Source organism: Nostoc sp. NMS8 (genome assembly GCF_017115045.1).
Taxonomy (GTDB): domain Bacteria; phylum Cyanobacteriota; class Cyanobacteriia; order Cyanobacteriales; family Nostocaceae; genus Nostoc.
Genome location: NZ_JABXKK010000130.1, coordinates 1 through 57,671, shown reverse-complemented (window position 1 = coordinate 57,671; position 57,671 = coordinate 1). Strand labels below are relative to the sequence as shown.

Annotated in this window: 48 protein-coding genes and 3 pseudogenes (1 of these 51 running past the window's edge); 36 read left to right on the top strand and 15 right to left on the bottom strand. The window is 43.4% G+C overall.

The window, feature by feature from the left end; genetic code table 11:
* A protein-coding gene (locus HWQ39_RS34275) for a TIGR02588 family protein (protein WP_292854833.1) crosses the window boundary here: on the bottom strand, positions 1-64 show its beginning. The gene continues 332 nt to the left of window position 1, outside the view; only the first 64 of its 396 coding nucleotides appear in the window; it begins with the start codon at positions 62-64; the stop codon falls past the left edge of the window.
* Positions 61-948: a TIGR02587 family membrane protein gene (locus HWQ39_RS34270; protein WP_292854831.1), complete on the bottom strand. Its 888-nt coding sequence runs from the start codon at positions 946-948 to the stop codon at positions 61-63. The genes HWQ39_RS34275 and HWQ39_RS34270 overlap by 4 nt, the downstream gene beginning before the upstream one ends.
* 391 nt (positions 949-1,339) lie before the next feature.
* Between HWQ39_RS34270 and purD the strand changes: the two genes are divergently transcribed.
* From purD to nblS, 3 genes and pseudogenes are all read left to right on the top strand, one after another.
* Complete coding sequence (purD, locus tag HWQ39_RS34265) at positions 1,340-2,638, top strand: phosphoribosylamine--glycine ligase (protein WP_292854828.1); 1,299 nt, start codon at positions 1,340-1,342, stop codon at positions 2,636-2,638.
* Positions 2,639-2,683: 45 nt separating this feature from the next.
* Positions 2,684-3,433: pseudogene (locus HWQ39_RS34260) on the top strand (element excision factor XisH family protein).
* Positions 3,434-3,761: 328 nt separating this feature from the next.
* Entirely contained in the window at positions 3,762-5,708 is a 1,947-nt protein-coding gene (nblS, locus tag HWQ39_RS34255) for a two-component system sensor histidine kinase NblS (protein ID WP_292854825.1), read from the top strand.
* 69 nt (positions 5,709-5,777) lie between these two features.
* Here the strand turns inward: nblS and HWQ39_RS34250 are convergent, their stop codons facing one another.
* Complete coding sequence (locus HWQ39_RS34250; protein ID WP_292854822.1) at positions 5,778-6,650, bottom strand: phosphodiester glycosidase family protein; 873 nt, start codon at positions 6,648-6,650, stop codon at positions 5,778-5,780.
* A 156-nt stretch (positions 6,651-6,806) separates the two neighbouring features.
* Between HWQ39_RS34250 and HWQ39_RS34245 the strand changes: the two genes are divergently transcribed.
* Positions 6,807-7,397: an rRNA large subunit pseudouridine synthase E gene (locus HWQ39_RS34245; protein WP_292854819.1), complete on the top strand. Its 591-nt coding sequence runs from the start codon at positions 6,807-6,809 to the stop codon at positions 7,395-7,397.
* Positions 7,398-7,451: 54 nt separating this feature from the next.
* Here the strand turns inward: HWQ39_RS34245 and HWQ39_RS34240 are convergent, their stop codons facing one another.
* The gene (locus HWQ39_RS34240) at positions 7,452-7,610 is read right to left on the bottom strand and encodes a hypothetical protein (RefSeq protein WP_292854816.1); all 159 of its coding nucleotides are present in this window, start codon (positions 7,608-7,610) and stop codon (positions 7,452-7,454) included.
* A gap of 90 nt (positions 7,611-7,700) precedes the next feature.
* Here HWQ39_RS34240 and HWQ39_RS34235 point away from each other — a divergent pair, with 90 nt between their 5' ends.
* The 6 genes and pseudogenes from HWQ39_RS34235 to HWQ39_RS34210 all read left to right on the top strand — a co-directional run bounded on the left by HWQ39_RS34235 (position 7,701) and on the right by HWQ39_RS34210 (position 14,067).
* On the top strand, positions 7,701-8,690 hold the full coding sequence (locus tag HWQ39_RS34235; RefSeq protein WP_292854813.1) for an AraC family transcriptional regulator: 990 nt from the start codon (positions 7,701-7,703) through the stop codon (positions 8,688-8,690).
* 116 nt (positions 8,691-8,806) lie between these two features.
* Positions 8,807-11,461 carry a TonB-dependent siderophore receptor gene (locus tag HWQ39_RS34230; RefSeq protein ID WP_292854810.1) on the top strand — a complete coding sequence of 885 codons (2,655 nt, stop codon included), beginning with the start codon at positions 8,807-8,809 and terminating at the stop codon, positions 11,459-11,461.
* Between the two features lie 36 nt (positions 11,462-11,497).
* Positions 11,498-11,878 (top strand): annotated as a pseudogene (locus HWQ39_RS34225) (TonB-dependent receptor); the annotation flags it as partial.
* Between the two features lie 30 nt (positions 11,879-11,908).
* Positions 11,909-13,000, top strand: coding sequence for a PepSY-associated TM helix domain-containing protein (locus HWQ39_RS34220; protein WP_366932335.1), 1,092 nt, complete (start codon positions 11,909-11,911; stop codon positions 12,998-13,000).
* Between the two features lie 27 nt (positions 13,001-13,027).
* Positions 13,028-13,369: a hypothetical protein gene (locus HWQ39_RS34215; protein WP_292854808.1), complete on the top strand. Its 342-nt coding sequence runs from the start codon at positions 13,028-13,030 to the stop codon at positions 13,367-13,369.
* A 26-nt stretch (positions 13,370-13,395) separates the two neighbouring features.
* Positions 13,396-14,067, top strand: coding sequence for a DUF6745 domain-containing protein (locus HWQ39_RS34210; protein ID WP_292854805.1), 672 nt, complete (start codon positions 13,396-13,398; stop codon positions 14,065-14,067).
* 42 nt (positions 14,068-14,109) lie between these two features.
* On the opposite strand, the gene dcd is transcribed toward HWQ39_RS34210, so the two are convergent.
* Both dcd and HWQ39_RS34200 read right to left on the bottom strand, forming a co-directional pair.
* Positions 14,110-14,679 (bottom strand): dCTP deaminase, encoded by a 570-nt coding sequence (dcd, locus tag HWQ39_RS34205; RefSeq protein WP_292854847.1) that lies wholly within the window; start codon positions 14,677-14,679, stop codon positions 14,110-14,112.
* Between the two features lie 338 nt (positions 14,680-15,017).
* Positions 15,018-15,554, bottom strand: coding sequence for a P-loop NTPase family protein (locus HWQ39_RS34200; RefSeq protein ID WP_292854802.1), 537 nt, complete (start codon positions 15,552-15,554; stop codon positions 15,018-15,020).
* Positions 15,555-15,899: 345 nt separating this feature from the next.
* Here HWQ39_RS34200 and HWQ39_RS34195 point away from each other — a divergent pair, with 345 nt between their 5' ends.
* The 7 genes from HWQ39_RS34195 to rnhA all read left to right on the top strand — a co-directional run bounded on the left by HWQ39_RS34195 (position 15,900) and on the right by rnhA (position 22,085).
* Positions 15,900-16,523, top strand: a complete 624-nt coding sequence (locus tag HWQ39_RS34195) for a nucleoside monophosphate kinase (protein WP_292854800.1) — start codon at positions 15,900-15,902, stop codon at positions 16,521-16,523.
* A 160-nt stretch (positions 16,524-16,683) separates the two neighbouring features.
* Positions 16,684-17,427, top strand: a complete 744-nt coding sequence (gene rph / locus HWQ39_RS34190; protein WP_292854797.1) for a ribonuclease PH — start codon at positions 16,684-16,686, stop codon at positions 17,425-17,427.
* A 273-nt stretch (positions 17,428-17,700) separates the two neighbouring features.
* On the top strand, positions 17,701-18,423 hold the full coding sequence (gene pgl, locus HWQ39_RS34185) for a 6-phosphogluconolactonase (protein WP_292854795.1): 723 nt from the start codon (positions 17,701-17,703) through the stop codon (positions 18,421-18,423).
* A 232-nt stretch (positions 18,424-18,655) separates the two neighbouring features.
* Positions 18,656-19,522: an FHA domain-containing protein gene (locus HWQ39_RS34180; RefSeq protein ID WP_292854792.1), complete on the top strand. Its 867-nt coding sequence runs from the start codon at positions 18,656-18,658 to the stop codon at positions 19,520-19,522.
* A gap of 340 nt (positions 19,523-19,862) precedes the next feature.
* Positions 19,863-20,606: a M50 family metallopeptidase gene (locus HWQ39_RS34175; protein ID WP_292854789.1), complete on the top strand. Its 744-nt coding sequence runs from the start codon at positions 19,863-19,865 to the stop codon at positions 20,604-20,606.
* Between the two features lie 191 nt (positions 20,607-20,797).
* Positions 20,798-21,052: a hypothetical protein gene (locus HWQ39_RS34170; RefSeq protein WP_292854786.1), complete on the top strand. Its 255-nt coding sequence runs from the start codon at positions 20,798-20,800 to the stop codon at positions 21,050-21,052.
* Positions 21,053-21,176: 124 nt separating this feature from the next.
* The gene (gene rnhA / locus HWQ39_RS34165) at positions 21,177-22,085 is read left to right on the top strand and encodes a ribonuclease HI (RefSeq protein ID WP_292854784.1); all 909 of its coding nucleotides are present in this window, start codon (positions 21,177-21,179) and stop codon (positions 22,083-22,085) included.
* Positions 22,086-22,127: 42 nt separating this feature from the next.
* Here the strand turns inward: rnhA and cruG are convergent, their stop codons facing one another.
* Together cruG and cruF are read right to left on the bottom strand one after the other, a co-directional pair.
* Positions 22,128-23,324: a 2'-O-glycosyltransferase CruG gene (gene cruG / locus HWQ39_RS34160; RefSeq protein ID WP_292854781.1), complete on the bottom strand. Its 1,197-nt coding sequence runs from the start codon at positions 23,322-23,324 to the stop codon at positions 22,128-22,130.
* A gap of 149 nt (positions 23,325-23,473) precedes the next feature.
* Positions 23,474-24,382: a gamma-carotene 1'-hydroxylase CruF gene (gene cruF, locus HWQ39_RS34155; RefSeq protein ID WP_292854779.1), complete on the bottom strand. Its 909-nt coding sequence runs from the start codon at positions 24,380-24,382 to the stop codon at positions 23,474-23,476.
* 409 nt (positions 24,383-24,791) lie between these two features.
* On the opposite strand from cruF, the gene HWQ39_RS34150 reads away from it, so the two are divergent.
* Entirely contained in the window at positions 24,792-25,241 is a 450-nt protein-coding gene (locus tag HWQ39_RS34150; protein ID WP_292854776.1) for a hypothetical protein, read from the top strand.
* A 180-nt stretch (positions 25,242-25,421) separates the two neighbouring features.
* Here HWQ39_RS34150 and HWQ39_RS34145 read toward each other — a convergent pair whose 3' ends face one another.
* The gene (locus HWQ39_RS34145) at positions 25,422-26,195 is read right to left on the bottom strand and encodes an MlaE family lipid ABC transporter permease subunit (protein WP_292854773.1); all 774 of its coding nucleotides are present in this window, start codon (positions 26,193-26,195) and stop codon (positions 25,422-25,424) included.
* Between the two features lie 694 nt (positions 26,196-26,889).
* Between HWQ39_RS34145 and HWQ39_RS34140 the strand changes: the two genes are divergently transcribed.
* Positions 26,890-27,192 carry a hypothetical protein gene (locus tag HWQ39_RS34140; RefSeq protein WP_292854771.1) on the top strand — a complete coding sequence of 101 codons (303 nt, stop codon included), beginning with the start codon at positions 26,890-26,892 and terminating at the stop codon, positions 27,190-27,192.
* Positions 27,193-27,560: 368 nt separating this feature from the next.
* Here HWQ39_RS34140 and HWQ39_RS34135 read toward each other — a convergent pair whose 3' ends face one another.
* Both HWQ39_RS34135 and HWQ39_RS34130 read right to left on the bottom strand, forming a co-directional pair.
* Entirely contained in the window at positions 27,561-27,827 is a 267-nt protein-coding gene (locus tag HWQ39_RS34135) for a hypothetical protein (RefSeq protein WP_094348752.1), read from the bottom strand.
* 693 nt (positions 27,828-28,520) lie between these two features.
* Positions 28,521-28,901 (bottom strand): hypothetical protein, encoded by a 381-nt coding sequence (locus HWQ39_RS34130; RefSeq protein WP_292854766.1) that lies wholly within the window; start codon positions 28,899-28,901, stop codon positions 28,521-28,523.
* Positions 28,902-29,309: 408 nt separating this feature from the next.
* Here HWQ39_RS34130 and HWQ39_RS34125 point away from each other — a divergent pair, with 408 nt between their 5' ends.
* The 5 genes from HWQ39_RS34125 to HWQ39_RS34105 all read left to right on the top strand — a co-directional run bounded on the left by HWQ39_RS34125 (position 29,310) and on the right by HWQ39_RS34105 (position 38,068).
* The gene (locus HWQ39_RS34125) at positions 29,310-32,864 is read left to right on the top strand and encodes an NB-ARC domain-containing protein (RefSeq protein ID WP_292854764.1); all 3,555 of its coding nucleotides are present in this window, start codon (positions 29,310-29,312) and stop codon (positions 32,862-32,864) included.
* Between the two features lie 370 nt (positions 32,865-33,234).
* A complete protein-coding gene (locus HWQ39_RS34120; protein WP_292854761.1) occupies positions 33,235-34,557 on the top strand; it encodes a hypothetical protein in 1,323 nt (440 codons plus the stop codon).
* A 116-nt stretch (positions 34,558-34,673) separates the two neighbouring features.
* Positions 34,674-36,101 carry a hypothetical protein gene (locus tag HWQ39_RS34115; RefSeq protein WP_292854758.1) on the top strand — a complete coding sequence of 476 codons (1,428 nt, stop codon included), beginning with the start codon at positions 34,674-34,676 and terminating at the stop codon, positions 36,099-36,101.
* 550 nt (positions 36,102-36,651) lie between these two features.
* A complete protein-coding gene (locus HWQ39_RS34110) occupies positions 36,652-36,843 on the top strand; it encodes a hypothetical protein (RefSeq protein ID WP_292854756.1) in 192 nt (63 codons plus the stop codon).
* Between the two features lie 88 nt (positions 36,844-36,931).
* A complete protein-coding gene (locus tag HWQ39_RS34105) occupies positions 36,932-38,068 on the top strand; it encodes an AI-2E family transporter (protein ID WP_292854753.1) in 1,137 nt (378 codons plus the stop codon).
* 882 nt (positions 38,069-38,950) lie between these two features.
* On the opposite strand, the gene HWQ39_RS34100 is transcribed toward HWQ39_RS34105, so the two are convergent.
* Positions 38,951-39,103, bottom strand: a complete 153-nt coding sequence (locus HWQ39_RS34100; RefSeq protein ID WP_292854751.1) for a hypothetical protein — start codon at positions 39,101-39,103, stop codon at positions 38,951-38,953.
* 242 nt (positions 39,104-39,345) lie between these two features.
* Here HWQ39_RS34100 and HWQ39_RS34095 point away from each other — a divergent pair, with 242 nt between their 5' ends.
* The 9 genes and pseudogenes from HWQ39_RS34095 (at position 39,346) to HWQ39_RS34055 (ending at position 50,627) form a co-directional block, all read left to right on the top strand.
* Complete coding sequence (locus HWQ39_RS34095; protein WP_292854749.1) at positions 39,346-40,710, top strand: LLM class flavin-dependent oxidoreductase; 1,365 nt, start codon at positions 39,346-39,348, stop codon at positions 40,708-40,710.
* Between the two features lie 266 nt (positions 40,711-40,976).
* Positions 40,977-42,344 carry an LLM class flavin-dependent oxidoreductase gene (locus tag HWQ39_RS34090; protein ID WP_292854746.1) on the top strand — a complete coding sequence of 456 codons (1,368 nt, stop codon included), beginning with the start codon at positions 40,977-40,979 and terminating at the stop codon, positions 42,342-42,344.
* Between the two features lie 168 nt (positions 42,345-42,512).
* Positions 42,513-44,051, top strand: coding sequence for an amidohydrolase family protein (locus HWQ39_RS34085; protein ID WP_292854743.1), 1,539 nt, complete (start codon positions 42,513-42,515; stop codon positions 44,049-44,051).
* A gap of 80 nt (positions 44,052-44,131) precedes the next feature.
* A pseudogene (locus HWQ39_RS34080) lies at positions 44,132-44,827 on the top strand (FAD/NAD(P)-binding protein); the annotation flags it as partial.
* 78 nt (positions 44,828-44,905) lie between these two features.
* Positions 44,906-45,565: a hypothetical protein gene (locus HWQ39_RS34075; RefSeq protein WP_292854856.1), complete on the top strand. Its 660-nt coding sequence runs from the start codon at positions 44,906-44,908 to the stop codon at positions 45,563-45,565.
* Between the two features lie 131 nt (positions 45,566-45,696).
* Positions 45,697-46,365 (top strand): dienelactone hydrolase family protein, encoded by a 669-nt coding sequence (locus HWQ39_RS34070; RefSeq protein WP_292854741.1) that lies wholly within the window; start codon positions 45,697-45,699, stop codon positions 46,363-46,365.
* Between the two features lie 481 nt (positions 46,366-46,846).
* Positions 46,847-47,467 (top strand): GDSL-type esterase/lipase family protein, encoded by a 621-nt coding sequence (locus HWQ39_RS34065; protein WP_179068826.1) that lies wholly within the window; start codon positions 46,847-46,849, stop codon positions 47,465-47,467.
* Between the two features lie 119 nt (positions 47,468-47,586).
* The gene (locus HWQ39_RS34060) at positions 47,587-48,585 is read left to right on the top strand and encodes an aldo/keto reductase (RefSeq protein WP_292854739.1); all 999 of its coding nucleotides are present in this window, start codon (positions 47,587-47,589) and stop codon (positions 48,583-48,585) included.
* A gap of 194 nt (positions 48,586-48,779) precedes the next feature.
* Positions 48,780-50,627, top strand: a complete 1,848-nt coding sequence (locus HWQ39_RS34055) for an ABC transporter ATP-binding protein (protein ID WP_292854736.1) — start codon at positions 48,780-48,782, stop codon at positions 50,625-50,627.
* Between the two features lie 350 nt (positions 50,628-50,977).
* On the opposite strand, the gene HWQ39_RS34050 is transcribed toward HWQ39_RS34055, so the two are convergent.
* Together HWQ39_RS34050 and HWQ39_RS34045 are read right to left on the bottom strand one after the other, a co-directional pair.
* Positions 50,978-51,373: a hypothetical protein gene (locus HWQ39_RS34050; protein WP_292854733.1), complete on the bottom strand. Its 396-nt coding sequence runs from the start codon at positions 51,371-51,373 to the stop codon at positions 50,978-50,980.
* A gap of 84 nt (positions 51,374-51,457) precedes the next feature.
* Entirely contained in the window at positions 51,458-51,826 is a 369-nt protein-coding gene (locus tag HWQ39_RS34045) for a hypothetical protein (protein WP_292854730.1), read from the bottom strand.
* A gap of 109 nt (positions 51,827-51,935) precedes the next feature.
* Here HWQ39_RS34045 and HWQ39_RS34040 point away from each other — a divergent pair, with 109 nt between their 5' ends.
* Positions 51,936-52,181, top strand: coding sequence for a hypothetical protein (locus tag HWQ39_RS34040; RefSeq protein ID WP_292854728.1), 246 nt, complete (start codon positions 51,936-51,938; stop codon positions 52,179-52,181).
* A complete protein-coding gene (locus HWQ39_RS34490; protein ID WP_366932332.1) occupies positions 52,181-52,327 on the top strand; it encodes a type II toxin-antitoxin system RelE/ParE family toxin in 147 nt (48 codons plus the stop codon). The genes HWQ39_RS34040 and HWQ39_RS34490 overlap by 1 nt, the downstream gene beginning before the upstream one ends.
* Positions 52,328-52,657: 330 nt before the next feature.
* Here HWQ39_RS34490 and HWQ39_RS34035 read toward each other — a convergent pair whose 3' ends face one another.
* Positions 52,658-57,148, bottom strand: a complete 4,491-nt coding sequence (locus HWQ39_RS34035) for an NB-ARC domain-containing protein (protein ID WP_292854725.1) — start codon at positions 57,146-57,148, stop codon at positions 52,658-52,660.
* A 168-nt stretch (positions 57,149-57,316) separates the two neighbouring features.
* Between HWQ39_RS34035 and HWQ39_RS34030 the strand changes: the two genes are divergently transcribed.
* On the top strand, positions 57,317-57,526 hold the full coding sequence (locus HWQ39_RS34030) for a hypothetical protein (RefSeq protein WP_292854723.1): 210 nt from the start codon (positions 57,317-57,319) through the stop codon (positions 57,524-57,526).
* Positions 57,527-57,671 lie beyond the last annotated feature (145 nt).

Genomic DNA, 57,671 nt, shown 5'->3' with positions numbered 1-57,671 from the left:
GTGAGGCGATGCTGAATGTTACCCACTCGGCTATTGAGCCTGGTTGTTGTTCTCTTTTAGTCATATTGCTAACCTTCCAGCTGCACCACCAATAGTTGCAGGTAAACCTAGTATCAATGTGTGATCTAACCACATTGTCCAAGGGTCGCTAAAAGTTAACTTTTGAAAGAACCATAGCATAAAAGTGCCTGCTAGCAGTGATACTAAGTAGGACACAATAGTTTCGCTAGATGGCCGTTGGAAAATTCCCTTTTGCTGTTTACGTTTTTGCTGGTCAGAAAAGCCTGCCTGAAATACAATGCTATAAGAAATTAACAAAGATGCGGCGATCATTGCTAACTCCCAAGGTGGCGAGGTTGCGGCTGCAAGCATGGTAACTTCATCTGTTGGAGCAATGTTAAATGCAATTACAGTCGCACCAATGAGAGTTGCACCCAAATCGCTGAAGGTGGCATGTAACTCATCTCCTTGGTTATTGATTGTGCCGTTTCCTCGATCGGTGGCTTGGGCTTCTCCATCACTATTTTCAGTATCTCCCAAGAACTGATTGGCTAATGCTACACCGAGGGCGAAAGGCACACTTTCAAAGATGATTTTACCTAAAGATTCCCTTAAGGAAGTTTCTGGTGTCAATTCTCGTAATAATAATAGCACAAAGCTAGAACAAGCTATTCCGATCGCGATCGCTTCTACAGTATCCATTGCGGCTTGATGAGCTATCCAGCTATATCTGCGTTTCCGAAAGCCTTCTATCTGATTGAGCAAGTAAACCACAATAAACATCAATGCGATCGCAATCATCATCAGTTGTGGTTTGGCCCGCGAGCCAATCCACCAAACTTCCATTGTGTACAACAAGGGTATGCCAAATAAAAAACCTCCGCAAGCACCTCTGATGATGTCATTAATCTCACTTTTCCATACATTTTTTTGATGTTTTTTGGGCACTCCTTTACTTTCCTTTTATTTAATAAAATTTGCTTTGAACTACGCTACATCGATACATAAACTGGTTATGAACAGCATAAAAAATCCAAGTGGTAAAAATCTAGATTTGTACATCATTGTTATCGCCAACCCAAATATAAGCTAAAGGTAGTACAACACAGCGTAAATAAACTACCTATTCTAAATCAATGAAACGCTTACGCTGTATTCATGGGAGCATCCCAAATGTGAAAAAACATAATTTTTCATTGCGAGTGGAATGCAGTGAAGCAAAGCAATCGCAAGCCTTTTTAGTATTTGGGGCTTGCACAAGTGGGAGAATTGATGAAAAAATTGATCCGCGAGAGCCGCCAAGGCATTCTCGTTTTGCAAGGAACGCACGAGGAAATCTGTGAAAGTTTTAGTTGTCGGTAATGGGGGGCGCGAACATGCTCTGGCATGGAAACTGTTGCAATCTAAGCAAATTGAGCAAGTTATCTGTGTACCAGGGAATGGGGGCACAGCAAGTATGGAACGTTGCCAGAACTTGCCCCTAACTGTAGATGATTTCGAGGGCATAAGCCAATATGCTCTAGAACATGGCATAACTCTGGTAATCGTTGGGCCAGAAGTCCCCCTCTCTAAGGGAATCACAGATTACCTCCAAGACAAAGGATTGATGGTATTTGGCCCAATGAGAGCAGGAGCGCAAATTGAAGCGAGTAAAGCTTGGGCAAAAGCCCTGATGCAAGAAGCAGGGATTCCGACGGCACGGGCTGCGGTATTTACGGAGGCTGCGGTAGCTAAATCTTACGTTAAATCTCAGAGAGCGCCAATTGTTGTGAAAGCTGATGGTTTGGCGGCTGGTAAGGGTGTAACGGTGGCTGAAACCGTTGCAGAGGCAGAAAGTGCAATTGATGCGATTTTTCAAGGACAATTTGGTAGTGCTGGTGAATTTGTTGTCATTGAAGAATGTTTGATTGGGCAAGAGGTATCAGTTTTAGCGTTAACAGATGGGTTGACAATTAGACCCTTGCTGCCAGCACAAGACCATAAGCGAATTGGTGATGGTGATACAGGAGAAAATACTGGCGGGATGGGAGCATACAGCCCAGCACCCATTGCGACAACAGAGTTGATGGCGCGCATTCAAACAGAGGTCTTAGAAAGAGCGATCGCCACCTTACGAGCTAAAGGCATTGATTACCGAGGTGTGTTGTATGCTGGATTAATGATTGCACCCGATGGCAACTTCAAGGTTTTGGAATTTAACTGTCGCTTCGGCGATCCAGAAACCCAGGTAATTTTGCCACTGCTAGAAACACCCCTAGAAGAGTTGATTCTAGCCTGTGTACAACAGCGATTGAGTGAATTGCCACCCATTGCTTGGAAAGGGGGAGCATCTGCCACTGTAGTTGCAGCTTCCGGTGGTTATCCTGGAGAATATGAGAAGGGACAGGTGATTGCTGGCATTGAAGAAGCAGAGGCAACAGGAGCAACTGTATTTCATGCAGGTACAAAATTAAACCAGCAACAAGAAATAGTCACAGATGGGGGTCGAGTCTTAAATGTGACTGGAATCGGAGAAAATTTTGAGCAAGCGATCGCCCAAGCCTACGCAGGGATCAAATATATTCAGTTTGAGGGGATATATTACCGGAGAGATATCGGTCATAGAGTGGTCAGTGTGAAGCAGAGAGAAACCCCATAAGCATATACTCTGATGTCGGCTTGAAGGATGACTTATACTTAAGCTATGCCCAAGTTAGACATTATCCATAACGCAGTAAAAAACGCACTCATCAAGGACGGCTGGGCGATTACAGACGACCTCTACGTAATTCAGTATCGAAGAACAACCTTATACGCTGATCTCGGTGCTGAACGCCCAATTGGGGCTGAACGAGATGGACAAAAACTTGTCGTTGAAGTGAAAAGCTTTGTTGGTGCATCAAAGATACAAGATTTGAAATAAGCTCTCGGTCAGTATGACATCTACCGTTATCTTTTAGAGGAAACAGCGCCAGACCGTAAACTTTACCTTGCTGTTGGTGCGATCGCTTATAAAACCTTTTTCAAGCAAGATGTGATTCAACTCATCCTCCATAAACATCAACTTCCGCTCATTGTCGTCGATACAGAGACAGAGGATAATCACACAATGGATAAATTAACTGAGTATCCCAAGATAATTAAGCGGATATTGACGGAGTATATAGAACTATGTAACTGTCGTCCTAACCGAGACATCGAAACATTCTTGATTATTGATGAGCCAAAGGGTCACTATATTTGGATGAACCTTGGTTGGCAAAATGACGAACGCATTACTGGTATGACCGTCTACGTGCGGATTCGAGATTGCAAATTCTGGATCGAGGAAGATTGGACTGAAAATGGGATCGCAACTGACCTAGTTGGTGCGGGTGTTGCCAAGGAAGATATAGTGTTGGCATTCCATGAGCCTAAGATGCGGCAGTACACAAATTTTGCAGTAGCATCGTAGCTGTGGCGCGTCGGTTTGAATATCTGCTGAGTTCAAGTTTACTCGCTGCCGCTAACCTGAGCCGGATAACTAGCTCAAAATCACGACAGATTGGATTTTTGTTAGACTGCTCATCTGTGCGTAGCCAATAGTCGAAAAAATGGGGTTTAAGCCGCGAATCCTTAACTGGATATCAACTGCGATCGCCCAAATGAGGTAAATTCGTTAAGACCACCTTAACAGAGATAACTCCTACACTTCCTCATTCCCCTAACATGTTTGTCAAATTAACTGTTAATTTTTTAGTTGTTGGGCTTTATAACAAAGATTACTAACAACTTTATTTAAGATGCTAAGTCTGTTAAAAACAATTCGAGATGCGATCGCTAGTTGGTGGTATGAGTTCACACTCCAGACTAAACTGCTGGCTGTGGCCACAATGGTAGTTTCCTTGGTGATGAGTGGTTTGACTTTCTGGGCTGTGAATACAATTCAGCAGGATGCGCGGATGAATGACACCCGCTTCGGTCGTGACTTAGGACTGCTTCTTGCTGCCAACGTTGCCCCCTTGGTCGCTGACAATAATCTTACAGAGGTTGCCCAATTTTCCCAACGTTTCTATAGCAGCACCTCTAGTGTGCGTTATATGCTTTACGCTGATGAAACTGGGGAAATCTTTTTTGGTATTCCTTTTTGGGAAGCGGAGGTAGAAAATTCCCTCACCATTAAACGGCGGATACAACTGCCAGAAGATTACCCTGGTGATGACGAAAAACCAATGGTGCGGCAACACACGACCCCAGATGGGATAGTCACCGATGTATTTATTCCTCTGATCGTCAATCAGAAATACTTAGGTGTATTAGCGATTGGTATCAATCCCAATCAGACTGCTGTGATCTCCACCAATTTTACCCGCGATGTCACCATTGCCGTTTTTATCACGATTTGGGTAATGGTGATTTTGGCAGGAGTGATTAACGCCTTAACTATCACCAAGCCCATTAAAGAACTGCTAGTGGGAGTAAAGCAAATTGCCACCGGGAATTTTAAGCAACGCATTGATTTACCTTTAGGGGGCGAACTAGGGGAATTAATTTTAAGCTTTAATGAAATGGGAGAGCGATTAGAGCGCTATGAAGAACAGAATATTGAGGAACTGACCGCAGAAAAAGCCAAGCTAGAAACCCTAGTTTCAACAATCGCAGATGGTGCCGTGTTGATTGATAACAATATGCAGGTGATTTTAGTCAACCCGACAGCACAACGGATTTTTGGCTGGGAAGCCGCTGATGTGGTAGGTAACAATGTCTTACATCACTTACCCTCATCTGTACAAATGGAAATCACCCGTCCCTTGTACAAAATGGCAGCAGGCGAATGCGAAAGCGCCGAATTCCGAATTTTTATTAACCAACCCATCCCCCGAACAATCCGCATTCTCTTGACTACAGTACTCAACCTGCAAAGGGAAAGCATCAAAGGTATTGCCATTACTATTCAAGATATAACCCGTGAGGTCGAATTAAACGATGCAAAAAGTCAATTTATCAGCAACGTTTCTCACGAACTGCGAACGCCTCTATTTAACATCAAAACTTATATTGAAACCTTGCATGACTACGGCGAAGACTTAGCTTTACAAGAACGGCAAGAGTTTCTGCAAACAGTCAACAATGAAACAGATCGCCTAACCCGCTTAGTTAACGATGTTTTGGATTTGTCAAAACTCGAATCTGGTCGCAACTACAGCTTCGATGGCGTAGATTTAGCCCAAGCGATCGAGCAAACCTTACGTACTTATCAACTCAATGCAAAAGATAAAGGTGTTGAACTGCTTCAGGAAGTTGCCCCTAATTTGCCGCTAGTTTTAGGTAATTACGATCTGTTAGTACAAGTGTTTGGCAATCTGATTGGTAATGCCCTTAAATTTACAAAAGCCAGTGGTAAAGTAGTAATCCGTGCCTACCAACTAGATTTCAAGCCCAGTCACACTGAATCTGCTCCAGTGCGGATTGAAATTTCTGATACTGGAATTGGCATCGCCACAGAAGATCAACACTCAATTTTTGAACGCTTCTTTCGCGTCGAAAACCGAGTTCACACCCTAGAAGGAACTGGTTTAGGTTTATCGATTGTCAGAAATATCATTGACAGACATCATAGTAAAGTTCATCTAGTGAGTGAAGTCGCCGTTGGTACTACCTTTTGGTTTGATTTAGCTACCTTTGAGGAGAAAGCACCACCAATACAAGTTGAGCCTATTGCCGAAGCATCCAACATCATCACAGCTTAACGACAAGGGACTCTATGAAGAGTGCTGAGTTCCGATTGCTGAGTTAAAAGATCGCCCACGTTCGCGTTTTTAAGCACCAGGTATTATGGGGCGATCGCCTTTTTGAAACCTTACCCATGACTGTTGTAAATCAGCAGGAGCAGGATTCTTGCTATCATAAACAACAATCACATTAGTTAGTGGGCGTCCAGCGGGGACTAAAATTTTACCATTAGCAGCAAAGGCTTTTGATGCACCACCATCTAAGTTCATCGCTTCGTGACAGCCGATCGCTTTCATCACTTGCGCTTCTTGCTGTAAAGTTAAACCATTATCAAAATTTATCAAAAATAGCTTTATACCATCAGCAGGAAACCCGATCGCAGTTCGTTCGCCAGTACCTAAAACATGAGGATCTTTAAATCCCTCAACATCCGGCTTCAGCCAAATTTGTCCCTGTCTCAATAGCCTAGGCCCGCAGGTGATAGACAACCAATGTTGATTCCATTGCGGTTTACCATCAACCCGTGCTGTCACCATTTCCGGTTTATTGCCAACTCGTAACCCCAAAGTAGTGCCAAAATTTTCCCACTGGCTGTATTTGAGGAATCTCCCTGCCGCTACCATGTTACCCATCACTGTTTTCTGAGAATTCTTGGCAAAAAAAGTACCATTAGCAACGACAGCAGCGCGATGACGAGCTACTAGGTTGTTAAATTCTTCATCACCACTAGTTTTTTGATTAGTATTAGCCAAAGTTGCATTATTCGCTAAACCAATAGTAATGAAAGTTTTGGGATCAGTAAGGTCAATAATAGTTTGATAAAAAGAGAAACCATTTACCTTACCCCTCTTCACTTGTACAGTTTGAGCAGTTGCGGGGAGTGCCAATGTTAATCCTTGTGCCAAGACAGCACCTCCTAAAAACAAAAAAGACCGTCGGCACATTTTGGAACTTGGCATAATCAACCCTTCATTATATCGTTTTTATTAGGATGCCCAAATCCTTGGAGAATTTTGCCCAACAAACACTCATGTTATGGAGAATGGAGACAGGGAGTAGGGAGCAGGGAGCAGGGGAAGAAAAACTATTGATTATTGCCCAATGCCCAATTACTAATGAGATATATTATTTTTTACAAACCTTACGGCGTTCTTAGCCAATTTACAAAAGATGCTCCCACACACAGCACCCTCAAAGACTATATTGATGTGCCTGATGTCTATCCTGTAGGACGTTTAGACTGGGATAGTGAAGGATTGCTGCTGTTAACAAACGATGGACAATTGCAACATCGCCTCGCCCATCCGCGTTTTGGTCATAAACGTACTTACTGGGTACAGGTAGAGCGAATTCCAGATGCTTCTGCTATCCAAAGACTGCAAACAGGTGTGGAAATTCAAGATTACCGCACTCAACCAGCAGAAGTTAGGCTTTTACCCGAAGAACCACAGTTACCTGAACGCACACCGCCAATTAGATTTCGCAAAAATATACCAACAGCTTGGCTAGAAATGACTTTGACAGAGGGAAAAAACCGCCAAGTACGGCGGATGACTGCGGCTGTAGGGTTTCCGACTTTGCGACTGGTCAGGGTCAGCATAGCTCACCTAAAATTAGATGACCTACAATTGGGTCAATGGCGCGACCTCACTGCATCTGAACTCCAATTTCTACATAATTTCAGTAAATCGAAAAATTTTCCCTAAAAGGCGAATACTTAATAACAGAAATTCCACTTTTTGCGCTGACTTCCTAAAACTCTAACTGCTGAACAATTGGCTTCTAGAGAAAAATCTCAGCAACCCAGCGGTTCCTACACCCCAAGCACCATTAACCAATAAACCTGTCACTATTCCCAAAAGTTTCCAGCCGCCAGCAATGGGCTGACCCTTGAGCGGTGCGACTACAAACCAAGCCACGTTCTATTCAGGTCAATAATTAGAAATAAATTATGGTAAAACTATTGAGAATAAATATTATTAAGTTATAGAATCTATCAATCGCCAGCTATGACCATTATCCTGACACCGGATCAAGAAAGAGAGCTTTGGGCTGAAGCTGAAATGAACAGCCAGCAAAACTCGTCAGAGCCATTTGAATCCTATTGTCAAGTACCCAAGCAATTGGGCAAAGGATATATGCGAAGCATAGAAGTCTATCCCCAAGTGCGGCTGGGGATTGGTAACTACGAATACTACGATGATGTACTGGAACCAGGCTGTGAATGCGTTCACCCTTTGCAATTTTGTGTTCGTCTTTCAGGAAAAATTATAGATGAATTTGGAGGGCAAATAGGAGAAGGATACACAGCCATTTCCGGTGGCGGCATTCAACGAAATATGACTTATTTGGATTCTCAAGCGAACGTGGGTATTGGCTTCAGTATGCCTCCTGAGTTGTTGGCAACCTTTTTTCCTACAGGGGACGGAGAAATTCCACCGCAACTACGTTTTTTGGCAAAAGGTAACGAGTGGCAGACATTACTCTACCCAAAAACTACAACAGCAATACAGACAGTGGCACAGCAAATAGTCAACTGTCCTTACCACGGGATGACGAAGCGTTTGTATTTACAGGCGAAGGTACTAGAGTTAATGGCATTGCAACTTGCTTCCTTTTTGGCTGACCAAGGTAGACCGCAACTACAACCGCGATTTAGAGCCGGAACTGTGGAGCGGATATATCAAGCAAGAGAAATTTTACTCTCTCGTCTAGAAAATCCACCAACATTATTAGAATTAGCGCAACAGGTGGGAGTAAGCGATCGCACCCTTCAACGTGGTTTTCAGCAACTCTTTGATACTACCGTATTTGGTTACTTGACAGACAAACGCATGGAGCGAGCAAAACGCTGGCTCAGAGAAGGAAATCGCACAGTGCTAGACGTGGCAATTATGACTGGTTACTCCAATCCCACTCACTTTAGTGTTGCTTTTAAACGTAAGTTTGGTATCTCTCCCAGTCAGTGTCGGTTGGGAGAAAAGTCTGTTTGGCGATGATTAGTTCTGTATTGGGGTAGACGCGACTCATTTAATTCCTCTAATCTCAATTTTAAGTTTATTCAGAAATCTTCTCAAGAAAGAGAGTTTTGGTTACTGGAGTGTGGGGAATAATTGTGAAGAGTCAAGAGTTGTCATCTAATATTTGGCTGTGGTTGGTAATGAGTTTTCTGCCATTGTTGATGGCACAATCTGTACGGGCAGAAGTGAAGCAGAATGAGCCAGCAGTAATTACAACAATTAAACAACTGAGCGAGATTGAACGTCCAGCCACGAATGTTAGCGAGTTGTTTTCGCAATCGTCAACACCTGCAAGTGAAATCGTGCAAGTGACGGCAGTGAAGGCAAATCCTACCGCCAAAGGTGTGGAGGTGATTCTACAAACTACCAAAGGTGAGCAGTTAAAAATTACAAATCGCAGTGCTGGGAATAGTTTTATTGCTGATATTCCTAATGCCCAGCTACGCTTACCATCAGGAGAGGCATTTACATTCCGTTCGGAAAAACCACTTGCGGGAGTTACTGAAATAACAGTAACAAATTTTGACGCTAACACAATTCGGGTGACAGCGATCGGTGAGCTTGCCTTACCGACTGTCGAGTTATTTGACAGTGATGAAGGTTTGATTTTTGAGTTGACAACTGCTGCATCTACTGCACAGCAGCCACCCCAAACACAACGAACACCTGAACTAGAACAACCAGCGAACCAAACGCAACCAGAGCAACCATCAGCGCCGGGTGAGGAGCCAATTGAGTTGGTCGTGACAGGTGAGCAAGATGGGTATCGTGTGCCTGATACCTCGACTGCTACGAGAACTGATACGCCTATCCGCGATATTCCTGCCTCGATTCAGGTCATCCCGCAACAAGTGCTAAAGGATCAACAAATTACACAAGTTCGGGAAGCCGTTTCTAACGTTAGTGGAATAACTGCTGGACCCGGTGGTTCTCAAACTACCTTTGGTGAAAGTTTCATTTTACGAGGATTTGCAGACTCCTCTGATTCTAGTACTTTTATTGATGGTTTTAACAGGAATAACGTTCTTAGTCGCAGTCTGGATGTAGCGAACATTGAACAACTTGAAGTTCTTAAAGGACCAGCATCTGTCCTTTATGGGCAAGGTGATCCGGGGGGAATTCTCAATATTGTAACTAAGCAACCTCTTGCAACACCTTATTATGCTGTTGAAGGAACCATTGGTAACTTTGATTTTTACCGTCCCACGTTGGATCTTTCCGGTCCCTTAAATACTGACAAAACGATTCGCTATCGCTTGAATATGGCGTATGAAAACTCTAGTAGCTTTGTGGACTTTGTGAAAACGGAGCAGGCATTCATTGCACCTGTTATCAGTTTTGACCTGGGGAAGAATACCACCCTGGTTCTAGAAGGTGAGTATCTCAATACCTCCAAAGTAGAGTACCTGGGTATTCCAGCAGTAGGTTCACTATTACCCAATCCCCTTGGCAGAGTTCCCCGCTCTCGGTTTATCGATGACCCAGATTTTAAATTAGAACGGGATTTTGTCGGGCTTGGATACCGTTTACAACACAAATTCAGTGACAATTGGTCAATTCGTAATGCGTTTAGAGCAGAGCTGGAAGATTATAATGAGACATTTGATTATAGTTTAGGACTACGATCAGATAATCGAACAGTGGATCGTGGCGCTAGATTTGATCAGGCTAGGTCACGGAATTACAATCTACAAACTGATGTAATTGGGAAAATTCAAACTGGCATCGTTAAGCAGGATTTGCTATTTGGCTTGGAATTAGGTAGGACTAATTACATCCGAAAGACATTCAGTCCAACGCCCACTTTGCCACCCATCGATTTGTTTAATCCAAATTATGACCGACCTTCAATTCAATTTGATACAAAAACATCAGACACAGAAAATCCTCAAAATTTGATCGGTGTCTATACCCAAGATTTGATCTCAATTGGAGATAAGTTAAAGATTTTGCTAGGTGGACGCTTTGATTTTGTAGACACCTCCTATGAGGATACAGTAGGTGGTATCTCACGCAATCAACAAGATACTGCCTTCAGCCCTCGTATTGGCATTGTTTACCAACCCATTCAACCAGTCTCTTTATACGCCAGCTATAGTCGCTCATTTCAACCCTCTCCTGCTTTCTCCAGAAATGCCGATGATACTCCGTTTGAGCCAACTAAGGGTGAATCATTTGAAGTCGGGGTGAAGAGTGACTTTTTCGATGGCAGACTGTCCGCAACGCTAGCAGCTTACCAAATTACCAAGCAAAATATTGTTGTAGACGATCCAGCTAATCAGGGATTTAGCCTTCAGATTGGTGAACAACGCAGTCGAGGCATTGAACTAGATGTCGGCGGTGAAATCTTGCCGGGATGGAAAATCATTGCTAGTTATGCCTATATTGATCCGGAAATCACTGAAGATACCAGACCAGAGTACAAGGGGAATGAACCGAGTAATGTTGCTCGAAACAGTGCAAGTTTATGGACAACCTATGAAATTCAAACTGGAGATTTAAAAGGGTTGGGATTTGGCGGGGGATTATTTTTTGTCGGGGATAGACAGGGAGATTTGGAGAATACATTCACGTTGCCCAGCTATGTGCGAACCGATGCAGCCATTTATTACCGCCGTGACAATTGGCGAGTTGGGCTGAATATCAAGAACTTATTTGATGTTTATTACTTTGAAAGCGCCGATAGTATAGACAGTGTGTATCCTGCCGCACCGTTTACTGTTTTGGGAACAGTTTCAGTGCAGTTTTAAGTCCCGCTAAAGGGTAATTAGTGTTTGGATTGAGCGATCGCAGGTTATGCTTACACGGATGCCACAATAACCAAAGACGAAACTTACACACCAGGTAATTACCTCAACAATGTCCCAAAAAATAGTTTCAATTTGTGGACGAAGTATGAAATTCAATCTGGTAGTCTCAAAGGACTTGGCTTTGGTTTGGGATTATTTTATGTAGGCGATCGCCAAGCAGATTTAGAGAATTCCTTTGAACTGCCGAGCTATTTCCGTACTGATGCGGCCATTTTTTATAAACAAGGACAGCTCCGCGCACAGGTCAATTTCAGAAATTTGTTTGATGTGGATTATTTTGAGTCTGCTCGTAGCATTTTGCGTGTTTATCCTGGCGAGCCGTTCACCGTGCAAGGCACGATTTCGTGGGAGTTGTGATTGCAATTTCAGGTCATTTACGTCATATTTATGATCAAACAATTTAAATTACGCCCAATAGTATTTAGCTTACATCGGTATATTGGTTTAGCTATAGGACTGCTATTAGTTATAGCTGGCTTAACAGGTAGCCTGTTGGTATTTGCAGATGAGATCGACCACTTCTTATTGGCTCGCCAAATCGGACATGTCATTCCTCAAGGACAACAAGTTTCCATTGAGTCAGTGCTGAATACCGTTAAGACAGCTTACAGCAACCACCCAGAACTCAAAGTTGAGCGGATCTATACACTACCAGAACCAGATGTTCCTTACCAAATCTGGCTCCGTTCTTCTGAAGGTGAACGAACAGAAATCAACGTTAATCCCTACACAGGTGCAATCATGGGTAGCCGTGTGTTGGAGAATACGCTGAAGTCACTCACACTGAAATTACACTACGAACTCTTTGCTGGCGATGTTGGAATTCAAATAATGGGGGTAGTGGCGCTGTTACTATTTATCCTTTGCATTACGGGGATTATTCTCTGGCCTGGGTGGAAAAGGCTGATTTCTGGCTTCAAAATTAAATGGAATGCACATCCACGACGAGTCAACTTTGACATCCATAAAGTCTTAGGGATTATACTAGCTGTTTTTTTAGGATTAATTAGCTTCACCGGCTTCTGTTGGAATTTTTATGATTTCACACAATCTATAATTTATGCACTTACCTTTACTCCCAATACATCTAACCTTGTTTCCCAAAATATTACTGGTAAATCGCCGCTTAATGTAACACAACTGCTGCAAAAAGCAGATGCGGCATTACCAGATGAAGTTACAACTTACGTTTTGCTACCGATAAAACCGGAAGATGCGATCGCAGTGGGCAAAAAACTACCCCAGGAAAGCTGGAAGTTCGGCTACAGCCAGATTTATCTAGATCAGTATACAGGTGAGATTTTGCGACTGAAGCATGGGTTAAAAGCACCTCTAGGTGAGAGAATTTGGGATTCCTTTGGAGCACTGCATTATGGCACTTTTGGCGGTTTACCAACACGTATTCTGTATGTGTTTGTCGGAGTTGCACCGCTCATTCTATTTATTACCGGTTTTGTGATGTGGCGGTATCGTTATTGAAAAAATCTACTTTGTTATCATAGAAAAATGTTTAACAACAGCAATAACTCCCAAGCTAACCAAAGTAGTGTTCTCTACAGACATGGCGACGTTCTGATCAAACGTATTGTTACCTTACCTGTCGCTGCTCAAAAGCGCGTGGGGGCTACTCTCGCTCATGGTGAAATCACAGGACACAGCCATCGCATTCAGCAATCCAATGCTGTTCAGTTGTGGGCGCATGGTAGTGAACTTTTTCTTGAGGTTAAAGAACCGAGTGCTACTTTAGTTCATGAAGAACATCGGGCGATTGAATTACCCCAAGGGCTTTACCGCGTCTGGAAACAACGTGAATATCGCCCTGATACTTATGTAGAGGTGATGGACTAATGCTTAAGATGATGTCAAATGGACGCGTGCCAAATAAACCAGTTTTGCAGCGCCCCAAGGAAAGTCACCAGCCTATATCGGCTGAAGTTGCTCGAAAACTTATCCTTGAGCATCGCGCCTGGGATGGTATGCATGTTTTGGGTCATCTAGATTTAAGCAGTGCGTTGGATCTTTACAATCTACCTGAAAATCTAACCTGTGAAAGTATTGATATCAGCGATTGTGTAAACCTCACTACCCTTCCCAAAGGACTCCATGTTACTTATTGGATCGAGTTGGCGGGAAGTGGAATCACCAGTCTATCTGCGGGGCATGGTTTTGTCTTACGCTGGCGAGGTGTGCAGGTAAACGATCGCATTGCCTTTGAATCCCAGTCAATCACCGGGCAGGATATTCTCAATATAGAGAATGTTGAGTTGCGCCGCGTACTGATTGAACGTTTGGGATACGAAACATTTTTGCAGCAAGTGGGAGGATTGATCCGCGATCGCGATCGAGACGCTGGTGGAGAACGCCAACTAGTCTACATTCCTTTTGAGGATGACGAGCCGCTTATGGTCTTGAAAGTTACTTGTCCCTCTACAGGACATATTCATATCCTGCGTGTTCCACCTCATATGCAAAGTTGTCGTCAGGCAGCCGCCTGGATTGCAGGCTTTGATAATCCAGATGATTATAACCCTGCGATCGAGGCTTAACAATCCATCTTACTGCTGTGATTTCATTGCCAAAGTCCCAATTTATACCTTTGCCAACGTCACGATTTCTAGCTGATCCTGATATTTTCCCTGGCGAGTTTCATAATTAATAGCGCAGGGTTCACCTTCTAAAAATAGTAATTGCACCACGCCTTCATTAGCGTAAATGCGACAGTCAGCACTAGAAGAATTAGAAAACTCTAAAGTTAAATGACCCCGCCATGCAGCTTCAGCAGGTGTTAGATTTGCAATTATTCCACATCTTGCATAAGTAGATTTACCTATGCAAATCACAGTAATATTCTCAGGAACCTCCAGTTTTTCAAGAGCAACCCCCAGACCATAGGAATGGGCAGGTAAAATAAAATAACTACCATTGGCATCTGTGTGCAGTGCTGTTGGTTCTAGATTGTGGGGATTAAAGTTTTTGGGATCAACTACAGTTCCGGGAATGTGGCGGAAAATGCGGAACTCAGCCGAAGAAAGGCGTATATCGTAGCCATAAGAAGATAAACCATAGCTAATTACAGGTTGAACCGCTACAGACTCATCTTTTTGCACTTTTCGGATTAAACTTGGCTCAAAGGGCGAAATTAGACCCTGTTGAGACATTTCAGTAATCCAGATATCGTTTTTAATCACAACTTCACAGCTAATTCAAACCGAATTACTAGAATATCCTGAATTGAATAAGTAGTTATATAAAATTAAAAATCCATTGTCATTGCGAGTGTAGCGCAGCGAAACGTAGCAATCCCGAACTCTTGCGATTGCTTCTCTACAATGACGCTCCACAAACACTTTGTACCCTACGGGTTCTCCGTTCGCGTAGCGTTCCGTAGGAAAGGAGTACGCAATGGCATATAGCGTTTCTTGACAAGCGTAAGGTACACAATCGCAAAACTTTGGTAAAAAACTACAGTTCTCAAGTTAGATGAGGTTTATTTTGTTTAAGGTCGATAGCTCCGGCGGATTTCTGTAATTTGATCTGCTACATCCAAGAGAGATTTGGGCATCTCTGGCCCTGTAAGAATGATATCGACGTGGGGAGGGCGTTTTGCTAAAAATGCTAAAACTTCCGTTTCAGGAATTAAACCAAAGTTAATCGCTAAACTTAACTCATCTAACACCACGAGAGAATACTTACTCTCACACACTACTTGTTGTGTATACTGCCACAGCTTTTGTAATGCTTGGTTTTCTGTATCGTCTAAATGTGGTGTATCGATACAACGAGGCAAATCACAGCGAATCCAATCTAAATTTTGTCCTAGTTGTACAGGTCGATCCTGTCCTTGACGAATCCCTCCTTTGAGGAACTGGACTATTAATACTGTTGTTCCTTGTCCAGCTATTCTCAGTGATTGAGCTATGACGCTCGTAAAAAAATTGCGATGGGAGCTAGTGAAAACTTGTACTAGCCCTTCAACTGGATATGGTAGGGTAAGGGTTGAATTGATACTTTGAGTTTCTAGCTGGGCAACCATAATATTAAGTATTAAAAAATACAATAAATTAAGAGTTAATACTAAGAAAATTTTTGTCAATTTGCGTGTATAATCAATCTGTTTTTCACAGGTGTGGTGGATTTGGCAAATTGCATTCTTAGTCAAACATTACGTTTGTGTTCAAGTCAAGAGTTATTTTAATTTAAATTTTTTGTCTTCATCTCCGAAAGAAGTTGTAAAAATGAAAACATAATAGGTACGGATCCAATTATTTAAACAAGTTGGATGGAACGTCTGAAAATCGCTAAATGTTAGATTTGCCACTTATTTGGGCAAAACAGACTTAGTTAGTAGCGAATTTGACAGGATGAGGAGTAAATTGTTGTGAGATTGGTGATTCTGGGAGGTTCAGGATCGGGGAAAAGCACTCAAGCACAAAGGCTTTGCAGATACTTTGATATTCCTCTGATTTCTACAAGTGAGATTTTACGGGAAGCAATATCTGGCGATCAGCGCCTACCGGAATTTCGATGGTTGGAAGGCGATCCCCGAACTTCTCTTTCGGTTTACGCTAGCTTGAGTGAACTAGGCTACCACGCACAACCCTACATACAAAAAGGTGAGTTAGTTCCCGATGAAATGATCGTTGAATTGATCAGAATACGCCTCAGACAACCAGATATTAACTGCAATTGGGTGTTAGAAGGTTATCCCCGTACTGCCTTCCAAGCTGAAGAATTAGATTTTTTATTGGATGATTTAGGGCAAAAGCTAGATTGGGCAATTTATCTCCAAGTTCCAGAAGCGGTAATGGTTAGTCGATCCTTGGGGCGATCGTTACCAGATGACCAACCAGAAATCGTGCAGCGCCGTGTAGAATTATTCTACGATCGCACCATTCCCATTTTAGAATACTACGACCGCCGTCGCTGCTTATTGACCATCAACGGCGACCAGTCACCAGAAATGGTGCAGCAAAATATTTTGACTCTGCTTTCAGTTCCTTAAATAAAGAAGCAGGGGGAGCAGAGGGGCAGGGGAGGCAGGGGAAGAAAAACCATTGATTATGCCTAGTCCCCAATACCCAGTCCCCAGTCCCCAATCCCCAGTAGATTTACAACACTAAGGTAATCTATAAGGCAGTACTGTAAAACTTGAGGCAACTCCAATGGCTTGGCAGCGTCCTGATGGTCGTCTTCCCTACGAACTACGTCCAATCAGCTTTTACCCCAACTTCACCCGCTTTGCCCCTGGTTCTGTTCTCGCAAGATGCGGTGATACTCAGGTACTTTGTACTGTTAGCGTTAATAAGGGAGTTCCAAAGTTTCTTGAAGGAACTGGTAAAGGCTGGTTAACTGCTGAGTACCGGATGCTACCATCTGCTACCCAAAAACGGCAAGAAAGGGAATTATTGAAATTATCTGGACGGACGCAAGAAATTCAACGTCTAATTGGACGTAGCTTACGCGCAGCAGTGGATTTTGAGGCATTGGGAGAACGCACGCTGACTGTTGATGCTGATGTGTTGCAAGCGGACGCCGGAACTCGGACAACAGCTATTACAGGCTCGTTTGTGGCGTTGGCTCATGCGGTTTCTAAATTGTTGCAAGAGGGCGTGTTGGAGCGATCGCCTTTATCTGGTCAGGTGGCAGCAGTTTCCGTAGGATTACTGGAGGGAGAGCCATTTTTGGATCTAAATTATATCGAAGATGTGGCTGCAACAGTAGACTTTAATGTGGTCATGAATCAACACCTGGGAATCATTGAAGTCCAAGGAACAGCCGAAGAAGGCAGCTTTAGCCGCACTCAGTTGGATCAACTACTAGATGTGGCTCAAAAAGGAATTCAAGAATTGTTAATTGCCCAACGTGAAGCGATCGCAGATTGGGAAGCATTGTTTGTGATTAATTAGTTTTATTAATTTTTAATAAGAATTAATAAATGTATCCTTTGTGGCGTCAATCAACCAAGTATCAAGTAACTGTATGTAAATAAAAATAATCATGACTGCGATCAGTAGTTAATGCAACTTACTACTGACAACTTACGCTTGAAGGTGATAATGAGCGTCTACATTTTTCCAGTCTACTTAATCCACGATGTTAAATGTTTCAAAAGTTAAAAAGGGGGATTGTAATAAGTTCGGTATGGTATTGCTGGAAGCCAGTAATATGATGATGAAGCCATGAACAAAACTGTTGAAGTTCTACCGGATCAGCCGGCGCTGGTTGCACGAGCGCTAGAATTAATTCTGTCTAAGCTAGAAACTGCCATTGAGCAACGTGGGCAGTTTACCATCGCCTTGTCTGGTGGTAGTACACCTAAACCGTTATACGAAGCGATCGCTACTCAAAAACTACCTTGGGATAAAATTCATATATTCTGGGGGGATGAGCGCTACGTACCACCAGATCACCCCGATAGCAATGAACTGATGACGCGTCGTGCATGGCTAGATCGAGTTGATATCCCAGCAGCTAACATTCACCCCATACCAACTTTAGAAGCTAATCCAGAGCTATCTGCTGCGAAGTATGAACAACATCTCAAAGAATTTTTCAATTCTTCTGGGGTTGAGTTTCCTGCGTTGGATGTAATATTACTAGGAATAGGTGATGATGCACATACTGCATCTTTGTTTCCCCACACAGAAGCTCTCAAAGTACGCGATCGCCTAGTGACTGTGGGTAACAAAGACGGAAACCCCAGGATCACTTTCACATACCCCTTCATCAACTCTGCTCGCAGCATAATTTTTCTGGTTGCTGGTGCTAATAAACGACCAGCTTTAGCGCAAATCTTTGCACCTGTGGCCGATGATTTCACTTACCCATCCCGCTTAATTCGGCCCCAAGGAGAACTTTGGTGGCTGCTGGATGCAGCAGCAGGTTTGGAACTTCAACATTAAACTTGGGAATTGGGCATTGGGCACAAGAGGCAGAGGTGCGGAGGGGCGGAGGGGCAGAGGGGAAAAACTTACTGAACTTTCTCCCCTGCTCCCCTGCCCCCCTCCTCCCTGCGTAAGAGTGTCCAATTCATTGTTTCATTTGCAGTAATTGCTAGAATCTAAAGTTAGGGCCGCCCTCTGCTTGCCAGTCCTACCTATATTTATGATGATCTTGAACAAAGGCTAAATATCGATGATCGTCTGCCCTAATTGCAATCATCCCAACCCTGATGGTGCTGTCCAATGTGAAGCTTGTTATACACCGTTACCCGCGACTACTAATTGTCCCAGTTGTGGGGCAAGTGTGCAGGCAGATGCTGCATTTTGCGGTCAGTGTGGCTATAACCTTCACTCAGCAGGAGTTCCACACGTTCATACCGCAGTAGCTACAACAGTCACTCCAGATATTTCTGTGGAAGTACCGCCGTTAGTACCACCCGATCCACTGCTAGAACTTTTACAACCAAATGCTTTGGGAATTAGCGAATCTACTAACTCTCGTCCCCCTGAATCATCTTTACCACCAACAGAGGTAGCAGTTCCCCCAGAACCAGCGCCACAGATACCTGTTACACCAACCAGCCCGCCCGAACCAGCGCCAACCATCGCAATTCAACCTGTAGTTTCTGTACAAAGTATTCCTACTCCACCACCTTTGGAACCAGAACCGACCTCTGAAGCCGAAGTATCCCCGCCACTAGCGACAACTGCCGCTAGAACGCAATTGCAGCAGGTTACAGCGCGGTTAATCCACGTTCAAAGCGATCGCTTAATTGAATTGCCGCAAAATTTCTCTGTGGTTCATATCGGTAAACCTAATGACCGGATTCCCCCTGATATAGATGTTTCAGGATTTACTAATTCAGAAATTGTCTCGCGGATTCATGCAGATATTCGCGTCGAGGGAGATGCTCACTATGTAGAGGATGTGGGAAGTTCTAATGGCACTTATATTAATAATTTGCCACTTTTACCAGGCAACCGTCATCGCTTGCGACCAGGCGATCGCATCAGCTTAGGTAAAGGAGACTTGATGACATTCCTCTTTCAACTTGCTTAACTGATTTTCGCTTAATTGTGACATTCGTCTAAGTATTTGCCGCCTATCCTCCAGCATCGCTTTTGGAGGAAAAACAAATAAACTGCATCAGACAAGCGACGGATGGCTATGTTGCTCTTGATAGCACCATAGGTTACAGCCGTCGCTTCGATGTGCGAATTGTTGCATTTCTCAGCAACCCTAATATTTCAATAATTACATTAGGATAGATGAAAATACACCGTCAAAATTTTGGATTTTAGATTGAAGGAATAATCTAAAATCCAAAATTAAATGCCCCACGAATTAATCTGGGGAATAATCTAAAATCTAAAATCTAAAATCTAAAATCAAGTGTCCTATGAGGGAATCAAGTAAAAATTTTAAAACCTTACTTACCAAAGAAGCCCCGCCAGTTGTTGAACGTATGGGGCTTACCTGGCTAGTTGCAGCAGCGATCGCAACTGCTTTATTGTGGCAAGTACCAGGAGGTGACTATATCTTATACCCATTTACAATTCTGGCAACTTGGTTTCATGAAATGGGTCACGGCTTAATGGCACTGCTATTAGGGGGACAGTTCCAAAAATTAGAGATTTTTAGCAATGGTTCCGGTGTCGCAACTTATGGCATCCGGTCGTTATTGGGGCCAATTGTCCCGGCAATAATCGCCGCCGCAGGCCCAATGGGGCCACCTATTGCCGGTGCAGCTTTGATTCTAGCTTCCCGCAGTTTTACAGCAGCAACCCTCTGTTTAAAAATATTAGGGAGTTTTTTGCTATTTTCGACATTAATTTGGGTGCGTTCCTGGTTCGGATTAGTGGCAATTCCCTTACTGGGTTTAATAATCTTAGGTATCGCCCTGAAAGCACCTCGTTGGGCGCAAGGTTTTGCTATTCAATTTCTGGGTGTGCAAGCTTGTGTAAGTACGTACCATCAACTTGATTATCTATTTAGCAGTTCGGCTGGCCCCCTTGGAATCTCTGATACAGCACAAATGCAGCGGTATTTACTTTTACCTTACTGGTTTTGGGGCGGGTTAATGGCGATCGCATCTCTGGTGATTTTAATCCAAAGTCTCCGCCTTGCTTATCGCTCTAAGTAATGAGTAAGAAGCACCATTAAAAAGCAATTGAATCTTTAGCTCAAAGAATTACCGAACATCAAGAAAAGATTAGACTGGAATCAGAAAATAGTTTTCCTGACGAAGGTTTAATTAAGCATTGGGAAAAAGAGATTTGTGCTTTTGACAAGGCAATCCAACAAGCGGTAAAAGATTGGGACAATAACTAAATTATGCAGATTAGCGATCGCCCTCTTGCAGTCACCAATTCAACCCTCAGTACCTTGATTGCTGAATTAGGTACAGAATGCCTGAAAGTACAAGCCTTAATTAACCAGTTACAGTTAACTAGTTTAACTGCTAACCAACAAGCTGAAATTCTAGCAGAACTTCTAGCTGCTGCGGTTCATCTGTATAATCATTGTGACGAAGATTTTCAGACGCTAATTACTGAAGAAATGGAAAATTTGCCTGATGATGAGGATTGAAGAAAAATTCCGAAGTCACAATTCAGGAGTCAGAATTAAGAATTTTTATCAGTATAATAGCCTGCATGTTGTTCAAAAATTCGCCGCTAATAACTATTGCCTTCGCGCTTCGATACTTCTAAGCATGTCCACCCAACCCACAATTCAAAGCATATACACCGATGGTGCTTGCACCGGTAATCCTGGCCCTGGCGGTTGGGGTGTAGTCGTCTATTTCAACGATGGCTCAATCCACGAAATAGGTGATGCCTCCCCTCATACCACTAATAATAAAATGGAGATGCAAGCTGCGATCGCCGCCCTTCAATTTCTGCAAACATCTCAACAAGCACAACCAATCACCCTTCATACGGATAGCGAATACCTGATTAACTGCGTTACCAAATGGGTGAAAGGCTGGAAAAATAAAGGCTGGAAAAAGTCAGATGGTAAACCCGTCCAAAACCAAGACCTTTTAGAAATCTTAGATGAACTCAATACCCAACAAGTAAAATGGCAACACGTCCGGGGACATTCTGGTAACATAGGTAACGAACGTTGTGATGCGATCGCTCGCACTTATGCAAGTGGCAAAACCCCTACTCTACAACAATTATCTTCCACAGATTTTTATAAATCTTTACCTTCCACAAATGAACTAAATGTAGCAAAAGTAGCTGATTATGAAAAAAACTCTAGAATAATTAACCAAAGTCCGCAAGAAATCAGTACTTCTGCACCAGAAATAACCGTTATGGAACCATCAACAGGGCCAACTGCGGCCGTAACCGATGAAAAAGCGCCAGAAATGAGGGTTTCGCAACTCCGCAGCTTGGTCGAAACTCTGCGTATAGCTGACGAAATTTCTGAAAAAGGCTACTTAATCACCAGTTCTGAGTTAGCAGACTTGATGGATGTCCACGCCAGCGCTGTCACCAGTCGTGGAGATCAATGGCGCTGGCGAAACTGGATAGTGTCACGAGTACGCCGTGAAGGAAATCAAATTCTTTGGGAATTGGAACGCGGGGATCAAGTAGGAGGGGAAGAGGACTAGGGAGTTATGAGTTATGAATTTTTAACTCCTAACTCCTCACTCCTAACTATACTTGCGTCCTCGCCATTCGCGCGGCGTGTGGAATGCAGATAAGAAGATTCGCAGTACAGCGAAGGGATCGGCCAAAGGTGAAAGCCAGAATAACCAGCTGCCTTTAGCGTTTGTGCGATCGTAGGAAGGTGCGATCGCTATCAGCATAGCAAAGCGAATTACCACCAGGAATAAATTCAGTCCCAGCAGCAAGAGTGGGGGAGCGGCCAAATGTGAGAGTGGGGTAGAAATCAACAAAAAAGTGAGAACAATTAATAGGGGTAGACCTTGAACAGATGTGAGTAGCCATAAATCTCCCCACAACTGAGAACGAGAAGTTGCATCTTTGAGATCGAGACTCCGCCCCCATTCTTTCCACGTCTCCATCGCCCCTTCATACATGCGTACCTTCAACACTTTTGCGCCATCTAAAAAGCCCACCTTATAACCTTGGATAGCAATATTGCGTGCCAAAGTGACATCATCACAAAAAGAATTACTCGCACTGCTATAACCACCCACAGCAGCTAGAACGGAGCGACGACACAAAAAACACTGCCCATTTGCCATTACCCGTTCTGGTTGCTCTGTATTGATCCCCGCTGGGTCAAATCGATAAAGTAAAGTCATCAACAAAGCAGGTTGTAACCAGCACTCCCCAGGGTATTTAAGGATGAATTGGGGTGAAAGGGAAACAAGGTCATAGCCTTGTGCTTCGGCTGTCTTCACTAAACCAGCCACTAAACCAGGATGTGGTTGGATATCAGCATCCAACCCCAGAAACCACTGACTCGCTTCTGAGCTATATAGAAAACCATTATGCAACGCCCAAGGCCGCCCCACCCAACCAGAGGGTAAGGGATCATCTGTCATCAGGCGAAAGCGCGGATCTTTCTGCTGTGAGGCTTTTACCAAGTCGGGAGTGCCATCACTGGACTTACTGTCTACAACCATAATTTCCCGAACTTCATAGCTTTGCTGACTTAAACCAGCCAACAGAGGGCTAATGCGAAGCGCCTCATTGAGTGTAGGAACGACGATGCTAACCTTACCCAAAAGCTCTAGTGTTGGCTGTTGGGGTTCTATTGGAGGATGGCGTCTTGGCCCCTTTAATAGGCGCGAAAACAGAATCGCCGTTGCTGGTAATTGGATAAGTAGTAAAAAAAAGGAAATGGCGCTTTCTAATATCAAAGCGTTGTCATTATTCATTATTCATTGGGCATTATTGGGCATGGGGCATTGGGTATGGGCATTGGGGACTGGGTAATATCAATAGTTTTTCTCCCTCTGCCTCCCCTGCCTCCCCTGCTCCCTCATCTCCCCAATCCCCAGTCCCCAGTCCCCAATCCCAAATAGACTTATTTCAAGGCAACTTCAACCTTGGCTACTGATACTTCTTTAGTTACTGGTTCAAAAGTAACTTCAGCAGGTGTTGTTGAACTCCTTAACCACAGCACCACGGCAGGAGTTACACCTAGCAATAAACCGAGTAACACAGGGATAGAGAACCCAGCTGCCAAGCTAAGACCGGCGGCGAAGGCAAAGTTAGTTAAATAAACTACTAAAGGCAGATTAAGTTGCGATCGCTCTAATTTAATCGAGGTATTTCTCCACAATAATCCTGCCACACTCATAAACAGGGCGCTAGTACCAAACCAACCTGCATAGTTCTGGTAAGGTGTCCCAAAAAATGCTCCTGGTTGTTCCCAATACCAGAAGGGCAAAGAAGATTGACTCATAGCTGGCTCAAGGGCAAAATCCCAGCAAGTGAAGAGTAAAGCACCAACAGCTATAGCAGCAATATGGCGTCCCCAACTGGGTTTTTGAGCTACTTTCAAACCAGTTCTAGCAATTAAGTAAGACGACAGCCCAACATAGAACCAAGATAAGGGAATTGTGAAAGGAACTAACCCCCCAATCTTATAACCCAAGCCACTCAAGTAACTATAATCACCAAATGGAAATCCTGTACTAGTTCCCAGTAGTTCACTCCCCAAGGAGATAAACACAGCCGGCAACATAAATGCTAGCCAAGTTCCTAATCCCAACGTCCGGTAAGCATAAATAGAGACAGCTATTGTCCCCAAAATGATATCCACGACACCACCGCCAGCCATACTTAACTCTATGGCGGTTTCTCCAACCTGCGATGAGTTTAAAATTATTTCGGCATTAGGTACGACCAGTAGCATCCCTACTAGTCCAAAGGCTTTTGACACGATATGACCAATGAGGCATACGCGTTCAGCAATAACAAGTTGTCTCATGATAATTCCTTAAACAAGATGTGACACGCGGCTACTCGGCTGCTAACAGTTTACAAATCTTTAACAACATATTTAACTACTTTGTACCGCAATTATCGACAAACTTGTTTGGCTTTGTTGGGAACAGCATAACAGCCTATTGATTGAAGCTATAAAAAATATGATTATAGACTTACCAGTTTAAGCTATATAACCAAAATCTACATAATTTCATCTGCAAAAACTTCTGCTTTATTGTCTCATTGATACCCACATCCTGAAAAACTCCTTTTATACTGGGATATCCTTGAGGAAGGACAGCCATCATAAACTGAGCAAGCTCTCAAGCAAAATCAAGTCTTGAGTTACTACACTTAGTTATTGTTAGTTATCGAATAAAATCTTGACCCTGTACTAGGAATATTAACCCATGTCAATTTTGAAAAGAGTTCCTTGGGTCTCCCTGGCGCTAGTACTGCTTAGTTATAGTACTCTGGGCTGGGTAATATCTGAAACTCGTGCCCCTCTGTTTGTGTGGGTGGTAACTGTAGTTGCTATCTTGCTTTTAATCGTAACGTTGACCGCTCCTTGGCCTAAGATGATATACTACTACAGTATTTTACTTAAATCAAATACCAGGACTTTTGGTGTTGCCGTCTTAGCAGCTTTTTTATTTTTTATCATGATTGCCTGGTTTCGGGTATTTCTTGATACCTTACTAATCATTTCAGCGACTATATTAGTCAGGATAGACTTTCAAAGAGCGGGTCTTAGGGAAGGGTTAGCCTTTTCCACTGCGTCTATCTTTTCATTGGGAGGTTTAGCTTTGGGTGGCCTAATTTATAAGTTAATATATTCCCACATTTCCCTAACGTCATAAAGTCTACCCAAAAAAGCTAGCGATACCTGCTGCGGGTTGTGCCAACGATTCAAAATCAGTATTACTTTTGAACCTCACGCAATCTTGAGTCGTGTGAGGTTCAATATTTTGGTTGGGGTCTGAATCCACGTACTTATCTTAAGAGACTCCGATCCCCAATCCCCAGTTCAATACTTAGGTTCAAAATGCAGGCTGTTCAAACAGCAGTAGAGAGAGGAAAAAATCCATAATAAAAATTGATACCCAACTAGTAACAACTGCTATTGTGGCAGATTCTCCTACTTCCTTTGCTCCCCCTCTAGTAGTTAAACCCCAACTACAGCCAATGATGGCAACTAGCATTCCAAAAACAAACCCTTTTAGCAAAATAATAAACAAATCTGACGGTTCTAAAAAATCTCTGACTGATTCTAAAAATGTTTCGGGAATAATTTGGTAAAACTGTGAGGCGGCAAAAATTCCGCCGATGATGCCTGTAACTAAAGCTAAAATCGTCATCAAAGGCACCATCAAACAACAAGCAATTACTCTAGGAAGTACTAGATAATCAATTGGATCAGTTTTGAGCATATAAAGTGCATCAATTTGCTCGGTGACTCGCATTGCACCTATTTCTGCTGCAAAAGCAGAACCTACTTGTCCTGCCATGATACTAGCGGTCAAAATTGGAGCTAATTCTCTACAAAAAGCTAAGGCAAAAGCACCTCCCACTGCATCGACAGCCCCAAATTTGACTAATTCCCTCGCCGTCTGAATAGTAAAAATCATTCCGGCAAAACCACTGACAAGAAGAACTGGAGAGATAGAACCTGGCCCAGCAGTCACGAGATGTTGCAGAATCTTACGATAGTAAGTTTTTCCTTGGAGTAAATGTAGCCACACCTGACCAAAGAGCAGTATTGCCGCAAAACAGCGTGTAATCCAAGATTGCTCAAAATTTCTTTTTGGTTGCAATTTTATAGTCCTTACGACTGACTTTTTTTGCACATTCTGTTATTTCAACTTTCCAAAATAAGACTACAGATATAAACGATAAAAACCCAGCTAGGTGTAATCTGACTTTCTCAATTACGTAGATGCACAAAATGTGGCTTCCCGTTCGCGTAGCGTCTCCTGTAGGAGAAGGATATTACGAATTGGTATTAGGGTATGGTACATGAACAGATGCACTAGATGTCTACCTTCAAAGTGGAGGAGGTGTTTGAGCATGGTTCAATTTAGCTTATGAAAGTTGAGCGGAAAATAGCATTTATGGTTGTATCAGCCTTTTTGCTAGGGCGTGTCATATTTTTTGTGCTAGGGAACATGCAATCTCTGGTCTGTCAAACTAGGAAAATTCGTAAGGGCACAGTATTGCTCATACGTGTCAACTTAAGCTGAAACTCCTTTAAAATCTCGTTTCCAGCCGGAGGCTGGAAATGCTGCTCCTGGTGGCTCTGCCGCCAGTAAAGAGAGACGGAGCCTCAAAGACAAGCATTCCCAGTCAGAGACTGGGAACGAGGCAATCTAAAAGCTAGTTCTAGACTTGCTTTCACGTTAAGTTGACACCAATGAGCATTGCTGTGCCCCTACCCCGTGGTCTATTTACCTGAAAATAGCTGTAATTAAATAATTTTTTATGGACAGAATTAGATACATAATATTTTTAATGTTACTATTAATACCATTTCTGTTAGTGGTACATCCGGCTTTTGCAGATGTATGCCGCAATTACGATGTCTACGATGGGCTACACCTACGTCACCAGATTTGCATTCTCAGTATCAGCCGAAGTGCAAAAAATTATTGGGAATATAAGGCAGCCATTAGTGTAGATGGAGTAAAAAGACCTACCGAGGTTTACAATTGCCGTGAGCGATTCAAGGTTCAACAGGGTGGAACTGTTTTGCCCTTTGAGCAAAAAGGCCCTGGTGAGATGATATGTAGCTTTTTTAATTCTTCTCGGCGGTAAACACGCGGCAGATAATGAAGACGGTGAAACCTAGATAAGCGAATACTGTTAGCCATTCTTGCCAGGCACTAAATGCATTGTTCATCAGCAAAAGCCGGAAAATTAATATTTTTCAATCCTACATGCTGATGTGACCAGTTGGTTGCTGTATTTTGGGAGATAAAATAAGGGTAGTCAAAAATTCTTAGCTAATTTTCCGGAATCGATCGCAACTGGGTGGTAGTACATATCAGAGCATCGATATTATACTGAACTTCTATAACAAACCTTCGGGGAATATAACCCCATTGTTTCCACCCAAAACCCGGTCATGATGACCGGGTTTTGGTTTTGCTTCTATTTTAAGTTTTGTGAACTAGTTCAGATATTCATTTAGGCTTGTCTTGACTATCATTACATTTTGCACTATCTAAGCTGTCTGGGATTTCTGAATCATCCAAATTTTTAGACTTATTAATATTTTCTTGGGACTTAGTTGTGCCAAAAAAATAAACAACTGCAATTTTTACAATATCAAAGTATGCAGGGCGATTACTCTGATCAACAATTGCTAAGGAAAGCGAACCTGCTACTAAAATCACTAATATAGGATGAAATTGTTCTTGTCCAGAAAAATTATTGTATTTTTTTGTCATTCTTACTTTCGTCTCCCATTTATAATTTATTGGTTAATTGGTTGCACAAAATTCATGTATTAGCTTGGTAAAATCTTCTAGCAGATTCTCAATAGTGCAAGGGATAATTAGAGACAAAATTTTTACGGCTCTAAAAAGCTTTGCAAAGAAATTCAGACTTTCACACTGATGCAATATTGTTGATTGAGAGTGAGCGAGGATATTAGTTGAGAATGACGTAAGATGTGAAAGTCGAATATTAGTTGTGAGATATTAACGAACAGATTCAAAGATTACTGTCGTCAAGATTAAGCAAAGAAGAATCAGCCCACACCGGAAAATAACCCAATATAAAACAAAGGGTAGTAGATTCATCACAATATGTGAACTTCCAAAAATCGCTGACATAAGGTAAGCGATCGCTAGACCAAATAATCCGAGCGCAAAATATTTAAGAAACCGGGAAGTTAAACGAAATAAAAAGCTGTGACGATTCGTATCCATATTTTCCTCCTGATAAATTAATAAAAAACAACAGGGTTGACGTGGCACTTTTTAGCACCATATCAACCCTGCTGTAGTCTTTTCTAGACTCTCTTGGGCTGGAAAACTATTCACTTGTTAACCTCAATAACGAAAACAATTTTCTACTGCTTCTCTAAAGCTTGAGGTGAAATCAGTGCTTTTGATAATTGCTTAAAAAAACAACCAAACTTAGTCAATATCCAACAATTCAGATACCATCCAGCCAAATATCGGCGCGGTATTTCCCTTCTTGCATTTAGAAAAGTCTAGGCTGAGTAGTCCAAACCCTTTCTTTAACAATCCCCTCAATCCCACTCGAAAGCGATCGCGATAGATAGATACCTGACTTTGCGTATCTGTTGGTAACTCCTCTAAATACCTATTTAGATCCGCATGAACGCAACGAAAAGAACCTCGAAAAGAGATGACACGCACTTCAAACTCATCGGTTCCGATCTTGCGGATACTCACTTCAATTATTCCATCCTTGCAAGTGTGACAAGCAAGAATGTCTTTCTCAAGTAAATCAAATAATTCCTGAGCAGAATTTGAAACGTCAGGTGTTGGCATAGTGTGGGGTACCTCAGTGCTAGTTACTCAGCTATCCTCGCGATTCACACCTAATTTGTTATCGATTCTACATTTACTTTATTAATCTTGTCAATAAATTGATAGATGTAAATTGACAACTTGATAATTTAGAGTATAGTTTAGTAGTGTCTTGTCAATTCACTTTTCTGTAAGATGCTAGGCGATGTCCACGACGGGGTACGCCAACGCGCAGGACTGGAGACTGGGAAACCCGATAAATTTATCGAGTTTGTAGTTGAGTCCAATACAGACCTAACCCCCAACCCTTTCCCTACTAGCGTTGGGGAGTAAGAATAAAAAGAGAAGATTTGGGTATAAAGCAGTAGAAATATATCTCACATCTACCTCACATATCGATAAATAGTTTTGGCTGGAGAAATTTACTTCATGACGGAAATTCCTGAAAGTTTCTTGAGAGCGGTTACAGCCGAACACAATGTATCTGAGGCTGAGGTAAGTGCCTTACTTCTAGCTTTAGCTGGCCAAACGGCAGAATCTATTGCCACCACTCTCGAAATTAGTGCCGCAGCAGTGCGAAAGCGGCTTGGTTCGGTTTACCAAAAGTTTGACATTGCTGGGAGTACTCCTGGGAAATTAGAAGTGATCAGGAGTATCTTCCAGGAAAGATATCAGTTATCAACAGTAGTTAATACCTCATCCTGTTATGATTTTGGCGAAGCGCCTGATGTCCCCGTTTTCTTTGGGCGTGAGTCGGAGTTAGAGATTTTAGAGCAATGGGTAAATAAAGATCGTTCCCGATTGGTGGGAATATTTGGGATGGGGGGAATTGGGAAAACAGCGTTATCTATCAAACTGGCACAGAAAATTCAAGAACAGTTTGAGTATGTTATCTGGCGATCGCTACGTCATGCACCCTCTGTTAAGGAGATTTTTGCAGACCTGATTGAGTTTTTCTCAAAAAAAAATGAGCCTAAAGAAGTAGGAATTTCGCAATTGATTGCCTTTTTGCGGAAACATCGCTGTTTATTGGTACTGGATAATGTCGAGTCAGTTTTACTTGGAGGTGATTATGTCGGTCAATATCGAGAAGGATATGAAGAATATGGAGAATTTTTTCGACAAGTTGGGGAAGTGCCTCATCAAAGTTGTTTAGTCTTAACCAGTCGTGAAAGTCCTAAAGAAATTATCACCTTAGAAGGAAACAATCTTAAAGTTAAATCCTTGCAGCTAAGTGGGCTAAAAAACATCGCCGCAAAAAGTATATTTGTGGGCAAAGGTGATTTTTTGGGTTCAGAGAAAGACTGGAACAAGTTAATTAATCAGTATGCAGGTAATCCTTTAGCCTTAAAAATCGTTTCTAATACGATTCAAGAAGTTTTTGGTAGCAATATATCAGAGTTCATTAGTTGTGATATATCTGTGCTATTTGGGGATATCCGCAATTTATTAGAACAGCAGTTTAATCGGCTATCAAATTTAGAAAAAGAGATTTTATACTGGCTAGGAACTAATTGTAAACCTACTTCATTTGTCGAATTACAAGCAGATATTATTTCAACGACATCACAACCAGAATTAATTGAAGCTTTAGAATCACTGCGACGGCGATCGCTAATCTTTAACGAGAAGGGTTTGGCGAAATTTATGCTCCAAGCTGTAGTAATGGAATATATCATTAGTCAATTTGTTAATCAGGTTTGTGAAGAAATTCTTTCCGAGGTTACTCTAGAAAATATTTCCTTGTTAAAAAATCATGCCTTACTCAAAGCTCAAACAGAAGGAAAGACTAGAAATGCTCAAATCCGTTTAATTCTAGAACCAGTTATTGAAAAGCTAATTAATAAATTTGGCAATAAAGACCGGATTAAAGAACATCTCTTAAAAATTATAAAATTACTGCAAATAAACACTCTTTTGACATCCGGTTATGCTGGTGGAAATATTATTAACCTCCTTTGTCATCTAGGGATTGATTTAAGTGGATGTGATTTTTCTATTTTAAAGATATGGCAAGCATACCTAATCAATGTGAACCTGCATAATGTAAATTTTGCGAATTCCGACTTATCTAAATCTGTATTTACAGGAATATTCGATAGTATTTTATCAGTGGCATTTAATCCTGTAAATGTAGAAATTGTTGCTACAGGTGACGCTGATGGTCGGATTAGCTTTTGGCAAGCTACTTATGGTGAGCAACTATTTCATTGGAAAGCACATGCTAATTGGGTAAGAACTGTTGCCTTTAGCCCCGATGGTAAAACTTTAGTTAGTTGTAGTGATGACCATACTGTAAAACTCTGGGATGTTGCGAGTCAAAAACATCTCATGACTTTTGAAGAACATACTAGCTGGGTCAGGTCTGTTGTCTTCAGTCCTGACGGCAAAATTGTCGCTAGTGCTAGTAGTGATAAAACTATTAGACTCTGGGATCTGGATACCCAAAAATGTTGGAAAATTTTCAAGGGACATAGTAACTTTGTTCGTTCTGTTGCCTTTAGTCCTAATGGGAAAATACTCGCAAGTGGTAGTGCTGACCAAACTGTGAAGTTGTGGGATGTGAAAACAGGTAAATGTTTGAAAACTCTAGAAGGACATACAAAATTAGTCCAGTCTGTAGTTTTTAGTTCTGATGGAGAAATACTTGTCAGTTGTAGCGATGACAAAACTGTAAAACTTTGGGATGTTCAAACAGGGAAGTTATTAAAAACTTTAGAAGGACACACTAATTTAATCCATTCTATAGCCTTGAGTCCGATTTCCTCTTCACAAGGAGGAGAGATTATCGCCAGTTGTAGCGACGACAAAACGGTGAAACTCTGGGATATTCAAACGGGGAAATTATTAAAAACTTTAGAAGGACACAGTAATTCTATTCTGTCTGTTGCATTTAGTCCCGACGGAAAAACACTTGCTAGTGGTGGCTATGATAAAACCGTTCGGTTTTGGGAGATCGAAAATTATCAATGTATCCAAATTTTGCAGGGATATACCAATTGGGTACACGATCTAGCCCTGAGTCCAGATGGGAAAATAATTGCTAGTAGTAATGATGATAAAACCGTTAGGCTGTGGGATGTTCAGACTGAAGAATGTATCAGTACTTTGGAAGGACATGCTGGCCGCCTTTGGTCTGTTGCTTTTAGTCCGCTAGCTGGGGGGCTATTAGCTAGCGGCGGTGATGACCAAACCATCCGTATTTGGGATACTCTAAGTGGACAGTGCGTGAAAATTTTGCAAAATAGCGATCGCATCCGCTCTATTGCTTTTAGTTATGATGGTCAAATTCTAGCTAGTAGCAGTATTGACTGCAATATCAAATTCTGGAACATTCGTACTGGTCAATGCTTTGAAACATTACAGGGGCATACAAATTGGGTGCAGTCTGTCAGTTTTAGCCCTGATGATAAAATCCTCGCTAGTGGAAGTGACGATCAAACACTGCGGCTATGGGATGTTCATTCAGGGGAATGTATTCGGGTTTTAGAAGGACATACTATGCGAATATGGTCTGTTGCTTTTAGCCCCATCCTCCCTTCACAAGGAAAATTTGGAGGGCTATTAGCTAGTGGCGGTGATGACAAAACAGTACGGCTGTGGGATGTTCAAACTGGCGAATGTTGCAAAATTTTAGTCAATAACGATTGGATACGTTCTGTTGCTTTTAGTCCTGATGGTAAGCTTATTGGTTGTGCTTGCGTTAATCACACTGTAGAAATTTGGGATGTTGACACAGGTCAATGTCTGATTATTTTGCAAGGACATAATAATTGGGTTCGTTCTGTTACCTTCAGTGCAGATGGAACTTTGTTTAGTGGTTCCCAGGATGGGGCTATTAAGCAATGGAATGTCACAACTGGAGAGTGTATCAAAACCCTCATGCCAAAAAGACCTTATGAAGGAATGAATATCAAAGGTGTTTCCGGTTTAGGGGAAGAACAAAAAAATACACTTAAAGAATTAGGTGCTATTGAAAATTAATCGGTTAAGGAAAAATAACAACTATATTCTTTAATTGCACTCTTTCAAATGTGTATTAGTTTCTTATTGTTGAGTCTCATTATTTTTTTCTGAGGATTGCCATTATGCCAAATTATATCGGTCGGATAATTTTTCAAAACAAACTTGTTTCTACTATTGCGAAAGCACCACTATATTTGCCAGATACTTATCAATACGATTCGGATAAAACTCGATCCCCCAACCCCCAACAAATTGGCTTGTTCATAACGGTTCTATTTCCCCCTTAACAAGGGGGACAAAGGGGGATCTTTAAGGACTGTGTACCTTAACGAACTGTATTGAGATACTTCCAGTATTTTTATGTGAATTAAAAAAAAGTAATAATTAAATGTCGCAACTTAACCATAAAAAATTTGAATTATATGAAATTAAAGATATAGATCGCCTGCCTCAACTGCAACAATTTTCAACAGAAGACCGCTTGGCGATGAAAGCAGTTGCCCAAGTATTACCGTTTCGTGTCAATAATTACGTAGTAGAAGAACTGATTGATTGGGAGAAAATTCCCGATGATCCCATCTTTCGCCTCACATTTCCTCAAAAAGAAATGTTGACTCCTGAATCTCTAGACAAGGTTATTTGGCATCTGCAAAATTCTACACCAGAAGAACTGCGTCAGGTAGTAAATACAGTGCGATCGCAACTCAACCCACATCCAGCCGGACAGGCACATAATATTCCCACTTTAGATGGAAAACCAGTACCAGGAATTCAACATAAATATCCCGAAACAGTCTTAATTTTTCCGACAGCAGGCCAAACTTGTCACGCATATTGCACATTTTGTTTCCGTTGGCCCCAGTTTGTAAAAATGGACGGAATGAAATTTGCTACTCGTGAATCAGGACTTTTTCAAGATTATCTCCGCCAACATCAAGAAGTCACAGATGTTTTAATTACTGGCGGAGATCCAATGACAATGAAAGCTAAACATCTGGCTTTATATATTGAACCACTGCTAAATTCGGGTTTTGAACATATCCAAACAATTCGGATTGGGACTAAATCGGTAGCTTACTGGCCTTATCGCTTTGTTACAGATGAAGATGCTGATGATATCTTACGTTTGTTTGAGAAAGTAATTAGCTCAGGCAAACATCTGTCGATTATGGCACACTACGATCACCCGACAGAAATCAAAACTGAAATTGCTCAAACAGCGATCCAACGCATTCGTAGTACAGGCGCACAAATTCGCACCCAAGGGCCACTCATGCGGGGAATTAATGGTTCTCCACAAGTATGGATACAGATGTGGCAAGAACAAGTTCGCCTTGGTTGCATTCCTTACTATATGTTTATGGAACGAGATACTGGCGCAAAACATTATTTTGAATTGCCAATTGTTCGCGCTTGGGAAATTTATCAAACAGCAATACAAAAAGTATCAGGGTTAGCTCGCACCGCTCGCGGCCCAGTCATGTCAGCACTACCAGGTAAAGTTGCAGTGGATGGCGTAACTGAGATTTATGGCGAGAAAGTATTTGTACTTTCTTTTTTGCAAGGACGCGATCCCGATTGGTGTAAACGTCCTTTTTTTGCACGTTATGACGACAAAGCAACCTGGTTAACTGATTTAGTTCCAGCTATGGGAGAAAAGGAATTTTTCTATGAGAATAAATTAAAGGAAATTCTAAAAATACAAAGTTGAATTAGGGATTGGGGATTCAGAACCGTCACCAAATGGGAGAATAATTTATACCTCTTTCCAGAAACTTTTCAGAGATTTTATTGGTCTGGTTCTTCAAATTCTGCAAAAATTAACTAATGTCATCTTCTGCTCAAGGTATTCCCGGATTACCTGATTTGACGCATCCGATTGAGCTTGTCCAATTTGGAACCCAAGCGCTCAAAGCTTCACTTTTATTAGTATTTTTGATTGTAGCTTTAGGAATTGCGATCGCACTGATCAGTTTTTCTCTGCGTCGCAGCCAACCAGAACAACTAATATTCATCGGCGAATGGGCGATTCGTTATTCCCAACTTTTACAAGGATTACAGCATTTAACTCTAATATTAGTTTTATTAGTACCGGGATTTTTTCTCTGTTCAACCTTAAGCAATCGTTACCACTACTGGGAACAAGCAAGGGTGGCTCAAGTAGCTGAAAGTGTCGCAGGTGAAAAACTCGAACAATTTGCGCCTCAAATCCGCTACTCGATTCAAGAGCCATACTCTTATAACACTCAAGTCAATGGCAAAATTGTCAAAGTAAACGAGACACGACAAATCAATCGCTTCTTAACGCTGGCGGGTTCGCAAATTCAAGTCAAGCTTGACCAAAGTGTAGATGTTCCAGGTCGCAGTTCAATTTATCAGGCAAACTACACTGCTGATTATAAAGTAATTAACCAACTCAAGGATATTAATAATTTTTTCTTTGAAGCACTGCCACCCAACGGCTACACGCTGCTTGCTAGCTACAAAGTTGAGCGTGACGGTACTAGGTTACAACAAACTAATCCGGGAGACTATGGCTTTCCCTTCCAACTACAACCAGGAGAAGAAACCACCTTTCGAGTCACCTATCAAGCTCAAGGAGGGCCGCGCTGGGTTTATAGCGCCGCAGGACAGTTGCTTTCTAATTTTAGCCTCACAGCAATTGCTAACTTTGCTCCCGCTGATTTTGCTAGTGGTGTTGTACCGAATGAGATTAAAGTTAACGGAGGCAGTACGCAATTTACTTGGAAATTTGACGATAATGTTTCAGTAAAAAATCCATTTGGAGTGTTTACAAACACCGAGCCCATTCGTTACACGGGTATAATTCCCCGGCTTTTATTACTGGCACCAGCAATATTTTTGTGGTGGATATTGTTGTTATATTTGTCGCTCCCAATGAGTTTCAAAAATATTGCGATCGCTGCTAGTATTTTCTTTGCTTGTCTATTGACTTTGACGTATCTAACCCGCCTTATCAATCCTCAGTTAGCTTGGACTTTAATTTCCATCATTTTGCTAATTTTAACATGGGGATTGGGAGCTAGCCGCAGAGCTTCTCTAGCTGCGATCGTCGCTACTATTGCTGGAGCAGTATTACCTATTTTTGGATTATTAGTACCGTTTAGCGGACTAACCCTTAGTTTAGCGGGTTTGCTTTCAGCCGTTTGGCTGGCAGTTCGTCATTGGTATGGCTGGTATAGTTTACACCCAGAAGACCAAAGATTACAGGTTCAGAAAAATGCTAAAGATTAGATGATTTCGCTATGATTAGCGAAGTTTAAACTAACAGTATTTATGGATAACGATTTACTGGCTTTCTTTGTAGGTGCTGGATTCCTGATTCTCTATCTCATCTTCTCCGCATTAACTGAAATGGGGACTAAATTGCCTTGGAAGAAATAAGTATAGTTGAAGAATTCAGAAGTCAGAATTCAGTACTCAGAATCTTGAGATTCTTTCCCTAGATCAAAGGCTAAAAAGAGTATTGAGTAAGTTATTGCATTGTTCGCACAATGCTACAGAACTCGGCTGGTTAATCAACCCAGAAGACGAAAGTGTACTAGGGATTTTTCCTGGACAGCGTGTGGAATTATACGAAGTGCTGATAAATTACCCATCCTGGAGGGTATCGAGTTGGAACTGACCAGAGAGCAAGTTTTTGGCTGATTGAGTTTGACGTAAATAAAGCGATCGCATTTCCTAGAGAAAGTTGGAAAGGATTGTATCTGTAGGTTTATTGTAGAAACTAGACGGTACAGTGCCAATTCGTATGTACCATAAAAATTTGTATTGCTGTGCTTCTATGCAAAATCAACTAGGATTTGTTCTGAAACTGCTTTTACTCTCAGCTTTATTATCGGTATTAATTAAGTATGCAGGGCCAAGTCTATCAATTCCGGCGACAGCAACCAACGCGCTAATTATAGTATTGTTACCGATTGTAATAATAGCGATCGCGCTACTGTGGCGACTTCAAGCACAGAAACAAAATTAGCTCAAACCATGACTATAAGTTCCTAAAATCAGTTAACCTAGCTGAATTACCAGAAAATTGCATCTCGCCACCCCTTGGGAGTCAGCCTGTGAAACTTGGTCAATGGATCGGCTTAATCGCCATAGTTCTTTCTTTATACATCCTGTGGCAAATTCGGGAAGTGCTTTTGCTAATGTTTGCCGCTGTTGTGTTAGCCACTACTTTAAATCGGCTAGCGAAACGCTTCCAAAGCTTTGGGATCAAACGTGGATTCGCTGTACTCTTAGCGGTGGCTATCTTTTTTGCAGGTATAGTGGGTTTTTTCTGGCTAATTGTGCCACCATTTGCACAGCAATTTCAAGAATTAACCAATCAGGTTCCTAAAGGGTTTGAGCGCTTTAATGATTGGCTTGATGCCCTGAGAACTCGGATTCCTAACCAATTAGTTACTTACATTCCAGATATTAATAGCCTCATTCAACAAGCACAGCCCTTCGTCAATCGGGTGCTAGGAAACTCCTTCGCTTTTGTATCTGGTTCTTTGGAAGTTGTTCTCAAGATTTTGCTAGTCTTGGTTTTAACAGGAATGATATTAGCCGATCCCCTAGCTTATCGCAAAGTATTTGTGCAGCTTTTCCCCTCATTTTATCGGCGGCGGGTAGATGGAATTTTAGATAAATGTGAAGTCTCTTTAGAAGGATGGATTACAGGCGCTTTTATTGCCATTTGTGTCGTAGGGGTGATGAGTTTTGTTGGCTTATTAATTTTGGGTGTAAAAGCAGCAGTAGCTTTAGCGGTTTTAGCCGGATTTTTCAATTTGATTCCCAACCTTGGCCCAACACTGAGCGTCGTCCCAGCAATGGCGATCGCCTTCTTGGATGAACCTTGGAAAGCCGTTGCAGTCTTAATTGTTTACTTTATCATTCAACAGATTGAGAGTAATTTCATCACACCCGTTGTGATGGCGCATCAAGTCTCATTGCTACCTGCTATAACCTTAATTGCCCAACTATTTTTCGTTACTTTCTTTGGCTTTCTAGGGTTATTTCTGGCGTTACCTCTGACTGTTGTAGCGAAGATTTGGTTACAAGAAGTGTTAATTAAAGATATTTTGGATCAATGGGGAAATGATCGCCTACAAGAGACTGAGTTTGTGATAGTTTCTGAATCTCCTGGAGCAAATGATAATTGGACAGCAGAAAGTCTCGATATTAATCATGAACAACCAATTGATGATGATAATTAGGTGAATCTAAGTGAACATCACCTCACGCTTCAGGTAGTGAGAACATTAGCTGCGATAACTTCTTTACGAGACGCTCCGCGAACGCTAAGGCAGAAAGTCCATCTATAAATATCCGTTAATTGAAAAGTAGATTTGAAGATGATTCCAGCGAATGATCTAGACTCCTGAAATTAAAATTTGCTAAGACTTCTGGAATACTTTTCAGTCTACGGATATATTTTATTTTACTTAATTTATTGTATTACTTACTACAGGATTGTCCTTGGGAATTTGTTTTAAATACATACTTCACGCCGTGTGTGACTTTCTCTCAGACCTAACCCCCAACGGGAGCAACGCGATTTTGTGAGGTGGGAAAGCAGGGGAGGCAGGGGAGGCAGGGGGAGAGATATAAATTAAGTGTATTTTGGAGTTTTGTGGTAATAAATATTACTAAAATCTCTTTTTACTCCCCCTGCTCCCTCTGCTCCCCCTGCTCCCCCTGCTCCCCCTGCCCCGAAAGGTGATGATCTCACTTTTTCGCGTTGCTCCCACCCCCAACCCCTTCCCTACTAGCGTTGGGGAGCAAGAATCAAAGCCTCTCAGGAGTGGGGGAGAGGAATCGAAGTAGGGTTTCAAGAATAAGTCGCACATCGCGTGTCTTTTGTCTTGACGGCGATTTGATTTATTGCATCTTTAGTAATTTATAGTTTTCATCAAAGAACCTAAACCGAACCGTATTAGCATTCCTACATATACTACATCAAATAGTTTGCAATACTTAATGTTCGAGAAACTAATAATTAGTTTTTCATGTTATTGTGATTTCCAGCACATCTTTTTTTGGATTGATCGTGTAGGCTCTATCTGCTGGGTAAAATTACTAGATAAATTTATGGTAATTCAATCGCCAAGCAGCAGCATCCCTAATCCTGCTGTGGTATTAACTTTACTTACAGTTTGGTTATTTGATTTTTCAGCAAGTTTGGTTGCTAGAGAGCATTCCATAAATACATTCAGCGTGTAGCAAGATGTGAATGCCTGAGTGTTTGACACAAATACCTCAAAGTTTTATGGGGGAAAAGATTTTATCGATATGCTATTCGAGCGTTTTTCGGACTTAGGGGCTAACAAGAAATAAATTATCCATCTTTTGGAGCGAGCAGCGTTCGACTGATAGCTCATGCCTAAGTCTGTTGAATATGGGACGGGTGTTTTCACCCATCCCACAAGAAGAATTTGGGATGTTTTTTGATTTGAAAGTCCCTTAACGCAATATTAAGAAAAGAAAAAAGTATATGAGTACAACACGCAAATTTCGTTTAGGTGCATTCATTCAAGCCACTGGACACCATGTCTCTGCTTGGCGGCATCCCGATTCACAAGCAGATGCAGGACTGAATTTCGAGCATTACAAAGAAATTACCCAGACTGCTGAACGCGGCTTATTTGATGCAGTTTTCTTGGCGGATAGTCCAGGAATCTGGGGCGGCGCTCCAGAAACTCAGCATCGTAACGGTAAAATCGCCCATTTCGAGCCAGTCACCCTGTTCTCGGCCTTGTCCTCTGTAACCCAAAACATCGGCTTCATTTCCACCGCCTCGACCACTTATGAAGAACCCTACACCCTGGCACGTAAGTTTGCTTCCCTAGACCACTTGAGCAAAGGCCGGGCGGGGTGGAATGTAGTTACTACAGGGAATGAGAATGCTGCACTTAATTTCGGACTTGAGCATCACCCAGAACACAGCGAGCGTTATGAACGTGCTGAAGAGTTTGTGGAAGTGGTGAAGGGTCTATGGGATAGTTGGGAAGACGATGCTTTTATCCGTGACAAAGAATCTGGAATCTATTTTGACCCAGATAAATTGCATACATTGAACCACAAAGGCAAGTATTTCTCTGTCAAAGGGCCCCTAAACGTCGGTCGTCCGCCCCAAGGCTATCCGGTGATTGTCCAAGCTGGAGCCTCCGAATCGGGACGGGACTTAGCTGCACGTACTGCTGAGGCGATTTTCACCGCCAATCAAACCCTAGCTGATGCCCAAGAATTTTATGCTGATATCAAAGGTAGGCTAGCACAATATGGGCGATCGCCAGACGATCTAAAAATCATGCCTGGAGCTTTCCCAATCATTGGTCGTACCGAAGCAGAAGCTCAAGAGAAATACGAATTCTTGCAATCGTTAATCCATCCTGATGTCGCTTGGGGAATTTTAAAGAACTATTACAAAGGTGTGGATTTGTCAAAATATTCTTTAGATGATGTGGCTCCCGAACTACCCAGCGACACCAACGCTAACAAAAGTCGTCTCAAACTAGTCAAAGATTTGGCTACTCGTGGCACTCTCACACTGCGCCAGTTGTATCTCTCTCTTGCTACCGCGCGGGGTCATCGCACCATACTTGGGACTCCCGAAACCATTGCCGACCAGCTAGAAGAATGGTTCAACAACGGCGCAGCAGATGGCTTTAATATCATGCCGCCAATCCTTCCCACTGGGTTAGATGACTTCGTTAACCTAGTTGTTCCTGTCCTTCAGAAACGGGGACTGTTCCGTACCGAATACGAAGGAAGTACCTTGCGTGAAAACCTGGGATTGCGTCGTCCTGGCAATAGTTTTGCCGTCAAACAAGTGGATGAGAGATTAGTTTTAGCATAAATAACTTTTCATCTCTGCACTGTGCTGATAAGGCTTTTCAAGTAATTCAACTACACTACTCCCTGTCTCAAGACATGAAAAGCGATCAGTGATATTTAACGGAATGGCACTAAGTTAAAACACAGCCCTTGCCCTAACTGGTTCCCAGGCTGGAGGCTGGGAACGAGGATAGACAAGCTTTCGAATTTCTTAGTGTCATTCGATACCGACTGTAATCTTCTCTACGAAACACTCCGCGATCGCTCAGACATTGTAGAAAAAAGCAGATGAGTACAACACGTAAGCTTCGTTTAGGTGCATTTATTCAAGCCACTGGCCACCATATCGCGGCTTGGCGACACCCCGATTCACAAGCTGATGCTGGGCTAAATTTCGAGCATTACAAGGAAATTACCCAAACCGCCGAACGGGGCTTGTTGGATGCTGTTTTCTTAGCCGATAGCCCTAGCCTACAAGATAGTGGTGAACCAGAGGTGCTGAAACGCAACGGCAAATTAGCTAAGTTCGAGCCAGTAACACTATTTTCCGCACTGGCCCCACTCACTAAACACATTGGCTTTGTTGCGACAGCTTCAACCACTTATGAAGAACCCTACACCCTTGCGCGTAAGTTTGCTTCACTAGACTATTTGAGTAACGGTCGAGCAGCTTGGAATGTAGTCACCACAGGTAATGAGAATGCCGCAGGTAATTTCGGCCATGACGAACACCTAGAGCATAGCCAGCGCTATGAACGCGCCGAAGAGTTTGTAAAAGTGGTGAAAGGTCTTTGGGATAGCTGGGAAGATGATGCCTTCATCCGAGACAAAGAATCTGGTGTCTATTTTGACCCGAATAAACTGCATACACTCAATTACAAAGGCAAACATTTTTCTGTCAAAGGCCCTTTAAACGTCGGTCGTCCGCCTCAAGGTTATCCGGTGATTATCCAGGCTGGTGCTTCGGAAGTTGGGCGTGAACTGGCGGCAAAGACTGCTGAAGTTATTTTTACTGCCAACCAAACACTGGAAGACGGGCAGGAATTTTATGCTGATGTGAAAGGTAGGTTGGCTAAATATGGCCGCCAACTAGACGATCTGAAAATCATGCCGGGTGTGTTTCCAGTGATTGGTCGCACTGAAGAAGAAGCTCAGGAAAAATACGAATTCCTGCAATCGCTAATTCACCCATCGGTGGCATGGGGCTTACTGAAAACGCGTTATCAGGGCATTGATTTATCTGGCTATTCACTCGACGATCTCGCACCACCCTTGCCCACTGATACCAATGGTGGTAAAAGTCGCCTGAAGTTGCTGACGGATCTTGTAAATCGCGGCAATCTAACGCTGCGTCAGTTGTATCTCTCTGTTGCCACGGCGCGGGGTCATCGCACGATTATCGGTAGTCCCGAAAGTATTGCCGATCAGCTTGAAGAATGGTTCAGTAACGGTGCAGCAGACGGCTTTAATATTATGCCGCCAATTCTGCCCACAGGATTAGATGACTTTGTTAATTTAGTTGTCCCCATCTTGCAGAAACGCGGACTTTTCCGTACCAAATACGAGGGTACTACCTTGCGTGAAAACCTTGGATTGCGTCGGCCGGGTAATGGTCTTGCCGCTCAACAAGTGGATAAGAATCTGGTGGTAGCTTAAATGAATTTTTCACAAAACCTTTTAAATTGCACTTTCTGTAGATCGCCGCCCTACAGAACTTGAAATATTTGTCATTAGTCATTTGTCCTTTGTCATTTGTATTTACAAAGGACAGCCCTAAGCAGCATTGGATGCTTGGAAAAACCTGTAATTTTTTGAAGGAAAAATATGACTGAATATAGCCGATTGAAGACTTCACGCTCTGCTGCAATCAGAGCAACACTTGATTATCCAGTAATCGACACCGATGTTCATACCAATGATTTCACGCCAGCTTTTGAGGATTACATCGCTAAGTACGGCGGTGTGAAACTTGTAGACGAGTTACGTAAGACTGAAGCTTCTCGTCTCAACTCTAAGAGCAACGGTAAAGACTGGTATCAACAAACCCCTGAAGAACGTCAATACAATCGGACAATCCGATCGCCTTGGTGGGCTAGAGTTACCAAAAATACACTGGATCTTGCTACTTACACCCTGCCCGGATTGCTCTATGAGCGTCAGGCAGAGCAAGGATCTGACTATTCAGTGCTGTTTCCCAACAATGTTTTAGCACCAGCTGGAGCCAGTGCAGAGAATCGTCAAGCGCTGCAACGTGCAGTAAATCACTATCATGCTGATATTTACCGGAAATATAGCGATCGCCTAACACCGGTAGCTGGTATCCCCTTAACTACTCCCGAAGAAGGCATTGAGGAGTTAGAGTTTGCCGTAAAAACACTTGGCTTGAAAGTGATTAATATCACTGGAGGCGTGAAGCGGCCAATCAAAGCGATCGCTGATAAATATCCAGCCGATAAATTCCCCGAAATCGCCAAGTATGCCTCTTATATCGACTTCTACGGGCTAGATAGTGAATACGACTACGATCCCTTCTGGGCGAAAGTCGTGGAACTGGGCGTACCCGTCACCACCCATTACGGCAGTCAGGGCTGGACTGGCCGCTCCTCCATCAGTAACTACATGAACAACCATATCGGTCACTTTGCCGATGGTTCGGAAGCATTTGCCAAGGCGCTGTTCTTTGGTGGTGTTACCAAGCGTTTTCCACAGTTACGCGTAGCTATGCTAGAAGGTGGCGCAGATTGGGGTGCGCGTGTCTACATCCATTTGGTGGATCGGTTCTTGAAGCGCAACATCAAGGCACTGGAAAACTACAATCCAGCCTTGACCAATGCTGATGAGCTATTTGAGATATTTGAGCGCTACGGTGCAGAAGTTGCTCAAGGGTATTCCCTCGATAAGGATGAATTGACCAAAACTGTACTGGGAGCTTCATTCAGCCGTCATAGCCGCGCACCCATCGGTAGCGAATTGAACGATTTTGCAGCAGCTGGCATTGAAACAATTGAAGACATCCGCGATCGCTGGGTGAACAGTTTCTTCTTTGGTTCCGAGTCCGACGATCGCACCATCGCTACGGCATTCAATGACAAAGCCAATCCCTTGAAAGTCAAGATCAACGCCATCTATTCCTCCGATGTTGGTCACTGGGATGTGCCAGACCTCACCTCTCCCTTGGCTGAAAGCTGGGATCTCGTACAAGAAGGCGTTATTTCCGAAGCCGAATTCAAATCTTATGTATTCGCTAATCCCTACAAGTTTTACACCCAAGCTAACCCCGAATTCTTCAAGGGTACAGCGATCGAATCTAAGGTGAGTAACACCGAATTTCAACAAGTGGACAAGAATCTAGTAGTAGCGTAAAAGGCGAGATCAGGGAGTCGGGGGAGATTATTCTTCCTCATCTCCCTCATCCTCATAGTGTTTCACCTTGGGAGATCGACATGACAATAACGACTGATCCTGATATTGGGGCCCGCGAGGCGCTACGTCTAATTGGCCCCGATCCTGATAGCTGGATACCCGATCGCCAAGGCATCGATCACAACGTCACGGTTGTGGGTGGTAGCGGTAGCGGCAGCGTCTTTGCATTTGCACTGCGGCGCGCTGGCATCGGTCGCGTGACGGTGATCGACGCGGCCAAAGATGAAGCCCATGCTGGCGTGTGGCTCAACCGAGCGCGGATGAATAAACTACGCACACCGAAGAACTTGCCCGGCCCTGAACTTGGTATTCCGGCGCTGTCGTTCCAGGCTTGGTATGAAGCGCGACACGGTGCTGATGCCTACGCAGCGATCGACCGTATCCCCAGATTGCTATGGGCTGAGTACCTCAGCTGGTATCGGCAATTTTTGGGCATCACAGTTCGGTATCAGACGCGGCTAGTGCGAATTGAGCCGGCTGAAGGTTTTTTTCGTCTGCATCTTGAGGTGAACGGTGTCCCACAGGTAGAGACGACGCGCAAGATTATCTTTGCTAATGGCGTGGCTGGTACTGGCGGCCCATACGTGCCACCAGTGTTAGATAGTCTACCACGCAGGCTGTATGCCCACACTGTCGATACCATCGACTTCGGCGCATTGCGCGGCAAAACTGTAGCAGTGCTGGGTGCTGCGGCCTCAGCTTTCGATGCCGCAGGGGTGGCGCTGGAATCGGGGGCAAAGGCGGTGCATTTGTTTGCCCGGCGATCAGAGATCGCATCGCTGCCGATAAATCGCGTGCGTGGGTATCCTGGCGCTTACTACAACTATCCAGAACTACCTGATGCAGCCCGTTGGTTCCAAGCTTGGCGTTTTCGTGAAGTTGGTTCTACACCACCAGCCGACGCAATTCAACGGGCGATCGCATTCCCCAACTTTCATCTACATTTATCTGCAAACTGGAGATCGGCGCACGAGGAAGGCGGGCGCATTGTCGCCCAGGTGAACGACGATGTTTTTGAGTTCGATTTTGCGATCGCAGGCACCGGTTACTTTGTTGATCCGACAAAGCGGCCCGAACTAGCTGACTTTGCACAGCATATTGCACTTTGGCGCGATCGCTATCAACCACCAGCCGACCAACGCGCCGACGACTTGGGCACACACCCCTACCTTGGCAGTGCCCACGAATACCAAGAAAAAGTACCCGGTAGCGCACCTTACCTCAAGGATATCCACGTCTTCAACCCAGCCGGTTTTGTGAGCTTCGGTCTGCCCATCGGCGACGTGCCCAGCATCCGGCGTGATGTCCCGGCAATAGTGTCGCGTATCACTCATGACTTATTCTTCACCGACTGGGCACTGCACGAGACACGAATCACAAGCAACAACATCGCGCCAGACTTCGATGCCTCACTGTACGCCGCCGCAGTGTGGAAACAGCCTGTCAAGGCTTAGTACATAGGGGACTGAGGGAGAAGCAAGGGAGCAGGGAGCAGGGAGCAAGGGAGAAAAATTTTCCCCTCTGCCCCCCGCACCCTGCCCCTCTGCCTCTTTCCAATCCCCAATTTAAATTAGGAGCCAAAACTATGCCTGTTGAACAACGCTCTTACGAAACCAGCAATGGTTCCTTGCCTTATCTTTTTTCGCCTGTTTCTGATAATGCCAACAAACCCGCAACCCTGGTATTGTTTTTGCATGGAGGACGCGATCGCGGTATAGATTTGAATGTGTTGCTGAAATGGGGTCTACCTCGTTTCGTAGATTCATCCAACTCCTTACCTTATGTCTTTGCTGCACCCCAGATTCCGGCTGAACAGACTTGGGCAGATCGAGCCGATGATGTGCTTGCTTTACTTGATGAATTGATCGCTTCCCAACCCGTCGATCCAGCGCGGGTGATATTAGCCGGGTTCAGCTTAGGTTCGGCGGGGATCTGGCATATTGCTGCTTTGCATCCCGATCGCTTCGCAGGTTTAGTACCTGTATCTGGAAGAGTACCCAAAACATTAGAAGAAAGCGAACTAGCTGCACTCAAAGACATTCCCGTTCAAATATTCCAAGGTGGACAAGACAAAAATCTGCCAATTGAGGATACAGAACAATTTGTTGAGCGCTTACGCAAAGTCGGGGGGAAAGTTGATTTGACAATACTGCCCGATGGCGATCATTTTATTGCAGATGAGGTATACGGCGATTCCAAGTTGCAACAGTGGCTAATTTCCCAGAGCCGTCGTGAAATTTCTGTAGTTGCTTGAGATGCAATACACAATAGGGCACAGCAATGCTCATAGGTGTCAACTTAAGTTGGAAACAGCTTATCTGTTGGCTGACATGCCCGCCCGGAAATAAATTTTCGGGCTAATAGCTTAAGTCTACTGAAGTAGACTGGAGATTTTTGGCGATATTTAGTCATCTTCAGATGACTTTAGCTATGAGACGGGAATTGAAATTCCCGGCGGACAAGCGGTTTCGCGTTAAGTTGACACCAATGAGCAATGCTGTACCCCTACAAATGGTCTGTATTCTATGCAATTATGACCGCTATATCCGTTGTCTGTGTAAGCTAATCGTCATTTAAATTGCACCATATTCATGGTAAGAAAAACTGCAAACCCTTTCCCTTGCTCCCTGCCCCCTGCCCCCCTGCGGTCTCAATGTGTAAATTAAATGCTTAAGAGCTTACCCCTGCGGGGAAGCAAGCTACGCGCAGCGTCTCGTAGAGAAGCGACGTGACTTATGTCAGATTCTCGTAAAGAAATCAGAATTTGTTTTATTGGTGAATCCTTTGTCAATGGCACAGGCGATCCAGAGTTTCTGGGTTGGACAGGTAGAGTGTGCCGCAATGCTGAATCAAGAGGATACGCTATCACCCATTACAACTTGGGGGTGCGGGCAGAGACAAGTCGGTATCTCAAAAAACGTTGGTACTCGGAAGTCTCCTATCGTCTCCCAAAAGAATCCGATGGTCGAGTAGTGTTTTCCTTTGGGGCAAATGATTCAGGATGGGCAGGTAAACAGCAAGGAATCGAACTTTCTGAGTCGATTGCCAATGCTCACAATATCTTAAGCCAAGCGAAGCAACTCTATCCGATTTTGATGGTTAGTCCGCCACCCTGCGGTGATGTCGATCAAGAAAAAAGAAATCAAATTCTTGCAAATCTATCACAGGAATTCGCATTGGTTTGTAATCAACTAGATGTTCCGTATCTTGATGTGTTTTCTAGTTTGGTAAAGTCACCAATCTGGCTAGCAGAAGCAAAAGCTAATGATGGCGCTCACCCAAAAGCAGATGGTTATGCAGAATTTGCCGCGATCGTCCAAAGCTGGGAAGGTTGGTTAAATTGGTTCACGCCTTAAAAAATGCATTTATTGCATAGCGTTTTAGTTTCGCCCCGCCTCGCTAACGCAGAACGCACGTCGCATTCTATTTAAAAATTTTAAAACTTTCTCAATCAACCTCAATCAACAACATATCTATGACCTTACCAACTACCAAGCTCGGTAAAACTGGATTGACTGTTTCGCGTCTTTGTCTCGGCACTATGACCTTTGGTTTACAGACAGATGAAGAAACTTCCAGGCAGATCCTTGACACCGCAGCTGATGGCGGGATCAATTTTTTGGATACAGCCGATGTTTATCCCCTCGGTGGTGGACTTGCTACTGCTGGACGTACTGAAGAAATCGTTGGACGCTGGCTCAAAGGCAAACGCGAACATTTTATTTTAGCTACCAAGTGCGTCGGTCGAGTTGGCCCTGCACCTTGGGATCAAGGGGCTTCGCGGAAACATATTTTGGATGCGATCGATGCTTCTCTACGGCGGCTAGGAACTGATTATATCGATTTGTACCAGTTGCACTCCGACGATGCGTCAACCCCTCTTGATGAGACTCTGGAAGCGCTGGATGCAGTAGTTAGTGCTGGCAAGGTGCGCTACATCGGGGTTTCCAACTTTTTAGCCTACAGACTCGCCCGCGCTTTGGGTCGCGCCGAGACACGCAATTTAACTAAGTTCATCTCAATTCAGCCCCGTTATAACTTGTTATTCCGCGAAATTGAGCGAGAACTATTGCCCTTGGCCAAAGAAGAAGGACTGGGTGTAATTTCCTACAATCCATTGGCGGGTGGTCTACTTACAGGCAAACACATTCTTACTCAAGGCCCCACCTCAGGCACTCGTTTTACGTTAGGTGCTGCCGCAGAACGTTATCAAGATCGCTACTGGCACGATCGCGAGTTCAATACTGTCGAAGATTTACGCACAGTAGCGGATCTCGCCGGATTGTCTCTCACTACCCTAGCAGTAGCTTGGGTTTTATCTAATCCCATTATTACTGCCCCCATTATTGGCGCTAGCCGCCCAGAACAACTTACTGACAACCTCAAAGCAGTAGAACTAAAACTTGACGACAGTTTGAAACAAAAATTAGACGACATAACCGCCGAATACCGAAGAGGAGATTCTCTTCGTTAGAAACTAGGGACGCAGCGAATAACAAATGACAAATGACTAATGACAAATGACCAATGACTAATTGGAATCACACCATCAGAAATTATGGTCTAGTGGAGTACTTCTAAAAGTCTCTAATGCCATCGGACGGCTGCTCCAGTCGTCCATTTTTATCTTGTAGAAAAGCTAAAATGATGCCTAAGAGATCGACTTTCATGACGAAAAAAACTAGACAATCCAAATCTTTTCAACGCGCTCCTGATGCACCAGATTTACCATCAACTCCCTTTAGGTTCATTTTGTATTTCGTTAACCAGTTCCGTTGGTGGTATGTATTAGCGGTGATCCTGGAGATCGTACACGCAACCTGTGGCATTATGCTGCCTTATGCTATTGGCGAGATCATCCGGGGTGTGACGCGATCGACGGGTGACAGTAAGCCCATTTTTGATGCCATGAAGCAACCTCTGATGCTGTTCATCGGCTTGAGTGTGGGTGAAGTGGTTTTTGGGCGATCGGCTGGACTCTTGCAGACGATTCTCCATCCCATCCATCGACAACATATTGTGCGATCGCTATATGCCTACTTGCAACACCATTCGCATCGCTACTTGAGCAGCAGTTTTTCTGGAGCATTGGCACATCGGATTAGCGAAACTTCTCTAGGTGTTACCCAGACGATGCAAATGATGATTAGCGAGTTTATGCCAGTAATTGTGGTGTATGGCGTCGCTACGACAATACTGTATCGCGCTTACCCTCCCCTGGCTGCACTTGTGGGAATCTGGGCGGTTCTCTTTATCTGTATTTCGTTCTGGCTAGCAACTCGCTGCCGATTTTACTCCCGGAAAGCCGCAGCCGCCAGAAGTGAGACAACTGGCATCATTGTAGATGCGGTCACAAATCTCACTAGTAGCCGACTATTTGCTCGTTTTGGTTTTGAACGACACTATTTGAATGACCAATTAAAGCGCGAAATCAAACACGTGAGAGAGTCCAACTGGTACTCAGAGCGCATTCGCTGGTTTCAATTCATCTCAGCAGCCATTCTAAAAATCAGCACCCTATATTACTCGCTTTCTCTGTGGAGTCAAGGAAAGATTGCTACTGCTGACTTTGTTGTAGCAACCAGCCTGTCGCTATTGATTATCAGTGAAGCGCGTAATTTGAGCCGCCGCTTTCTGGAATTTTTTGAACACGTTGGTAATGTCGCCAATGGCGTTTTCACCATCATTCAACCCCACGAGTTGGTCGATCGCGATAAGGCGATCGCCCACTCAATCACTCAAGGTAAGATTGAGTTTCGGCGGGTGAATTTCAACTACACAGAAGAGAAGAAAGTTTTCAACAATCTTTCTGTCACCATCCAACCAGGAGAGCGGATCGGACTGGTAGGCTTGTCCGGCTCTGGAAAATCCACTTTTGTCAATCTAATTCTGCGTTTATTCGACCCACAATCTGGACAAATTATTATTGATGGGGTCGATATTCGAGACATGACTCAAGATGCTTTACACGCCCAGATCAGCTTAATTCCCCAAGATCCATCTCTGTTCCATCGCACTTTGCTAGAAAATATTCGTTACGGACGCTTGGATGCAACCGATGAGGAAGTGATTGAGGCTTCGCGCAAGGCTCATGCTCACGATTTCATCGCCCAAAGCAAGGATGGTTACAATTCTCTGGTAGGCGAACGTGGTGTAAAGCTTTCTGGAGGGCAAAGACAGCGCATTGTAATCGCACGGGTAATTCTCAAAGATGCGCCGATCCTGATTTTAGATGAAGCCACCTCTAGCCTCGATTCAATCACCGAAAAAGCGATCCAAGATACCCTCGACTTAGCAATGAATGGGAAAACGGTCATTGTAGTGGCTCATCGACTATCTACCATCGTCCATCTAGATCGGATTTTGGTGTTTGACAAAGGTCGGATTATCGAGGATGGTTCCCATGCTAAACTGCTGGCACTCGGCGGCGCTTACTACAGATTATGGAAAATGCAGGCAGGTGGATTTCTGCCAGACAATCTCGACGAAGAAAGCATACGTGTAGGCTCACACTGACATAAATAACTTTGAAAATTAGATTTTAAATTTTGGATTTTGGATTGAAGATTCAAAATTCAAAATTTAAAACGTCTCATAGGATGCGAATCAATACAGTTAGGTTAAGAGGATGTTTTAAAATTCCTCTGCTCGGTAGCAAAACGTTTTAGATCCCCCTAAATCCCCCTTAAAAAGGGGGACTTTTAGAGACTTTACCCCCTTTTTAAGGGGGGCTGGGGGGAGCTAAAAGTGCCTAAAATTACAGCCATCCACTTTTAAAACATCCTCTAAGGTTTATATGATGAAAATCATAGATTGCAAAAACGCGATAAATCGCCTTTTGTAGAGAGGGCGATTTATCGCGTATTTTATGCAATTTTAGCATTTTCATCTGATGCTTGTTCTGCAACATTTTTCAAGCGGCTCGATCTGATTTTGCGGATGCGATCGCTATCACGAACACCACCCGCCATTTCATACTCACGGCTGTTTTTACCGTACTTAATTGCAACCACCATCAGCATTTTCTCAGAAAGCTGACTCAAATTTTTTTCCATTTCTTCAATTTCAGTTTTAGAAGAGTCAACTATCGACAGAGCAGTATTATAAACATCAATTTTGTTGCGTAGCTGGTCGATTGACTCAACTAATTTTTCTAGACTATAATCTTCATCAAATTTGACGCTTGGAATAATTGATTTTAGTCCGGCGGATCTTAACTGAGCTTTTTCTAAAGTACGGGATGTGCGTTTTTTTCGAGACATAAAATTACTCCTTTAAGATGCTCTTAAAGCTAGCTTGCCTCAATTAAACTGCGTTCCGGTTCAGTAAAACTCGCAATTTTTTTACTAACATTTTTGATTGATAACAGTAATTTTTCGGAACTTAATTACTAAATTTTGGTATTTATAAGCTCCCGTAAGTCCTGTAGCGGCTCCCGTAAGTCCTGTAGCGGCTCCCGTAAGTCCTGTAGCGGCTCCCGTAAGTCCTGTAGCGGCTCCCGTAAGTCCTGTAGCGGCTCCCGTAAGTCCTGTAGCGGCTCCCGTAAGTCCTGTAGCGGCTCCCATAAGTCCTGTAGTCGCTCCCGTAAGTTCTGTAACTCTTTCAATTTGTTCGGGAGTGCATAGGCAAAACTTTTGTAAGCGATCGCGATTATTCTGTAGAAAAGATCGATATAAGCGATCGCCGTTTAGACAAATCCAATTTCTGCGCCGCACCCCACAAGCGTGAAATACAACTCAAAGACTTTGGGCTTGACAAAAATATAACTGTTAAAATCAGCATAATGGTGTCAAAATGCGAGATAATACACCCAATAGGAGAAAAATGCCAGCCATTGTTAAATTACAACTCTCCTTAGAAACTTTAGCAGAAGCAATATCTTCTCTTGATTTAACAGAAAAACGTCAACTTCAAGAGCTAATTGAGCAACAAATTTTTGAGGACGAAGAAGCGTTGTACGAAGACGATGCAGAAACACTGGCAGAAATTGAAGCAGTTCGCGCTGAGTATAAAGATGGTGAGTTCGTGACTATAGATCAATATCTTGCTAATCGCTCACAGCAGAGATAATGAGGTATGCAAAGTTAAAAGGTTCTGATAACGAGTATCGTATTCGGATTGGTGATTATAGAGTTTGTTACGAGATTAATGATGAAAGTCAACTCGTACAGATTTTGCAGTGCAAGCATCGAAAAGATGTTTATAGAAAAAGTTAGTAAAGATATGCTCAACCTAAATGCGATCGCTTAGTATTCTGCTGTAGAAAAACCAATATAGGCGATCGCTCATTGACAGTCTAGACAATTTCTCTGATGATTTTATGACTAATTGCGATCGCTCACTGATCTATACCAAAGAGAGTTTGTAAATTCGATACATACTTGATGGTTGAGTAGCTGTAAATGGCGATTGTACTTCGCTTAAAACTATAGATCCTGCATCCCCTTATACCAATTGACTAAAATCAGGCTACAGATGCAAGTTATATCTAACTCTTTTAAATTACAAATTAGGTTGCCGAGCGAAGGCGAGGTACGAATTACGCATTATTTCCACCATCGCGCCACATGCTCAATCCCACGGGCAATTTCTACCGTTGCTGCTTCACCACTTAATGCAAAGATAACTGGAAACAATTCTTTGATATCTCGCAGCAAATCAGGGCGAGTACGAAGGGATAGCTGATGAAGTGTATCTTGCCAAAGAGAAAAAAGTTTGGCAGATGGCATTTGTGACAAATATAAAGCACATGTACTCAATGCATCGGCGCGATATTCCTCATCCTGAATCGAGCGTGCAGCGGCAAGTGCTTCTGACAGAACCTCTGGCAGTTTCTCTACTAAGGCTATCAAGGCATAGGTGCGAGAATACTCATCCTGAATCGAGCGTGCAGCGGCAAGTGCTTCTGGCAGAACCTCTGGCAGTTTCTCTACTAAGGCTCTTAAGGCATAGGTGCGAGAATCCTCATCTTGAATCGAGCACGCGGCAGCGAGTGCTTCTGGCAGAACCTCTGGTAGTTTCTCTGCTAAGGTTGTGAGGACAGAAGCGCGATTTGACTCGGACTGAATCGAGCGTGCGGCGGTGAGTGCTTCTGGCAGAACCTCTGGTAGTTTCTCTGCTAAGGCACTCAAGGCAGAGGCGCAAGAATACTCATCCTGAATCGAGCGTGCGGTAGCGAGTGCTTTTGGGAACAACTCAGGCGGCAGTCTCTCTGCTAAGGCACTTAAAGCAGAGGCACGAGAATACTCATCCTGAATCGAGCGCGCGGCAGCGAGTGCTTCTGGCAGAACCTCTGGTAGTTTCTCTGCTAAGGTTGTGAGGACAGAAGCGCGATTTGACTCGGACTGAATCGAGCGTGTGGCGGTGAGTGCTTCTGGCAAAACCTCTGGTAGTTTCTCTGCTAAGGCACTCAAGGCAGAGGCGCGAGAATACTCATTCTGAATCGAGCGTGCGGCGGCGAGTGCTTCTGGCAAAACCTCTGGCACTTTCTCCGCTAGAGTACTGAGGATAGAGGCGAGAGAATACTCATCTTGAATCAAGCGCGTTGCGGAGAGTACTTCTGGCAACAACTCAGGTGGCAGTTTCTCTGCTAAGTCCCTCAAGATATGGGCGCGCTCTCTCTCATCATGAATCAAGCGCGTTGCGGAGAGTACTTCTGGCAACAACTTAGGTGGTATTTTCTCTACTAAGGCTCTCAAAACATCGGGATAATCTTCCTCATCTTGAATCAAACGTGCAGCAGAGAGTGCTTCTGGCGAAACCTCTGGCAGTTTCTCTACTAAGGTACTGAGAGCTAAGGTACGGAAATACTCATTCTGAATAGAGCGCGCTGCGGCGAGTGCTTCTGGCAAAATCTCTGGCAGTTTCTCTGCTAAGGTACTGAGGACAGAGGCGCGAGAATACTCATCTTGAATCAAGCGTGCCGCGGCAAGTGCTTCTGGCAGAACCTCTGGCAGATTTTGTGCTAAGGCTCTCAAGACATCAGCACGAGAATACTGATTCTGAATTGAGTGTGCAGCGGCGAGTGCTTCTGTCAAAGCCTCTGGCAGTTTCTTTGCTAAGGTATTGAGGATAGAGGCGAGAGAATACTCATTCTGAATTGAGCGTGCGGCGGCGAGTGCTTCTGGCAACAATTCAGGTGGCAGTTTCTCTGCTAAAGTACTGAGAGCTAAGGTACGGAAATACTCATTCTGAATAGAGCGCGCGGCAGCGAGTGCTTCTGGGAAAATCTCTGGCAGTTTCTCTGCTAAAGTACTGAGGGCAGAGGTGCGATATTCCTCATTCTGAATAGAGCGTGCGGCAGCTAGTGCTTCTGGCAACAATTCAGGTGGCAGTTTCTCTGCTAAGGCACTCAAGGCCTTGGCGAAAGAATACTCATTCTCAATCAAGCATGTGGCGGTGAGTGCTTCTGGCAAAACCTCTGGCAGTTGTTCTGCTAAGATACTCAAGGCATTGGCGCGAGAATACTCATCCTGAATCGAGCGTGCGGTGGCGAGTGCTTCTGGCAAAGCCTTTGGCAGTTTCTTTGCTAAGGTACTGAGGATAGAGCCGAGAGAATACTCATTCTGAATCGAGCGTGCGGCGGCGAGTGCTTCTGGCAACAATTTAGGTGGCAATTTCTCTGCTAAGGTACTGAGGATAGAGACGAAAGAATACTCATTCTGAATCGAGCGCGCGGCGGCGAGTGCTTCTGGGAAAACCTCTGGCAGTTTCTCTGCTAAACTACTGAGGGCAGAGGCGCGAGAATACTCATCCTGAATCGAGCGTGCGGCAGCTAGTGCTTCTGGCAACAATTCAGGTGGCAATTTTTCTGCTAAGGCACTCAAGGCTTTGGCAAGAGAATACTCATTCTCAATCAAGCATGTGGCGGTGAGTGCTTCTGGTAAAACCTCTGGCAGTTGTTCTGCTAAGGCTCTCAAGGCATCGGCAAAATCTTCCTCATCCTGAATCAAACGTGCAGCAGAGAGTGCTTCTGACAGCATCAGTTTTTTTAAATTTGGCGGCAAATAGTTGACTAACTCTGCAAGAGCTTTCACTTTCTGTTTTGGTTCTGGGTTTTGCAGAGCATAAGCTAGTCCTTGTTCAGCATTCCAAAAATTGTTTTTGACCAGCGCCACCAGCAATTCCACTGGTACATTCGCTGCCAAACTATTCAGAGATGCCGTAATCAAAGCATAGCAACACTGCAAACCTACCACTTGAGACAAGGTTGCTTCAGTCCAATTTGTTTCTGCTAGTTCCCAGGCACGAGAAATATCTGTGATGTAACCGCCAGTTTCTCCCAATTGTTCTCGCACTTCAAACCAGCCATTGCTTCCAGTTGCAGACTCTTCCCGCAATAACGTGTGAATCTCTTCTACCTGTCCAGCCTTTTCCAAATGCCAAACTAAATACTGATGAATGTAACCATCATCGAGTAAAGTATGCCATAAACCATTCTGGGTTTTCTGCCGATACTTCTTTAAAAAAGCAGCGTGAACATCAGCAAGGTTTAAACCCAACCCAGCCAAATCTCCTCGGCGTTTTGGCTCAGAGGGAGCAGTTAACAAATTACAAGCTAAATCGTGAAATAAGTCATGTAATCGATAGGTAGGCATACCATCAGCAAGCGGTATTCCTGTTAATAGCAATGCTTTATTCCGTAAATATTGCAACATCTTGGCAGCATCACGCTTATCCATCTGCCACAGCGTTGCTGCCATCATCTTATTAATGTTGACATCCTCCGGCAATACCCCTAACCAAGAGAAATGCTGCTGCTTTTCTGGTGGCATTCGCTTGACACTCAAATTTAATGATGCCGTTAAACTCAGGCGTTTTAAACTAGCCTCATCAGTAATTTCTTCGGCTTCCGGTCGGTCAAAACTTGTTAATCTGGCTACTTCTTGCTGAATATCCGCCAACAGTTCATTCCAAGTCGTACCACAGGCAACTTCGGCGGCTGCAAGTTCCAATGCTAGGGGAAGATAACCAACACCTTTGGCTAAATTTTCTGCTGAGTGACGTTCTATGCCAGTAATCTCGCGTCTTAATTTCTTGGTCAGCAATTCCATTGCCTGATCTGGTTTCATTATATCCAGGCTGTAGGTGTTGGCTGCTAAGGCATCGGCAATGTGACCTTCACGAGTAGTTACTAAAACTTGACAACGCGCCCCACCAAAATTAAATGCTTGTGCATCTTCGGTATTCCAAGCATCATCCACCACCAGCAACACAGCCTTGTCATAAAGCAGAGTCCGCAAATGCGAGGAAGTTGCTTCTACACTTGTAGGCTTAAAGCTATAGTCTCCTAATGCTTGCACCCAGCCACTAAGTAAAGAAAGGACATTGGGTTGTTGACCTAATGTTGCCCAAAGAATGCCATCACCAAAACGAGATTGTATTTCTGCATTATGGGCTAAAGCCGCAGCTAAAGTAGATTTGCCCACGGAACCCAAACCGTGAATTGCAGTAATTACTAAAGTGCGACTATCAGACGATGAACCATTTAAAAGACGAGTTTTTAAATCATCGCTATACTCTGGGCGTTCTACAAAGTGTTCGGGTAAGGGTGGCGCTTGAAATAGAGTAAGTTTAATTTGACGTACAGTAGCAACACCCTCATCTTGGGTGAAATTTGCTGCTAATTCTTTCGATTTTTTCGGTCTGTTATTTTCCCACGCTTCATCAAACCGTTTTAGGTTCTTCTCTCTATCCCTTGACCATAGCTTTAAAGTAAAGTGCCAGTCATCAGAACCTTGAGTTTGGGAACGGTTATCTTCGAGAATCTTCAAGAAATCCTTCAGCAAATTCAGCGCTTCTCGAATTTGCGCTTTAGTTAACTTGCCAGGATATTTGTCTTTTTGGGTCAGCAACTCCAACGCAACTAACGTAGTCTGCACAGTCAGCTTGGGGTTAGTGCTGTCTTCTTCTTTCCAGTTGTACTTAATTTTAAAGTTACCGTCCTCAAATTCTCCATCGACAAAACAAAGCAACGCCTCTAGCAAACGCTTGACTCGTTTCTGAATTACAGGGCCTTTAGTAGATTCTCGCGCCATTACATCCAAAAAAATGAGTAAGAAGTTTGGGGCTACCCCAGATTGAAACTACCACCCCAAACTCATGTAATCCAGATTCTAAGGCATTTTCAGCAAGATTAGGGTATTTGCTTAGTGATACAACCCCAAAGAGAAGCTTTATCTATCAACTCTTGGGGGTAGAAACAAATGCAAGTCCGTCAAATTCTCGGTAAAATCATTGCTTTGTTGCTGACAATGCAACTATTCTTGATTGGCTTCCAAGCTAAAAGCCAAATTGACCAAGGTAACTCATCCATTGAAGCGTTGATTTGGATGACTCAACAATATATTTCAGTGCTGGTTAAAATTCGCAGCTTGCAGGATAAACATTCTCCAAAACTCAAAAGTAAAAGATAGGTGTGTTAACAATGCGGTTCGGTTAACGTTTTTATATTTTGAAGATCCCCCCAACCCCCCTTAAAAAGGGGGACTTCCAAGCCTCTTTCACCCCCTTTTTAAGGGGGTCGCCGTAGGCGGGGGGATCTTAACCGAACCGTATTGG

What these genes read in the sequence shown, in the direction of transcription:
- HWQ39_RS34200 (WP_292854802.1), bottom strand. Translation starts at nt 15,554, where the DNA reads ATGGTTGCCCAGCTAGAAACTCAAAGTATCAATTCAACCCTTACCCTA.
- HWQ39_RS34060 (WP_292854739.1), top strand. Translation starts at nt 47,587, where the DNA reads ATGACCTTACCAACTACCAAGCTCGGTAAAACTGGATTGACTGTTTCG.
- HWQ39_RS34095 (WP_292854749.1), top strand. Translation starts at nt 39,346, where the DNA reads ATGAGTACAACACGCAAATTTCGTTTAGGTGCATTCATTCAAGCCACT.
- HWQ39_RS34090 (WP_292854746.1), top strand. Translation starts at nt 40,977, where the DNA reads ATGAGTACAACACGTAAGCTTCGTTTAGGTGCATTTATTCAAGCCACT.
- HWQ39_RS34245 (WP_292854819.1), top strand. Translation starts at nt 6,807, where the DNA reads ATGAGATATATTATTTTTTACAAACCTTACGGCGTTCTTAGCCAATTT.
- HWQ39_RS34215 (WP_292854808.1), top strand. Translation starts at nt 13,028, where the DNA reads ATGTTTAACAACAGCAATAACTCCCAAGCTAACCAAAGTAGTGTTCTC.
- HWQ39_RS34140 (WP_292854771.1), top strand. Translation starts at nt 26,890, where the DNA reads ATGTTACTATTAATACCATTTCTGTTAGTGGTACATCCGGCTTTTGCA.
- pgl (WP_292854795.1), top strand. Translation starts at nt 17,701, where the DNA reads ATGAACAAAACTGTTGAAGTTCTACCGGATCAGCCGGCGCTGGTTGCA.
- HWQ39_RS34490 (WP_366932332.1), top strand. Translation starts at nt 52,181, where the DNA reads ATGAGGTATGCAAAGTTAAAAGGTTCTGATAACGAGTATCGTATTCGG.
- HWQ39_RS34220 (WP_366932335.1), top strand. Translation starts at nt 11,909, where the DNA reads ATGATCAAACAATTTAAATTACGCCCAATAGTATTTAGCTTACATCGG.
- HWQ39_RS34235 (WP_292854813.1), top strand. Translation starts at nt 7,701, where the DNA reads ATGACCATTATCCTGACACCGGATCAAGAAAGAGAGCTTTGGGCTGAA.
- HWQ39_RS34035 (WP_292854725.1), bottom strand. Translation starts at nt 57,148, where the DNA reads ATGGCGCGAGAATCTACTAAAGGCCCTGTAATTCAGAAACGAGTCAAG.
- HWQ39_RS34180 (WP_292854792.1), top strand. Translation starts at nt 18,656, where the DNA reads ATGATCGTCTGCCCTAATTGCAATCATCCCAACCCTGATGGTGCTGTC.
- HWQ39_RS34250 (WP_292854822.1), bottom strand. Translation starts at nt 6,650, where the DNA reads ATGCCAAGTTCCAAAATGTGCCGACGGTCTTTTTTGTTTTTAGGAGGT.
- HWQ39_RS34070 (WP_292854741.1), top strand. Translation starts at nt 45,697, where the DNA reads ATGCCTGTTGAACAACGCTCTTACGAAACCAGCAATGGTTCCTTGCCT.
- HWQ39_RS34065 (WP_179068826.1), top strand. Translation starts at nt 46,847, where the DNA reads ATGTCAGATTCTCGTAAAGAAATCAGAATTTGTTTTATTGGTGAATCC.
- HWQ39_RS34085 (WP_292854743.1), top strand. Translation starts at nt 42,513, where the DNA reads ATGACTGAATATAGCCGATTGAAGACTTCACGCTCTGCTGCAATCAGA.
- HWQ39_RS34120 (WP_292854761.1), top strand. Translation starts at nt 33,235, where the DNA reads ATGTCGCAACTTAACCATAAAAAATTTGAATTATATGAAATTAAAGAT.
- rph (WP_292854797.1), top strand. Translation starts at nt 16,684, where the DNA reads ATGGCTTGGCAGCGTCCTGATGGTCGTCTTCCCTACGAACTACGTCCA.
- HWQ39_RS34125 (WP_292854764.1), top strand. Translation starts at nt 29,310, where the DNA reads ATGACGGAAATTCCTGAAAGTTTCTTGAGAGCGGTTACAGCCGAACAC.
- HWQ39_RS34135 (WP_094348752.1), bottom strand. Translation starts at nt 27,827, where the DNA reads ATGACAAAAAAATACAATAATTTTTCTGGACAAGAACAATTTCATCCT.
- dcd (WP_292854847.1), bottom strand. Translation starts at nt 14,679, where the DNA reads ATGTCTCAACAGGGTCTAATTTCGCCCTTTGAGCCAAGTTTAATCCGA.
- HWQ39_RS34170 (WP_292854786.1), top strand. Translation starts at nt 20,798, where the DNA reads ATGCAGATTAGCGATCGCCCTCTTGCAGTCACCAATTCAACCCTCAGT.
- HWQ39_RS34115 (WP_292854758.1), top strand. Translation starts at nt 34,674, where the DNA reads ATGTCATCTTCTGCTCAAGGTATTCCCGGATTACCTGATTTGACGCAT.
- HWQ39_RS34150 (WP_292854776.1), top strand. Translation starts at nt 24,792, where the DNA reads ATGTCAATTTTGAAAAGAGTTCCTTGGGTCTCCCTGGCGCTAGTACTG.
- HWQ39_RS34055 (WP_292854736.1), top strand. Translation starts at nt 48,780, where the DNA reads ATGACGAAAAAAACTAGACAATCCAAATCTTTTCAACGCGCTCCTGAT.
- cruG (WP_292854781.1), bottom strand. Translation starts at nt 23,324, where the DNA reads ATGAATAATGACAACGCTTTGATATTAGAAAGCGCCATTTCCTTTTTT.
- rnhA (WP_292854784.1), top strand. Translation starts at nt 21,177, where the DNA reads ATGTCCACCCAACCCACAATTCAAAGCATATACACCGATGGTGCTTGC.
- nblS (WP_292854825.1), top strand. Translation starts at nt 3,762, where the DNA reads ATGCTAAGTCTGTTAAAAACAATTCGAGATGCGATCGCTAGTTGGTGG.
- HWQ39_RS34050 (WP_292854733.1), bottom strand. Translation starts at nt 51,373, where the DNA reads ATGTCTCGAAAAAAACGCACATCCCGTACTTTAGAAAAAGCTCAGTTA.
- HWQ39_RS34175 (WP_292854789.1), top strand. Translation starts at nt 19,863, where the DNA reads ATGAGGGAATCAAGTAAAAATTTTAAAACCTTACTTACCAAAGAAGCC.
- cruF (WP_292854779.1), bottom strand. Translation starts at nt 24,382, where the DNA reads ATGAGACAACTTGTTATTGCTGAACGCGTATGCCTCATTGGTCATATC.
- HWQ39_RS34030 (WP_292854723.1), top strand. Translation starts at nt 57,317, where the DNA reads ATGCAAGTCCGTCAAATTCTCGGTAAAATCATTGCTTTGTTGCTGACA.
- HWQ39_RS34110 (WP_292854756.1), top strand. Translation starts at nt 36,652, where the DNA reads ATGCAAAATCAACTAGGATTTGTTCTGAAACTGCTTTTACTCTCAGCT.
- HWQ39_RS34040 (WP_292854728.1), top strand. Translation starts at nt 51,936, where the DNA reads ATGCCAGCCATTGTTAAATTACAACTCTCCTTAGAAACTTTAGCAGAA.
- HWQ39_RS34130 (WP_292854766.1), bottom strand. Translation starts at nt 28,901, where the DNA reads ATGCCAACACCTGACGTTTCAAATTCTGCTCAGGAATTATTTGATTTA.